Source organism: Kitasatospora sp. NPDC034533, assembly GCF_055575155.1.
Genome location: NZ_JBVITE010000035.1, coordinates 1 through 56737 on the forward strand (window position 1 = coordinate 1; position 56737 = coordinate 56737).

The 56737-nt window shown below is 74.3% G+C and carries 48 protein-coding genes and 1 pseudogene; 26 read left to right on the top strand and 23 right to left on the bottom strand.

Features of this window, described 5'->3' with window-relative positions:
- Positions 1-107: 107 nt before the first annotated feature.
- The 3 genes from ACZ55U_RS23050 to ACZ55U_RS23060 form a co-directional block, all read right to left on the bottom strand.
- The gene (locus tag ACZ55U_RS23050) at positions 108-1496 is read right to left on the bottom strand and encodes a TolB family protein (RefSeq protein WP_465528435.1); all 1389 of its coding nucleotides are present in this window, start codon (positions 1494-1496) and stop codon (positions 108-110) included.
- A gap of 193 nt (positions 1497-1689) precedes the next feature.
- Entirely contained in the window at positions 1690-2460 is a 771-nt protein-coding gene (locus ACZ55U_RS23055) for a lysophospholipid acyltransferase family protein (RefSeq protein ID WP_465528437.1), read from the bottom strand.
- A gap of 282 nt (positions 2461-2742) precedes the next feature.
- Positions 2743-3168 (bottom strand): DUF4395 domain-containing protein, encoded by a 426-nt coding sequence (locus ACZ55U_RS23060; protein ID WP_465528439.1) that lies wholly within the window; start codon positions 3166-3168, stop codon positions 2743-2745.
- A 295-nt stretch (positions 3169-3463) separates the two neighbouring features.
- Between ACZ55U_RS23060 and ACZ55U_RS23065 the strand changes: the two genes are divergently transcribed.
- The 7 genes from ACZ55U_RS23065 to ACZ55U_RS23095 all read left to right on the top strand — a co-directional run bounded on the left by ACZ55U_RS23065 (position 3464) and on the right by ACZ55U_RS23095 (position 11213).
- Positions 3464-3790, top strand: coding sequence for a thioredoxin family protein (locus tag ACZ55U_RS23065; protein ID WP_465528441.1), 327 nt, complete (start codon positions 3464-3466; stop codon positions 3788-3790).
- 264 nt (positions 3791-4054) lie between these two features.
- The gene (locus ACZ55U_RS23070) at positions 4055-4840 is read left to right on the top strand and encodes an electron transfer flavoprotein subunit beta/FixA family protein (RefSeq protein ID WP_465528034.1); all 786 of its coding nucleotides are present in this window, start codon (positions 4055-4057) and stop codon (positions 4838-4840) included.
- Positions 4841-4885: 45 nt separating this feature from the next.
- Positions 4886-5848 (top strand): electron transfer flavoprotein subunit alpha/FixB family protein, encoded by a 963-nt coding sequence (locus tag ACZ55U_RS23075; protein ID WP_465528443.1) that lies wholly within the window; start codon positions 4886-4888, stop codon positions 5846-5848.
- A gap of 227 nt (positions 5849-6075) precedes the next feature.
- Positions 6076-7497, top strand: a complete 1422-nt coding sequence (locus ACZ55U_RS23080; RefSeq protein ID WP_465528445.1) for an AMP-binding protein — start codon at positions 6076-6078, stop codon at positions 7495-7497.
- 280 nt (positions 7498-7777) lie between these two features.
- Positions 7778-8647: a C40 family peptidase gene (locus tag ACZ55U_RS23085; protein ID WP_465528447.1), complete on the top strand. Its 870-nt coding sequence runs from the start codon at positions 7778-7780 to the stop codon at positions 8645-8647.
- A gap of 412 nt (positions 8648-9059) precedes the next feature.
- Positions 9060-10127: an NUDIX hydrolase gene (locus tag ACZ55U_RS23090; protein WP_465528449.1), complete on the top strand. Its 1068-nt coding sequence runs from the start codon at positions 9060-9062 to the stop codon at positions 10125-10127.
- 108 nt (positions 10128-10235) lie between these two features.
- Positions 10236-11213, top strand: coding sequence for a DUF4184 family protein (locus ACZ55U_RS23095; RefSeq protein WP_465528451.1), 978 nt, complete (start codon positions 10236-10238; stop codon positions 11211-11213).
- Here ACZ55U_RS23095 and ACZ55U_RS23100 read toward each other — a convergent pair.
- Positions 11189-12553, bottom strand: a complete 1365-nt coding sequence (locus ACZ55U_RS23100; protein WP_465528553.1) for a M20/M25/M40 family metallo-hydrolase — start codon at positions 12551-12553, stop codon at positions 11189-11191. The genes ACZ55U_RS23095 and ACZ55U_RS23100 overlap by 25 nt on opposite strands.
- A gap of 515 nt (positions 12554-13068) precedes the next feature.
- Here ACZ55U_RS23100 and ACZ55U_RS23105 point away from each other — a divergent pair.
- Positions 13069-14220, top strand: a complete 1152-nt coding sequence (locus ACZ55U_RS23105; protein ID WP_465528555.1) for a geranylgeranyl reductase family protein — start codon at positions 13069-13071, stop codon at positions 14218-14220.
- Between the two features lie 78 nt (positions 14221-14298).
- On the opposite strand, the gene ACZ55U_RS23110 is transcribed toward ACZ55U_RS23105, so the two are convergent.
- Positions 14299-16602 (bottom strand): glycosyl hydrolase family 18 protein, encoded by a 2304-nt coding sequence (locus tag ACZ55U_RS23110; RefSeq protein ID WP_465528453.1) that lies wholly within the window; start codon positions 16600-16602, stop codon positions 14299-14301.
- A 205-nt stretch (positions 16603-16807) separates the two neighbouring features.
- Positions 16808-17794, bottom strand: coding sequence for an ArsR/SmtB family transcription factor (locus ACZ55U_RS23115; RefSeq protein ID WP_465528455.1), 987 nt, complete (start codon positions 17792-17794; stop codon positions 16808-16810).
- A gap of 217 nt (positions 17795-18011) precedes the next feature.
- On the opposite strand from ACZ55U_RS23115, the gene ACZ55U_RS23120 reads away from it, so the two are divergent.
- Positions 18012-19313 carry an MFS transporter gene (locus tag ACZ55U_RS23120; protein ID WP_465528457.1) on the top strand — a complete coding sequence of 434 codons (1302 nt, stop codon included), beginning with the start codon at positions 18012-18014 and terminating at the stop codon, positions 19311-19313.
- 269 nt (positions 19314-19582) lie between these two features.
- Positions 19583-20356, top strand: coding sequence for an enoyl-CoA hydratase family protein (locus ACZ55U_RS23125; RefSeq protein WP_465528459.1), 774 nt, complete (start codon positions 19583-19585; stop codon positions 20354-20356).
- Between the two features lie 157 nt (positions 20357-20513).
- On the opposite strand, the gene ACZ55U_RS23130 is transcribed toward ACZ55U_RS23125, so the two are convergent.
- The gene (locus tag ACZ55U_RS23130; RefSeq protein WP_465528461.1) at positions 20514-21275 is read right to left on the bottom strand and encodes a maleylpyruvate isomerase family mycothiol-dependent enzyme; all 762 of its coding nucleotides are present in this window, start codon (positions 21273-21275) and stop codon (positions 20514-20516) included.
- A 186-nt stretch (positions 21276-21461) separates the two neighbouring features.
- Here ACZ55U_RS23130 and ACZ55U_RS23135 point away from each other — a divergent pair, with 186 nt between their 5' ends.
- Entirely contained in the window at positions 21462-22217 is a 756-nt protein-coding gene (locus ACZ55U_RS23135) for an acyltransferase (protein WP_465528463.1), read from the top strand.
- Between the two features lie 116 nt (positions 22218-22333).
- On the opposite strand, the gene ACZ55U_RS23140 is transcribed toward ACZ55U_RS23135, so the two are convergent.
- Together ACZ55U_RS23140 and ACZ55U_RS23145 are read right to left on the bottom strand one after the other, a co-directional pair.
- Positions 22334-22906, bottom strand: coding sequence for a HutD/Ves family protein (locus tag ACZ55U_RS23140; protein ID WP_465528465.1), 573 nt, complete (start codon positions 22904-22906; stop codon positions 22334-22336).
- Between the two features lie 108 nt (positions 22907-23014).
- Positions 23015-24335 (bottom strand): annotated as a pseudogene (locus ACZ55U_RS23145) (MFS transporter).
- On the opposite strand from ACZ55U_RS23145, the gene ACZ55U_RS23150 reads away from it, so the two are divergent.
- Both ACZ55U_RS23150 and ACZ55U_RS23155 read left to right on the top strand, forming a co-directional pair.
- Positions 24320-25600 carry an ROK family protein gene (locus ACZ55U_RS23150; RefSeq protein WP_465528467.1) on the top strand — a complete coding sequence of 427 codons (1281 nt, stop codon included), beginning with the start codon at positions 24320-24322 and terminating at the stop codon, positions 25598-25600. The pseudogene ACZ55U_RS23145 and the gene ACZ55U_RS23150 sit on opposite strands and share 16 nt — an antisense overlap.
- A 181-nt stretch (positions 25601-25781) precedes the next feature.
- Entirely contained in the window at positions 25782-26900 is a 1119-nt protein-coding gene (locus tag ACZ55U_RS23155; protein ID WP_465528469.1) for a PLP-dependent cysteine synthase family protein, read from the top strand.
- A gap of 43 nt (positions 26901-26943) precedes the next feature.
- On the opposite strand, the gene ACZ55U_RS23160 is transcribed toward ACZ55U_RS23155, so the two are convergent.
- The 5 genes from ACZ55U_RS23160 to mscL form a co-directional block, all read right to left on the bottom strand.
- Positions 26944-27087 carry a DUF6191 domain-containing protein gene (locus ACZ55U_RS23160; RefSeq protein WP_465528557.1) on the bottom strand — a complete coding sequence of 48 codons (144 nt, stop codon included), beginning with the start codon at positions 27085-27087 and terminating at the stop codon, positions 26944-26946.
- A 294-nt stretch (positions 27088-27381) separates the two neighbouring features.
- Complete coding sequence (locus ACZ55U_RS23165) at positions 27382-29889, bottom strand: right-handed parallel beta-helix repeat-containing protein (RefSeq protein ID WP_465528471.1); 2508 nt, start codon at positions 29887-29889, stop codon at positions 27382-27384.
- A gap of 426 nt (positions 29890-30315) precedes the next feature.
- Positions 30316-31191, bottom strand: a complete 876-nt coding sequence (locus tag ACZ55U_RS23170; protein WP_465528473.1) for an MOSC domain-containing protein — start codon at positions 31189-31191, stop codon at positions 30316-30318.
- Positions 31192-31391: 200 nt separating this feature from the next.
- Positions 31392-32195 carry a DUF6643 family protein gene (locus ACZ55U_RS23175; protein WP_465528475.1) on the bottom strand — a complete coding sequence of 268 codons (804 nt, stop codon included), beginning with the start codon at positions 32193-32195 and terminating at the stop codon, positions 31392-31394.
- A gap of 455 nt (positions 32196-32650) precedes the next feature.
- On the bottom strand, positions 32651-33097 hold the full coding sequence (gene mscL / locus ACZ55U_RS23180; protein ID WP_465528477.1) for a large conductance mechanosensitive channel protein MscL: 447 nt from the start codon (positions 33095-33097) through the stop codon (positions 32651-32653).
- A 457-nt stretch (positions 33098-33554) separates the two neighbouring features.
- On the opposite strand from mscL, the gene ACZ55U_RS23185 reads away from it, so the two are divergent.
- Together ACZ55U_RS23185 and ACZ55U_RS23190 are read left to right on the top strand one after the other, a co-directional pair.
- Positions 33555-34754 carry a glycosyltransferase family 4 protein gene (locus tag ACZ55U_RS23185; protein ID WP_465528479.1) on the top strand — a complete coding sequence of 400 codons (1200 nt, stop codon included), beginning with the start codon at positions 33555-33557 and terminating at the stop codon, positions 34752-34754.
- A gap of 161 nt (positions 34755-34915) precedes the next feature.
- A complete protein-coding gene (locus ACZ55U_RS23190) occupies positions 34916-35590 on the top strand; it encodes a thiol:disulfide interchange protein DsbA/DsbL (RefSeq protein ID WP_465528481.1) in 675 nt (224 codons plus the stop codon).
- A 183-nt stretch (positions 35591-35773) separates the two neighbouring features.
- Here ACZ55U_RS23190 and ACZ55U_RS23195 read toward each other — a convergent pair whose 3' ends face one another.
- Both ACZ55U_RS23195 and ACZ55U_RS23200 read right to left on the bottom strand, forming a co-directional pair.
- On the bottom strand, positions 35774-36520 hold the full coding sequence (locus tag ACZ55U_RS23195; RefSeq protein ID WP_465528483.1) for an SAM-dependent methyltransferase: 747 nt from the start codon (positions 36518-36520) through the stop codon (positions 35774-35776).
- A 111-nt stretch (positions 36521-36631) separates the two neighbouring features.
- On the bottom strand, positions 36632-37780 hold the full coding sequence (locus ACZ55U_RS23200; RefSeq protein ID WP_465528485.1) for a glycosyltransferase: 1149 nt from the start codon (positions 37778-37780) through the stop codon (positions 36632-36634).
- Positions 37781-37837: 57 nt separating this feature from the next.
- On the opposite strand from ACZ55U_RS23200, the gene ACZ55U_RS23205 reads away from it, so the two are divergent.
- On the top strand, positions 37838-38608 hold the full coding sequence (locus ACZ55U_RS23205) for a glutamate racemase (RefSeq protein WP_465528487.1): 771 nt from the start codon (positions 37838-37840) through the stop codon (positions 38606-38608).
- 987 nt (positions 38609-39595) lie between these two features.
- Here ACZ55U_RS23205 and ACZ55U_RS23210 read toward each other — a convergent pair.
- On the bottom strand, positions 39596-40741 hold the full coding sequence (locus ACZ55U_RS23210) for a polysaccharide deacetylase family protein (RefSeq protein ID WP_465528489.1): 1146 nt from the start codon (positions 40739-40741) through the stop codon (positions 39596-39598).
- Between the two features lie 371 nt (positions 40742-41112).
- Here ACZ55U_RS23210 and ACZ55U_RS23215 point away from each other — a divergent pair, with 371 nt between their 5' ends.
- The 3 genes from ACZ55U_RS23215 (at position 41113) to ACZ55U_RS23225 (ending at position 42795) form a co-directional block, all read left to right on the top strand.
- The gene (locus ACZ55U_RS23215) at positions 41113-41385 is read left to right on the top strand and encodes a hypothetical protein (protein ID WP_355260827.1); all 273 of its coding nucleotides are present in this window, start codon (positions 41113-41115) and stop codon (positions 41383-41385) included.
- Positions 41386-41741: 356 nt separating this feature from the next.
- Positions 41742-42296 (top strand): sugar transferase, encoded by a 555-nt coding sequence (locus ACZ55U_RS23220; protein ID WP_465528491.1) that lies wholly within the window; start codon positions 41742-41744, stop codon positions 42294-42296.
- Between the two features lie 10 nt (positions 42297-42306).
- Entirely contained in the window at positions 42307-42795 is a 489-nt protein-coding gene (locus tag ACZ55U_RS23225) for an NUDIX hydrolase (protein WP_465528493.1), read from the top strand.
- Between the two features lie 93 nt (positions 42796-42888).
- On the opposite strand, the gene ACZ55U_RS23230 is transcribed toward ACZ55U_RS23225, so the two are convergent.
- Entirely contained in the window at positions 42889-43428 is a 540-nt protein-coding gene (locus ACZ55U_RS23230) for a PTS-dependent dihydroxyacetone kinase phosphotransferase subunit DhaM (RefSeq protein ID WP_465528495.1), read from the bottom strand.
- A 448-nt stretch (positions 43429-43876) separates the two neighbouring features.
- On the opposite strand from ACZ55U_RS23230, the gene ACZ55U_RS23235 reads away from it, so the two are divergent.
- From ACZ55U_RS23235 to ACZ55U_RS23250, 4 genes are all read left to right on the top strand, one after another.
- Positions 43877-44089 (top strand): DUF397 domain-containing protein, encoded by a 213-nt coding sequence (locus ACZ55U_RS23235; RefSeq protein WP_465528559.1) that lies wholly within the window; start codon positions 43877-43879, stop codon positions 44087-44089.
- 743 nt (positions 44090-44832) lie between these two features.
- A complete protein-coding gene (locus ACZ55U_RS23240; protein WP_465528497.1) occupies positions 44833-45327 on the top strand; it encodes a hypothetical protein in 495 nt (164 codons plus the stop codon).
- 103 nt (positions 45328-45430) lie between these two features.
- Positions 45431-45514, top strand: coding sequence for a putative leader peptide (locus ACZ55U_RS23245; RefSeq protein WP_355211871.1), 84 nt, complete (start codon positions 45431-45433; stop codon positions 45512-45514).
- Positions 45515-45685: 171 nt separating this feature from the next.
- On the top strand, positions 45686-47074 hold the full coding sequence (locus tag ACZ55U_RS23250) for an acyl-CoA dehydrogenase family protein (RefSeq protein WP_465528499.1): 1389 nt from the start codon (positions 45686-45688) through the stop codon (positions 47072-47074).
- A gap of 44 nt (positions 47075-47118) precedes the next feature.
- Here ACZ55U_RS23250 and ACZ55U_RS23255 read toward each other — a convergent pair whose 3' ends face one another.
- Positions 47119-48129 carry an aminoglycoside phosphotransferase family protein gene (locus ACZ55U_RS23255; RefSeq protein WP_465528561.1) on the bottom strand — a complete coding sequence of 337 codons (1011 nt, stop codon included), beginning with the start codon at positions 48127-48129 and terminating at the stop codon, positions 47119-47121.
- Between the two features lie 723 nt (positions 48130-48852).
- Between ACZ55U_RS23255 and ACZ55U_RS23260 the strand changes: the two genes are divergently transcribed.
- Complete coding sequence (locus ACZ55U_RS23260) at positions 48853-50334, top strand: DNA-binding protein NsdB (RefSeq protein ID WP_465528501.1); 1482 nt, start codon at positions 48853-48855, stop codon at positions 50332-50334.
- A gap of 101 nt (positions 50335-50435) precedes the next feature.
- Here the strand turns inward: ACZ55U_RS23260 and ACZ55U_RS23265 are convergent, their stop codons facing one another.
- Positions 50436-50990, bottom strand: a complete 555-nt coding sequence (locus ACZ55U_RS23265; protein WP_465528503.1) for a PAS domain-containing protein — start codon at positions 50988-50990, stop codon at positions 50436-50438.
- Positions 50991-51278: 288 nt separating this feature from the next.
- Between ACZ55U_RS23265 and ACZ55U_RS23270 the strand changes: the two genes are divergently transcribed.
- Positions 51279-52784: a HEAT repeat domain-containing protein gene (locus ACZ55U_RS23270; RefSeq protein ID WP_465528505.1), complete on the top strand. Its 1506-nt coding sequence runs from the start codon at positions 51279-51281 to the stop codon at positions 52782-52784.
- A 137-nt stretch (positions 52785-52921) separates the two neighbouring features.
- Here ACZ55U_RS23270 and ACZ55U_RS23275 read toward each other — a convergent pair whose 3' ends face one another.
- From ACZ55U_RS23275 to ACZ55U_RS23285, 3 genes are all read right to left on the bottom strand, one after another.
- The gene (locus ACZ55U_RS23275) at positions 52922-53764 is read right to left on the bottom strand and encodes an undecaprenyl-diphosphate phosphatase (protein ID WP_465528563.1); all 843 of its coding nucleotides are present in this window, start codon (positions 53762-53764) and stop codon (positions 52922-52924) included.
- Positions 53765-54074: 310 nt separating this feature from the next.
- Positions 54075-54770: a class I SAM-dependent methyltransferase gene (locus ACZ55U_RS23280; RefSeq protein ID WP_465528507.1), complete on the bottom strand. Its 696-nt coding sequence runs from the start codon at positions 54768-54770 to the stop codon at positions 54075-54077.
- 157 nt (positions 54771-54927) lie between these two features.
- On the bottom strand, positions 54928-55461 hold the full coding sequence (locus ACZ55U_RS23285; protein WP_465528509.1) for a PadR family transcriptional regulator: 534 nt from the start codon (positions 55459-55461) through the stop codon (positions 54928-54930).
- A gap of 109 nt (positions 55462-55570) precedes the next feature.
- Between ACZ55U_RS23285 and ACZ55U_RS23290 the strand changes: the two genes are divergently transcribed.
- Positions 55571-56341 carry an alpha/beta fold hydrolase gene (locus tag ACZ55U_RS23290; RefSeq protein ID WP_465528511.1) on the top strand — a complete coding sequence of 257 codons (771 nt, stop codon included), beginning with the start codon at positions 55571-55573 and terminating at the stop codon, positions 56339-56341.
- Positions 56342-56737 lie beyond the last annotated feature (396 nt).

Below are 56737 nucleotides of genomic sequence, written 5' to 3' on the forward strand. Positions count from 1 at the left end.
AGGGGGGACCCTGTGGGAGAGTAGGACGCCGCCGAACAATTCTTGTGAATGAACCCCCATCCGGTTTCCGGGTGGGGGTTCTTCGCGTTTCCGGGGCCGACGTAGCCCTATTCGTCGGCTCCGTTCTCGGACTCGGATTCCGACGTGGGACCGGATCCGACGGGGTCGGCCTGCGGCCGCTGGGCCGGCGGTTGCCCCTGGGCCTGGGCCGGCTGCTGGGCGGCGGGCTGAGGCGTCTGGGATGCCGCGGGCGTCTGCGGCGCTTGCGAGGCCTGAGCCACCCCGTCCGCCGGAGTGGCCGGAGCAGCCGGATCGGCCGGAGGTTCCGCCGTTCCCCAGGCCGGTCGGGTGAGCCACTTGTCCGCGCTGTTGGTGAGGCGGGCGACGCCCGTACCGTCCGGCCGCATGCTGTACAGGTCGGCGCCGGAGCCCGCGGGGGCCTGGGCGAAGACGATGGACTGGCCGTCGGGTGAGTAGGCGGCCGTGCCGTAGAAGGCGTCCGAGGGAGCGGGGGTGAGGGCGCCGATGGTGCTGCCGTCGGGGTGGACGGTGTAGATGCCGCCGCCGGCGGCGTTGTCGGGGCCGGCCGGGTAGGTGGTGAAGAGGATCTGGGTGCCGTCCGGTGACCAGCTCGCGCGGTCGCCGGCGCGCAGTTCCCAGGGGGTCAGCTGGCGCAGCCCGGTGCCGTCCGCGCTGACGACGTAGATGGCGCGGCTGTTGGCGGGTTGTCCGGTCGCGCTGGTGCGGTACTCGAAGGTGAGCTGTTTCCCGTCGGGGGACCAGCTGGGGTTGCTGACGGTGCCGGAGTAGGGCTTGTCGTTGGTGAGGAACGTGAGTCGTTGAACGTCGGTGCCCCCGGGGCTCATCAAGTAGAGGTCCGAGTACTGGGTCTGGTGGCTGCCGGACGGGTCCAGGGCGCCCCAGGAGCGGCTGAAGGCGATCTGCTTGCCGTCCGGTGAGAAGGCGGGGGCGCGTTCGTCCTCGTTCGCGCAGTCGGTCGTGCCGCCGTCGCAAAGCCGGTCGACCTGGCGCTCGGTGCCGCCGGCGGTGGGCACGGTCCAGAGCCGGGCGGTGCCGGTCTGCGGGTCGGTGCGGTCGAAGGCGATGGTGGAGCCGTCGGGCGACCAGTCGGGGCGGTCGTCGCGGGCCCGGGCCGGTGGCTGGGTGACCTGGTGCTGGCCGGTGCCGTCGGGGAGGAGGGTGACGATCGCGGTGGTGGTGCGGGAGGCGTCGGTGTAGGCACGGCTGACGATCAGCCCGTTGTGGGCGGTGGACGCCGGGGCTCCGGCGGCAGCGCCGACCACGCCGGGAGCGGCGGACGTCGGATCGGGGGTGCTGGCGGGAGTGTCCGGCCGGATCTCCGAGAGGGGGATCTCCCCGGGTTCGGCCCCGCAGCCGGTGAGCAGGGTGCCGAGAAGGAGGAGGCCCGCACCGGTGCTCGCGCGGGTGCGGGCCCTGCCCTTGGGTGACTGCCGTGTGCCGGTGATCCGTGCCATCTCCGCCTCCGAGCCTTTCGACCGCTCCGACGTGTGGCCCCCGCCGAGGATCCAGGACGAAGGCCCCTGAAAGGAGCTGTCACTGTGTCAGAAGGGGAGCGTCGGCGGCCGGGCGACACGCGACGCGGCGCGCTCACTCGATCGCACGGAGTAGGTGCGGAAAGCGGAGGAAACAGGTAGGGGGCAGCGGGGGTCAGCCCCGGGCGGCGCGGCGCTCGGCCTTGGCGAGGGCCTCCGCCTCGTCCTCCGCCTCGGCGACCTCCAGGGTGGGGGCGGTGCCGCCGAGCTGGGCGGGCAGCCACCAGGTGTCGTCCGGGCCGGAGGGCTTGGCGGGATACTCCCGCTGGGCCCGGTCGAGCATCTCGGTCATGGCGGCGCGCAGTCGCCGGGTGACCATCACGGGCTTGTCGTCCGGTCCGAGGTGGATCGGCTCGCCGATCATGATGGTGACCGGGACGTGCCGCTTGGTGAGGGTCTTCGGGCGGCCCTTGGTCCAGAGCTGCTGGGTGCCCCAGAGCACGACGGGCAGCAGCGGGGTGCCGGAGTCGGCGGCCATCCGGGCGGCGCCGGTCTTGAACTTCTTCAGCATGAACGAGCGGCTGATCGTCGCCTCGGGGAACACCCCGACCACCTCGCCGGCCCTGAGGGCGCGCACGGCGGCCTCGTACGCGGGCTGGCCGTCGGTGCGGTCCACCGGGATGTGCTTCATGCCGCGCATCAGCGGGCCCGAGATCCGGTGCTTGAAGACGTCGTCCTTGGCCATGAAGCGGGTCTTGCGCTTGCCACCGCGGTACGCGCCGAGGCCCGCGAAGAGGAAGTCCAGGTAGCTGATGTGATTGCTGACCAGCACCGCTCCCCCCTTGGCGGGGATGTGTTCGGCGCCGATGATCTTGATCCGCACGTCGAGCGCGCGGAAGGCGGTGAGTGCGGCGCCGATCACCGGCGGGTACACGAACTCTGCCACGGTCAGTCCTGACTTCCACGGGCCGGAGCCCGGTTCGGCGGGTACCCGCTCCGTTGCGCGGGCGGTGCCGACCGGAGCACGGCACTCCGCGGCGGTCACGGGTGATACACGGAGATGATCCCCCGAACGGGTGCCTGCTGTCACCTGAGCCGTGCGGTCAAGCGGTTTTTGCCGGTGTGATCTCCGTGATGAGTTCGAACGGGAACTTTTCCGTTCCCCCGCGACGGCGGGTCCGGGCCGGTGGGCGGGCCGGGCACGGGGGCGGGTATGCGGGCCGACGGGTCAGGTGCCGGTGGGGAGGCGGCCCTGGGCGCGCCGGAGCAAGGGGTAGACCTCGCAGCCCACGCAGTAGCCGAACGCCGCGTTGACGAAGACGGCGGTGAACGCGGTCAGGCCGGCGAGCAGGCCGAGCCAGACCACACCGCTGTAGTAGCCGAGGGCGCCGACCGCGGTGAACACCATGCAGATGCCCTGGTCCAAGCGGAGGGTCCGTTCGTCGGCGGTCTCCGAGGGCGGCGCGAGCCGGGGGAGGACCACGGCCTGGAAGAGCCGGACGTAGGGGGCCAGTCGCAGGCCGCCGAACGCGCCGAGGGCGAAGACCAGCGCCTGGGCGGCCAGCAGGGGGCGGCTGCCGGTGTGGAGGGCGAGGACCAGGACGACCGAGCTGAGCGCGGCGGCCAGACGGGGGCCGCGGGGGTCGGTCTGCAAAAGGGGGCTCCTGAGGTCGCGACGGGCGGCGGCAGCGGTGGGGCTTCAGCGCCTTCGGCGGACGGTGGCCCGGGCCGAGCCGGCGGCCCGGCGGGAGGCCGGCGGCGGTGTCGGGCGCGGGTCGGAGTCCATCGGCCGATCGTACGTGGCTGGGTCCGGGCGGTCGACCGGCTTTCGCCGGCGGCCGACGCTGTCGCAGACTGGAGGGATGGCCCGGCCCGGTGGCGTGTGTCGTCCCGCCTGGGAGCGGGGCCGGACCGGGGCGGTCGGGGCCGGGAGCGACGGGAGGCTGGGCGTGGGCACCGAGGACGGGGCAGTGCGGCTGTCGGAGGCGGAACTGGGCGGGGCGCTCGGTGCGCGGGCGACGCTGGTGCAGTTCTCGACGGCCTTCTGCCAGCCTTGCCGGGCCACCCGCAGGGTGCTCTCCGAGGTGGCCGGGATGGTCGACGGGGTCGCGCACGTCGAGGTGGACGCCGAGGAGCGGCTGGAGCTGGTCCGCCGGCTGGAGGTCCGGCGGACGCCGACCGTCCTGGTGCTGGACCGGGACGGCCGGGTGGTGCGGCGGGCGGCGGGTCAGCCGCGCACGGTGGACGTGATCGCGGCGCTCGGCCAGGCGATCTGAGGCGTCCGGCCGTCGCGGTCCGCCGGCTTTTCCGCCCCGCCGGGTGGAGTCGGCCCCCGGCTGGGGCAGGATGGGCGCAGGCGGCGGGAGCAGCCGCACGGCGTAAGCTACTGGCCAGTAGTGACCACTGCGCTACCGGCGAGTATGCTGCCAGCAAGTTCCGGACCGGCACGGGAATCCGCTGCCCGGGGTGGGTGCGTGCCGTGTTCGCGCCCGCTCGCACCGCCGCAGCCGCCGGACGAGACCAGTACAGGAGACAAGGCCGTGAGCTTGAGGATCGTTGTCTGTGTGAAGTACGTGCCGGACGCGACGGGTGACCGTCGTTTCGCGGACGATCACACCACCGACCGGGAGGGTGTGGACGGCCTCCTGTCGGAGCTGGACGAGTACGGCGTGGAGCAGGCGCTGCGGATCGCGGAGGCGAACGAGGGTGCCGAGGTGACGGTGCTGACGGTGGGGCCGGACGACGCGAAGGACGCGCTGCGCAAGGCGCTGTCGATGGGCGCGGACAAGGCCGTGCACGTGAACGACGAGGACATCCACGGTTCGGATGTGATCGGGACGTCGGCGGTCCTGGCGAAGGCGCTGGAGAAGACCGGGTTCGATCTGGTGATCGGTGGTATGGCGTCGACGGACGGGACGATGGGTGTGCTGCCGGCGCTGCTGGCGGAGCGTCTGGGTGTGCCGCAGGTGACGCTGCTGTCGGAGGTGTCGGTCGAGGGCGGTGTGGTGAGGGGCCGCCGGGACGGTGACGCGGCGACGGAGCTGGTGGAGGCGGCGCTGCCGGCGGTGGTGTCGGTGACGGACCAGTCGGGTGAGGCCCGGTACCCGTCGTTCAAGGGGATCATGGCGGCGAAGAAGAAGCCGGTGCAGTCGCTGGACCTGGACGACCTGGGCATCGAGGCGGACGAGGTCGGTCTGGCGGGTTCGTGGACGGCGGTGGAGTCGGTGGCGGAGCGTCCGGCGCGTACCGCGGGCACGGTCGTCAAGGACGAGGGCGAGGGCGGCAAGCAGCTCGCGGCCTTCCTCGCCGGCCAGAAGTTCATCTAGTCCCACCCGTTCGCGCATCCAACGATCGATCAGGAGCAACGAATCATGGCTGAGATCCTGGTTCTGGTGGACCACGCCGACGGTGTGATCCGCAAGCCGGCCCTGGAGCTGCTGACCCTGGCCCGCCGCATCGGCGAGCCGTCCGCCGTCGTCCTGGGCGCCGGTGCCGCCGCCGCCGACATCGCCGCCAAGGCCGGCGAGTACGGCGCCGCGAAGGTCTACGTCGCCGACGGCGCCGAGTTCGCCGACCAGCTGGTCGTCCCCAAGGTGGACGCCCTGGCCCAGATCGCCAAGGCCAACGACGCCGCCGCCGTCCTGGTGACGTCCTCGGGCGAGGGCAAGGAGGTCGCCGCGCGCGTCGCGCTGCGCCTGGGCTCGGGCATCATCACCGACGCCGTCGACCTGGAGGCCGGTGACGGCGGTCCGGTCGCCACCCAGTCGGTCTTCGCCGCGTCCTTCCAGGTGAAGTCCAAGGTCACCAAGGGCGCGCCGGTCATCACCGTCAAGCCGAACGCCGTCGCTCCGGAGGCCGCCGCGGCCGCCGGTGCCGTCGAGAACGTCGCCGTGGAGTTCACCGGCAACGCCGCCAAGGTCGTCGAGCGGACCCCGCGGGTGTCCTCCGGGCGCCCGGAGCTGACCGAGGCCGCGATCGTGGTCTCCGGCGGCCGTGGTGTCGGTGCCGCCGAGGGCTTCGGCGTGGTGGAGGAGCTCGCGGACGCGCTGGGCGGCGCGGTCGGTGCCTCGCGCGCCGCCGTGGACGCCGGCTGGTACCCGCACAGCAGCCAGGTCGGCCAGACCGGCAAGCAGGTCTCCCCGCAGCTCTACATCGCGGCGGGCATCTCCGGCGCCATCCAGCACCGGGCCGGCATGCAGACCTCGAAGACCATCGTGGCCGTCAACAAGGACCCCGAGGCCCCGATCTTCGAGCTGGTCGACTACGGCGTGGTCGGCGACCTCTTCCAGGTGCTGCCGCAGCTGACCGCCGAGGTGAAGGCCCGCAAGGCCTGATCCCCGCGGAAGGTTCGGAGGGCGTGGCGCCGGGTGCTCGGTGCCACGCCCTCCGGCGTTCTCGACGGTGCCCGGCCCCGGCCCGGCGTCCCCGGGGCGGGGCGGGGCGGGCGCGGCGGCGGCCCGTAGAGTCGGCGCCGGCGCGTGACCCGGAGCCGGGCGCGCGCGGTGAGCGCGTGGCGCACGGGCGCGGCGCGGTGGCTCGGAAACGAGGCGAGGACGGTGGCATGGCACTGCTGACGGCACTTCAGGGCGGTTTCGGCGACGCGGCGGACGCGCTGCGGATCGACGGTCGGACGCTCTCCCGGGAGGAACTGCTGGGCGCGGCGACCGCCGTCGCCGACCGGGTGGCCGGTGCCCCGGCGCTCGCGGTGCTCGCCCGGCCCACCGTCGAGACCGTCACCGCCGTGGTCGGCGGCCTGCTGGCGGGCGTCCCGGTGGTGCCGCTGCCGCCGGACTCGGGGCCCAAGGAGCGCGAGCACATCCTGCGCGACTCCGGCGCGGCACTGCTCGCGCACGCCGCCGGGGAGGCGCTGCCGGAAGGCACCTCGGTGGCGGGGCTGCCGGTCGACCCCGGGCAGCGCTCCGCCACCACGTACGCCGAGCCGGCCGCCGGGTCGACCGGCTTCGTGCTCTACACCTCGGGCACCACCGGCGCGCCCAAGGGCGTGGTGATCCGGCGCGAGGCGGTCGCCGCCGACCTGGACGCCCTCGCCGCCGCCTGGCGGTGGACCGCCGAGGACACCCTCGTGCACGGCCTGCCGCTGTTCCACGTGCACGGGCTGCTGCTCGGCGTGCTCGGCGCCCTGCGCACCGGCAGCGCGCTGGTGCACACCGGGCGGCCCACCCCGGCGGGCTACGCGGCGGCGGGCGGCAGCCTGTACTTCGGCGTGCCCACCGTCTGGTCCCGGCTGGCGGCGGACCCGGAGGCGGCGGCCCGGCTGGCCCCGGCCCGGTTGCTGGTCTCGGGCAGCGCGCCGCTGCCCGTCCCGGTGTTCGAGAAGCTCGCGGCGCTCACCGGGCACGCCCCGATCGAGCGGTACGGGATGACCGAGTCGCTGATCACCGTCAGCACCCGGGCGGACGGCGAGCGGCGCCCCGGCAGTGTCGGGCTGCCGCTGGACGGGGTCAGCACCCGGCTGGTCGGCGAGGACGGCGCGCCGGTGCCGCACGACGGGGAGAGCGTCGGCGAGCTCCAGGTGGCCGGCCCGACGCTGTTCAGCGGCTACCTGAACCGGCCGGACGCGGATGCCGAGGCCTGGACGGCGGACGGCTGGTTCCGCACCGGGGACGTCGCGGTGATCGGCGCGGACGGGTTCCACCGGATCGTCGGCCGCGCCTCGGTGGACCTGATCAAGAGCGGCGGCTACCGGATCGGCGCGGGCGAGGTGGAGGCCGCGCTGCGGGACCACCCTGCGGTCGCCGACGCGGCGGTGGTCGGCGTGCCGGACGAGGACCTCGGACAGGCGATCGTCGCGTACGTCATCGCGGAGGACGCCGTGACGGGGGACCAGCTGACGGCCTTCGTGGCGGAGCGGCTCTCGGTTCACAAGCGACCGCGCCGGGTCGTCCTGGTGCCCGAACTGCCCAGGAACGCCTTGGGAAAAGTGCTGAAGAAGCAGTTGCTGGCGGAGGCCGGCGGCCGCTGACGGAAGGGGCGTCGGACGCCGTCGGCGGTGACGGACGTTCACCCTGATGCGCCGTTGGTGCTCACCACCCGTGACCCTTCCTTTGGCGCACTCCACTGCGCACGGTGAGCGGACGCGTGCCTAACGTGACACGCAGGCAGAACCGAATCGCTGGGCGAAAGCGCCGCGGCTCCCGGTCGCAGGACCGGAAGCCGCGGCGTGCCGGGCGGGGGCTCTGCCGGAAAGCACGGCCAGTCCTGGCCGCTCACAGCAACTCGCAGCAGTGAAGGAAGTCAGCACGATGACCACCGTCAACACCGGCGCGCCGGCCGTCGCCGGCGAACCGACCGGGCAGCAGGACGCTGCCACCGCTCCTACCCGCCGTCCGTCCCGCACCGCGCGGCTCCGTCGGGGGATAGCCATGGTGGCCGTGATCGCGACCGGGGCGGGCGTGATCGGCCTCGGCACCGCCGTCGGCCCCGCGGCCGCGGAGGCCGCTCCGGCGCACGCCGGATGGGACGGCTCGCGGTACTGGTTCAAGAACAGCCGGGGGGAATGGCGCTGGACCTCGCACTACAGCGTGTACGCGGCGCGCACCGGGGGCGGCTCCCCGTCCGCCGCGAAGTCCTCGGCCGGGTCCTCCGGCGGGATCAAGCAGGGGTGGGACGGCGAGCGCTACTGGTTCCGCAACAGCAAGGGCGAGTGGCGCTGGACCTCGCACTACGACATCTACCTGGACCGCACCGGGGGCGGCTCCGATTCGGACTACGTGCGCCCGGCCCACTTCAACGACTCGGTCGCGGAGGACCGCGACGTCGAGACGGCCGTCCAGTTCGCGCTCTCCCAGCTGGGCGTACCGTTCCGCCGGGCCGGCAACGGACCGGACGGCTACGACTGCTCTGGCCTGGTGCAGCAGTCCTTCCGACGCGGTGGCATCGACCTGCCACGCGTCGCCAACGACCAGTACGCGGCGACCACGCCGATCAGCGCGAGCCAGCTGCGCCGCGGTGACCTGCTGTTCTGGTCGCCGGACGGGACGCCCAGGGGCATCCAGCACGTGGCGATCTACCTGGGCGACAACGAGTACGTCGAGGCCGCGCGGCCCGGGACCAACATCCGGATCTCGGAGATCAGCAGCGGCTACTACCCGGCGTACATGGGACGGCCGTAGCGGCCGGTCGGTCCGCCCGACGGGGGCGCCGGTCCGTCCGGTGCCCCCGTCGGGCGCCTCCGTGCGCGGGGCGTGCACCACGGGGCGCGGGATCGCGCGGGTTGGGGAGCGCGGGGCGCGAGGGGCGTACGAGCAGGGCGTGCGCGAGAAGTCGGCCCACCTGGTGTCCTGTGCCCGAGCGGTGGCCAAGGGGTGCAACTTTCCGGTAGACCGGTCGGCGTTTCCCCGCTCCCGGGCGCCTGACCTGGGCACATGCCGCCGGCACGGGGCGGGCCGGGGCGCGTGGGCGGGCCCGGCCGGGAGGCATGGGGAGCGGCGTGGCGCGGGTACCACCACGGATGGCGCCGGCTCGGCCGACGGGGGCGCTGCCCGGTGCGAACCGCATCGGGGGAAGTCGAGGGCAGGGGACGTTGTGATCGTCTGGGTCAATGGCACATTCGGGGCGGGCAAGACGAGCGCCTGCCGCGAGCTGGTGGAACTGCTGCCCGGGAGCGTGCTCTTCGATCCCGAGCTGGTGGGCTTCGGACTGCGCCGACTGCTCCCGGCCGACCGGCTGGCGACGGTCTCCGACTTCCAGGAGCTGGCGGCCTGGCGCCGGCTCGTCCCCGAGACGGCGGCGGCCCTGCTCGGCGAGGTCGGGGGGCCGTTGGTGGTCCCGATGACCCTGCTCAGAGAGGACTACCGGGACGAGATCTTCGGCGGGCTGGCCTCGCACGGGATCGCGGTGCACCACTTCGCGCTGGACCCTGAAGAAACGATCCTGCGCGACCGCATCGCCCGCCGCGAGGAGTGTCCCGGCGATCCGGCGGCCAGCGAGCGGGTCCGCGCCTGGTGCCTCGAACACCTGCCCGCGTACCGCGCCGCCCGCCGCTGGCTGGTCGAGGACGCCCGGATGATCGACACCAGCGCACTCTCCCCACGGGAGACCGCGCTCCGGATCGCCGAGCTGGTCCGGGTCGGCGCCGCCCGCTGCCCGATCGTCCAGACCCCGGACCCGACCGGGGACACCGTGGCCTCCGCCGTCCTGCTCTTCGACGAGCAGGACCGCGTGCTGCTCGTCGACCCCGTCTACAAGCCGGACTGGGACTTCCCCGGCGGCGTGGTCGAGCGCGGCGAGGCCCCCACGGACGCGGCCCTGCGCGAGACCGCGGAGGAGCTGGGCCTGCGCCTGGACTCCTCCGCGCTGCGCCTGCTCGCCGTCGACTGGGAGCCGCGCACCGGCCCGCGCCGTGGCGGACTGCGGTTGATGTACGACGGCGGCCTGCTGGACGCGGAGGGCCGGCAGAGCCTGCTGCTCCAGCGGGAGGAACTGCGGGGCTGGCGCTTCGTCACCCTGGACGAGGCGGGCGAACTGCTGCCGCCGGGGCGCTACCGGCGGCTGGCGGCCGCGCTGGAGGCGCGGCGCAGCGGTGAGCTGCGGTACCTGGAGGCGGGGAGCCGGGTGGCCGCGGGGCTGGCTCGCACGGCGGACGCGGCGTAGGGGTGTCGCGGCCCGGCGGGCGGGGTTCCCTGGCGGAGCCGGGTGGGAGCGGCTTCCGGGCTGCCTCCCGGTTCGCCGGGCGGCGGGCCCGGGCGGGAGGATGGGGGCATGCCGTTCACGCTGAGCCATCCCGCCGCCGTCCTGCCCCTGCTGCGTGCCGCCGGGGCGCGCGGGCCGCTGGTGGCGTCGGCGCTGGTCGCCGGGTCGATGGCACCGGACGTGCCGTTCTTCGCCGAGTCCCTGCTGCCCGGGGTCTACGGCCACGGCGGGCTGACGCACCGCTGGTGGGCGGTGCCGACGCTGGACGTGGCGATCGCCGGAGCGCTGGTGGCCGGCTGGCACGGGCTGCTGCGCGGGCCGGTGGTGGCGTTGCTGCCCGAACGCTGGGCGGGGGCCGCGGAGGCGCTGACGGTCCGGCGGGGCGCGGGCGCCGGAGCCGGCGGGGGCGCCGGCACGGTGGGCGGCGGCCTGGTCGGCGGCGGGGCCGGGGCCGGTGGCGCGGTGTGGTTCGCGGCCTCGGCGGCGATCGGCGCGGCCACGCATGTCGGCTGGGACGCGTTCACCCACGGGGACCGGCTGGGCGTGCGGCTGCTGCCCGTACTGGATCGGCCGGTGGCCGGTGTTCCGTTGTACGAGGTGCTGCAGTACGGCAGTTCGGCGCTCGCCCTGGCGGCGCTGGGCGGTTGGGCGGCGCGCGCGGTGCGGGCAGCCGAGCCGGCGCGGCCGGCCGTGCGGCTCGCGCCGAGGGCCCGGCGGGCGGCCGTCGCGGTGCTGGGGGCGGCGACGGCCGCCGGGGTACTGCACCGGCTCAGCCCGCTGCGGCGGAACCTGGTGCCGGAGGTGTGTTTCGGTGCCGGGGCCGGGCTAGCGGTGGGCGCGGTCGGCTACGCGGCGGTGGTGGCGGCCGCCCGCCGGCTGTGCGGCGGGTGGCCTGAGCTCACTCGGGAGGTTTCGCGGGGCACTTCCCGGGGCGCCACGCGGGACGGCTCTCGGGGCGCCACGCGGGACGGCTCCCGGGAAGGCTCTCGGGGAGCTTCACGGGGCGTCGCTTCGAGGGGCCGTCAGACGGAGCGCAGTTCGGCGTAGCGGCGGAGGAACAGCGCCTCGGTGAGGGCCATCCGCTCCAGTTCCCTCGGGTCGACGCTCTCGTTGACCGCGTGGATCTGGGTGGTGGGCTCCTCGACGCCGATCAGCACGATCTCGGCGTCCGGGTAGAGCGAGCGCAGGGTGTTGCAGAGCGGGATCGAGCCGCCCTCGCCGGAGGCGACCATCTCGGTGCCGAAGGCCTCGGCCATCGCCGCGCCCATCGCCTCGTAGGCGGGGCCGCTGGTGTCGGCGCGGAACGGCGAGCCGTTGCCCTGGCGCTCGACGGTGATCCGGGCGCCGAGCGGGACCTGTGCCTCCAGGTGGGCGACCAGCGCGCCCTGGGCGTCGTCCGCGTCCGTGCCCGGCGGGACGCGCAGGCTGATCAGGGCCTTGGCGGTGGCCTGGACGGACGAGGTGGCGCCGATCACCGGCGGGGCGTCGATGCCGAGGACGGTGACGGAGGGCCGGGCCCAGAGGCGGTCCGCGATGGTGCCGGTGCCGGTCAGGGCGACGCCGTCGAGCACCTTGGCGTCGGAGCGGAACTGCTCCTCCGGGTACTGCACACCGGTCCAGACCTGGTCGGTGGTCAGGCCCGCCACCGCGACGTCGCCGTGCTCGTCGTGCAGCGAGGCCAGCACCCGGACCAGGCACTGGAGCGCGTCCGGGGCGGCGCCGCCGAAGGCGCCGGAGTGCAGGTTGCCGGCCAGCGTGGTGATCGTGACCTCGACCACCGTCATGCCGCGCAGGGAGGCGGTCACGGTCGGCAGGCCCAGGGCGAAGTTGCCGGCGTCGCCGATGACGATGGCGTCCGCGGCGAGCAGCTCGGGGTGGGCCTCGGCGTAGCGCTCCAGACCGCCGGTGCCCTGCTCCTCGGAGCCCTCGACGATGATCTTCAGACCCACCGGGTAGGTGTCGCCGTGGACCTGACGCAGAGCCCGCAGGGCGGTCAGGTGCATCAGGATGTTGCCCTTGCAGTCGGCGGCGCCGCGCCCGTACCAGCGCCCGTCGCGCTCGGTCAGCTCGAAGGCGGGGCTGATCCAGGCGTCCTCGTCCAGCGGGGGCTGGACGTCGTAGTGGGAGTAGAGCAGTACGGTCGGCGCGCCCTCGGGGCCGGGCAGTTCGCCGTAGACGGACTGGGTGCCGTCCGGGGTGTCCAGCAGCCGGATGCCGGTGAGCCCCTCGGCGGCGAACGCGTCGGCGACCCAGCGCGCCGCCTTCTCGCACTCCTCGACCGGGAACTGGCGCGGGTCGGCGACCGACGGGAAGGCGACCAGCTCGGCGAGGTCGGTGCGGGCACGGTCCATCAGGGACCGGACGGCGTCGGCCAGGGGCTGTGACATCGGGGCTCCGAGGGGGCGGTCCGCCCTGGGGGTGGTGCGGGCGGAGGCGGTGGTTGGGGTCATGCCGATCATAGGCGGAGCGGAACGGGGGGTTCCGAGGGCGTGGGGCGGCCCGGGCAGGCGGGGAGTGGTGCTGAGGGCGGTACCGAGGGTGCCGGTGTGGTGCGGGCTGGGGTGCCGGTGGGCCCGGCCGGGCGGTGGGCGCGGGTGGCGGGGCGGTGCGTTCGACGGGGGCGGGCGGACGCATAGGATTGCTCGACGTGACTGACTCCGGAAGCTCCGATTCCCGCAGCCCGCTCGACAGCCCGATCGAGGGCGGTCCGATCGAAGGCAGTCCGGTCGAGGGCGGCCCGACCGAGGGCGGCTCGTTCGACGGCGCTCCGACGGAGGGCGCTTCGACCGAGGGCACTCCGACCGAGGGCGCTCCGACGGAGGGCGCTTCGGCCGACGCCGGTCGGAGCGATGCCGATCCGGCCGACGACGCGGTCCCGCCGACGGACGGCGTCTGGGACGTCGTGGTGGTCGGCGCCGGACCGGCGGGCTCCTCGGCCGCGCACGCCGCCGCGGCCCGGGGCCGTCGGGTGCTGCTGCTCGACAAGGCCGAACACCCCCGGTACAAGACCTGTGGCGGCGGCATCATCGGCCCCTCCCGGGACAGCCTGCCGCCGGACTTCCGGCTGCCGTTGCAGGACCGGGTGCACGCCGTCACCTTCGCGTACGACGGGAAGTACACCCGGACGCGGCGCTCCAAGCAGATGCTGTTCGGCCTGGTCAACCGGGACGAGTTCGACCTGCGCCTGGTGCAGGCCGCCAAGCAGGCCGGCGCGGTGCTGGTCACCGGAGTGACCGTCACCGGCGTCGAGCAGCGCGGCGGCGCGCACCGGACGGCCCTGGTGACGGCGGCCGACGGGCGGACCTTCGAGGCCCGCGCGGTGGTGGGCGCGGACGGCAGTGCGAGCCGGATCGGCCGGCACGTCGGTGTCACCTTCGACCAGATCGACCTCGGCCTGGAGGCGGAGATCCCGGTGCCGGCGCAGGTCGCCGCCGACTGGGCGGGCCGGGTGCACCTCGACTGGGGCCCGCTGCCCGGCAGTTACGGCTGGGTGTTCCCCAAGACCGAGAGCAGCAGTCTGACCGTCGGCGTCATCTCGGCGCGCGGTGACGGCGAGCGGACCAAGCAGTACCTGGCCGAGTACATCCGCCGACTCGGCCTGTCCGGGTTCACCCCCCGGGTGGAGTCCGGGCACCTGACCCGCTGCCGGGCCGAGGACTCGCCGCTCTCCCGCGGCCGGGTGCTGGTCGCCGGTGACGCGGCCGGGCTGCTGGAGCCGTGGACCCGCGAGGGCATCTCGTACGCGCTGCGCTCGGGCCGGCTGGCCGGTGAGTGGGCGGTGCAGGTCGCCGAGGCGGGCGACGCGGCGGCGGTGCGGCGGGAGGCGCTGAACTACGCCTTCGCGATCAAGGCCGGGCTCGGTGTGGAGATGCGCGCGGGCAAGCAGCTGCTGGGCGCCTTCGAGCGGCGTCCGTACCTGTTCCACGCGGCGGTCTGCCTGGTGCCGGCGGCGTGGCGGGCCTTCGCCCGGACCACCCAGGGGCGCACCACCTTCGCCCAGGTGCTGCGGCAGTACCGGGCGGCGCGGCGGCTGACGGCGATGGCCTCGCGGTAGGCCGTCGTCACGACGCGGGGCCGGCGTCCCCCCTCGGTGCGAGGAGGGACGCCGGCGCCTGTCGCGTCGGGGTGCCGGCTACTTGAGCCCGCTGTCCAGCGCGGACATCAGGGTGCCGGACGGGGTGTCGCCGGACAGCTCCCAGATCATTCCGCCGAGCAGGCCCTTCGACTTGAGATAGGCCGTCTTCTGCGAGATCGACCAGGCGTCGTCGAAGGTCCACCACTGGCCGCCGGCTCCCGTGTAGCCGTACGTCGCGACGGACTTGGGGTCGTGGTAGACGGTGAGGTTGGAGAGGCTGGTGATCAGGTTGTTGTACCCGCGGGTACCGGCCTCGTCGGTGAACTGGCCCGGTGCGGCGCCGTTCGCGGACTGCCAGGCGCCGTTCGCCCCGCCGTCCGTGACGCTCTGCCAGCCGCGACCGTAGAACGGGAAGCCGATGGTCAGCTTGCGCGGGTTGACGCCGGCGTTCAGGTAGGTCTGGACGGCGGTGTCCACGCTGAAGTGGGTGGTGTAGGGGTCGTTCGGGTCGTTGTAGAGGTTGGAGGCGTGGCCGGTGCGGTTGGGCTCCCAGGAGTTGTCGCTGCCCGAGCCGTGGAAGTCGTAGCCCTGGACGTTGGCGATGTCCATCGAGCCGAAGATCTTCGAGAGGTCCCAGCCGGCGGCGACCTTCGCCGGGTCGGCCGGGGTGAAGGCGGTGAGCAGCTTGTGCGAGCCGCCCAACGCGTCCAGCTGCTTGCGGAACTCGGCCATCAGCAGCGTCAGGTTGTCCTTGTCGTTGACGCTCCAGTGGTTGCCCGGGTGGCCGTCGCCGGAGCCGGGCCACTCCCAGTCGATGTCGAAGCCGTCGAAGATGCCCGCTGCCACGCCGTCGCCGCCGGCACCGTTGTAGGCGGGCAGGTTGCCCTTGATCCAGGTGTCGACGCAGGACTTGACGAACTTCTGGCGGGACGCGTCGGTGGCGGCGACGTCGGAGAAGTACTTGGAGTAGGTCCAGCCGCCGAGCGAGACGACGACCTTCAGGTTCGGGTACTTGGCCTTGAGCTTCTTCAACTGGTTGAGGTTGCCGCGGAGTTTGCCCCAGCCGTCGTCGGCCACGCCGTCGACCGACTGGGCGGCGCTCATCGGGCGGGCGTAGTCCGCGTCGGCGTCACCGGCGCCGGTGCCCTGGTCCGGGTCCTCCGGGTTGCTGGTGGTGCCCTTGGTGACACCGGCCATGCAGGTCAGGTTGACCGGGTCGATGTTCTCGAAGGCGTAGTTGATGACGTCGAGCTTGGCGGCGGCGCCCGAGGTGTCCAGGTTCTTGACGAAGTACTGGCGCCCGTAGATGCCCCACTGGACGAAGTAGCCGACCCGGGCGTACTTCCCGGCGCCGACCAGGTCCGAGGTGGTCACGCTGAGCGGGGCGGAGGCGGGCGAGGCGTTGTCGGCGGGGTCGCGGGCCTTCACGGTGAACGTGTAGGTGGTGGACGGCGAGAGGCTGCCGACGGTCGCGGTGAGCGTGCTGCCGGTGACCGTGGTCACCAGCGTGCCGCCCTGGTAGACGTCGTACGCGGCGACCCGGACGTTGTCCGTCGCGGCGTTCCAGGCGAGCGTCACGTCCGACGAACTCACCGCGGTGGAGCGGAGGTTGGTCGGTGCGGTGGGCGGCTGGGTGTCGGTGGACGGGTCGAAGGTGGACGCGGTGACGGACGCGCCGGCCGGACCGGTGTTGCCGCGGCTGTCCTTGGCCCGGACGCTCAGGGTGTACGAGGTGGCCGGGGTGAGGCCGGTGACCAGGGCGCTGGTGGTCGGGCTGGAGGCGAGGACGGTGCTGCCGTTCAGCACGTCGTAGGAGGCCACCGGGAAGTCCCCGCCGGTGGCGGCCGACCACTTCAGGGCGAGCGTGTGGGCGGTGGACTCGGTGACGGTCGGGGCGCCCGGAGCGGACGGCGGGACGTCGGGGGTGCCGTCGCACTTGTCGCCGTTGATACGGCAGTTGAGCGGGGTGGAGACGGGGCCGTTGCCGACGAACCAGAAGCTGTAGGGGTCGGTGGTGCTGTGGGCGTTGACGGTGGAGTTGTAGAACGCGGCCGTGGCGGTGACGTGTTGGCCGTTGACGGTGGCGGTGCCGTTGTAGCTGTTGCCGATGCTCACGCCGGTCGGGAGGTCGAACTCCAGCGTCCAGCCGCTCACCGCGGTCGCGTTGTCGTTGTGGACGACGTAGGTGCCCTGCCACCAGGAGCCGTTGTTGGCGGTGGTGAAGGTGGCGGTGAGCTTTCCGGCGGCGTTCGCCGGGGTGGCCAGCGCGGTGAGCGCGGCGAGGGGCAGGAGCAGGACGCTGAGCAGTGCGAGCAGTCTGCTGCGCACGCGCGGGCGCCCGGCCCGGGATCGAGCGGACATGGTTCTCCCTGTGATCGTGGGGGTTGAACAGGGTGACGTAGAACCGGGGTTGATCCGTGTGCGATCGGTGCCCGCGCCGTTGGGGAGACGGGGCATGGGCACTGTAGGAGGACTGGACCAATGCGTCAACAGGTCTGTACCACTTGGGGAACCGGGGGCGTGGGCACGCGGGGGTGTGGGGGCGGGGGTCGGCTCGGGTCGGCCGTCATCTGTTCGTCCCCGTCAGCTCGTCCCCGAGCGGGCTGCGCCGGTACAGCACCGAGCGGCCGTGGCGGGCTTTGGTGACCAGGCCGGTGGCGGCCAGGACGGACAGGTGCTGGCTGACGGCGCCCGGGGTGACGCCCAGGCGGTAGGCGAGCTCGGTGGTGGAGGCGGCCTCCGAGAGCAGGGCCAGCAGCCGCGCCTTCGGCAGGCCGACCAGCGCCTCCAGGGCCTGCGGCGGCACCGGCGCGCCCTCGGCCGCCATGCCCGCCTGGCCGCGGGCCGGATAACTGATCTGGGGCGCACGGTCGTTGCCGATCATCGTGATCGCGCCACGGACGAAGAAGGTCGGGCAGAGCACGAGCCCCCGGCCGTCCACCGCGATCTCCACGTTCCGGTCCGTCCACTGCCGGTCGATCGAGAGCACGCCGTCCTCCCAGCGGAGCCGGTGGTCCAGGTCGGCGAACAGGGCGGCCGCGCCGTGCTGGGCGAGCAGCCGGGCGCGGTAGACCAGATCGGCCTCCAGGACCGCGCGGGCCTGCGGCCACCAGCTGGGGGCGAGGCACAGTTCCCAGTACTCCTCCAGCGCGTCGGCGATCCGCGCCAGGAGCCGCTCCGGGTCGGCCAGCCCGGTGGCGAGCACGGCCGGCATCGGCTGGCCGTACGAGCAGAAGGTCTGCTCCAGTTCGGGGCGCAGCTGCTCCGGCGGCAGCGCGCGGACGGTGGCCAGCTCGGTGCGGAACTCGGGGGAGGGGGAGGCCGGGCGGGGAGTCAGGAAGTCCGGGACGAAGCGGTTCTCGGCGACGAGCGAGAGCAGGAGGCGGGAGTCCAGGCGCTCGAAGGCGGGCCTGAGCTGCTCGAAGGCCCGGGTCTGGAGGCGGTAGACGCCCGGGTGCGTCCACATCCGCAGGCTCAGCACGGCCTCGTGGATCGGCGAGGCGGCGAACCACGTGGTGGCGAGGTCGGCCAGGCGGAGGGTGAACCGGTGCACGAGGGCGTCCTTCGGAGGGGAAGCGGGCATTGGATTCAGCCAGAGCCTAAATGAGTACCTGGGGCGGACCGGCGCGCGGTGGGATCGCCGCATGACCACCTCGACGGCGGAGTCCTCCGCACCTTCCCCTGGCGCGCCCGAAGGTCCTGCGGGGGCCGTGACCTCGTCTGGAGGCCCTGCCGGGGCCGTGACCGCGTCCGAGGGTCCTGCCGGGGCCGTGACCGCGCCTGCCCCCGCGGGGGCGGGTGCCGACGGGGCCCTCGGCGCTCTGCGGCGGCGACTGCACCCGGACCCGACGGTCCGTCGGCTGGCCGGGATCACCCTGGTCAACACCGTGGGCAACGGCCTGTCCCTCGCCGTCGCGGTGCTGTTCTTCACCCGGGTGCTCGGCCTGAGCGCCGCCCAGCTCGGCCTGGGGATGACCGCCGCCGGACTGTGCGGGGTGATCGCCAGCGTGCCGGCCGGCCGGGCCGCCGACCGCTGGGGTGCCCGGCGGGTGCTGGTGGCACTGGTCTCCGTGCAGGCGGCCGGCACCGCCGGCTACGTGCTGGTGCACAGTTACCCGGCCTTCGTCGCGCTGGCCTGCCTGGTCTCCGCCGTCGACCGGGGTTCCGCCGCCGTACGGAACGCGCTCTACGCCGAGGTGCTGCCCGCTGACCGCAGGGTGGCGGGCCGGGCCTATCTGAGGGTGGTGACCAACGTGGGCATCTGCGGGGGTACGGCGCTCGGCGCGGTCGCGCTCCAGCTGGACACCCGGCCGGTCTACCTGACGGCGATCCTGGCCGACGCCGCGTCCTTCGTGGTCGTCGCCGTGCTGTTCCACCGCCTCGCCGACCCGCGGCGTCCGGCCGTGTCCGGGTCCGCGGCCCGCCCCGGCGTCGCGGGTCCGCCCTCCGACGGGGGCGCCGAGCGGGGCAGGCGTCGGAACCCGGCGCTGCGGGACGGTCCGTTCCTCGCCGTGACGGTGCTGAACGCCGTGCTCTGCCTCCAGTTCGCCGTCCTGGAGATCGGTGTCCCGCTCTGGATCGTCCAGGAGACCGAGGCGCCGCGGATCACCGTCGCCGGCACCCTGATCGTCAACACGGTGCTGGTGATCGCCCTTCAGATGCGGGCCACCCGGGGCACCGAGGAACGGGCGGGCGCCACCCGCGCCTGTGGTCGGGCCGGGCTGTTGCTCGCCGCCTCCTGCCTGGTCATCTCACTCGCCCACGGCCTGCCCTCGATCCTCGCGGCGGTGGTGGTGCTCGGCGGGGTGGCGCTCCAGTCGCTGGGAGAGGTGGTCGGGCAGGCGGGCGGCTGGGCGCTCAGCTACGACCTCGCGGGCGAACGCGACCACGGCGCCTATCAGGGCGTGTTCAACGCGGGGACGGCCGCCGCGCTGATGGCCGGCCCGGCGCTGGTCAGCACCCTGGTGATCGGGTGCGGCATGACCGGCTGGGCCGTCCTCGGAGGGCTGCTGGCGGTGGCGGGCCTGGGCATGCGTCCCGCCGTGCGCTGGGCCGGGCGGCGGGGGAGGTGAGGGGGCGGGGCGGCTGGCGGCTGACTGGGGGAGGGTGACAAGTAACAGCAAACGGATAACAGATAACAGCTGACAGATTTCAACATCTGTTATCCGTTTGCTGTCATCTGACATCGGTCGGCCAGGCGGGGCCCGCCTCCCGCCACCGGACAGGTTGGCTCTGGCCGAGGGGCGGGTGGGCGTGCCAGAGTCGTCCGGGCGTCGTCCGGGCAGCTCCCGGACCGCGCCCGCAGTCCGACCCACCCTCAGCCGGAAGGCAGGCCCCGCCGATGACCAGCGCAGCGCCCCTCGTCCGCGTCAGCACCGCCGACGCCGTCACCACGCTCACGCTCGACTCGCCGCACAACCGCAACGCGCTCTCCACCCGGCTGATGGCCGAGCTGCACGCCGGGCTGGCCTCCGCCGCGGCCGACCCGGAGGTCCGCGCGGTGGTGCTCGGGCACACCGGCAAGGTGTTCTGCGCGGGCGCGGACCTCTCCGAGGCGACCGGCGCCGACCCGACGGTCGGTCCGCGCGGCCTGGTCGAGCTCCAGCGCGCGATCGTCGACTGCGCCAAGCCGGTGATCGCCGTGATCGACGGACACGTCCGGGCGGGCGGCCTCGGCCTGGTCGGCGCGGCGGACCTCGCCGTGGCGGGACCGGCCTCGACCTTCGCCTTCACCGAGGTCCGGCTCGGCCTCGCTCCCGCCGTCATCTCGCTGCCGCTGCGCCCGAAGCTGGAGCCGCGCGCCGCCTCCCGCTACTACCTCACCGGCGAGGTCTTCGACGCCGCCGAGGCCGCCCGGATCGGGCTGATCACCAGCGCCACCGAGTCCGCCGAGGACACCGGGATGGTGCTGAAGGGGCTGCTGGACGCGCTGCGCCAGGGCTCCCCACAGGGCCTGGCGCAGTCGAAGCGGTTGGCCAACGCGGAGGTGGTGCGCTCCTTCGAGCGGGACGCGGAGGAGTTGGTGGAGCTGTCGGCGCGGCTGTTCGGCTCGGAGGAGGCGCAGGAGGGGATGCGTTCGTTCCTGGAGAAGCGGCCCGCTCGCTGGGTGCGCTGACGCCGAGGGCCCCGGGCATCCCGCTCGCCCGGGGCCCGACCGTCGCTTCGCGTCCGACGCGGTCGGCACGTCAAGGCGCGTGTCAAGGCACGTCAAGGCACGTCAAGGCGCGTCAGGGCACGTCAAGGCATGTCGGGACGCGTCGCGAGCGCCGACCTCAGATCGTCGCCGCGTGGTGCCAGAGGTCGAGCAGGCTCCGGTCACCGCTCACCTTGACCTGCCGGGCCTCCCCGGCGGACAGCCGGTTCCAGAGCAGCAGGTAGAGCTCGTCGGCGGGACCGCTGAGGGTCAGGTCGGCCGGCTCGGGGGTCTCGTCGGTGGTGACGGCCGGCGCCTCCTGCGTGATCGTCAGGTGCCAGGAGCCGGCGCCGTCGGTGGTCCGGACCCGGAGGGTGCGCGGTTGGTCGCTGCGCAGTGCGGCCCGGCCGTGCACCATGAGGCCGTTCACCAGCTCGTCGATGCCGTCCACGGCGAGCGCGGTGTCCACGGCCGGTCCAGGCACCCCGGCGGCCGCGTCGGCGTCGTGGCGGTGGATGGCGGTCTCGTGCGCCTGGCGCCGGGCCCAGAACGCCAACGGGCTCGGCGAGGGCAGGAAGGTCCAGCACTCGACGTCGGCCGGCGTGGAGGAGAGCGTGTCCACCAGCGCGGCGTGGCCCTCGCGGTACCAGTCGAGCAGTGCGTCGTCCGAGGGCACCGGCCCTACGGCGACCTGCTCGCCGGCCTTGCCCGGCCGTTCCCGCAGCCCCTGGCCGGGGATGGAGGCGGCCCAGCGGTGGACGGAGCCGATGTGCCGCAGCAGGTCGGCCAGTTGCCACTTCGGGCAGGTCGGTACGGGGGCTGACAGCTCCGTACGGGCCGCGGCGTCGGCGAGCAGGGTGCCCTCGCGGCGCAGCGCGTCGATGTGCTCGGTGATCTCCATGGAGCGGAGTCTCCCATCGACGCCGGCTGCCGACCGCGGGTTTCGGACATTCATCAGAATGGTCCGGGGGGCGAGTGCTTCCCCGCGAGGGCGGGCGCCGCACTGCTGGAGGCGGGGAGGATGCGGCCGCTGTGATGTCGGACTCCCGGCGGACGGGCGGACCCTACGGGCCGGTAACGTGAGCGCATGCCGATAACCCGTGCCCTCGTCTCAGCCGTCCGGGCCGGTGGCCGCCGCGCCGCCGGGCGCCTCGTTCACCGGGGCTGGCGCTGGGTGCAGCGGACCGGCGCGGTCACCAACCTCAACCCCGGCCCCTACCGCTTCGGCGAGCTGGGCGACGGCACGAGCCTCGCGTTCCCGCTCGGGGCGGTGTTCAACGAGCAGTGGATCACCATCGGGCCGTTCTCGATCATCGGTGAGCGGGTCACCATCAGCGCCGGGTTCCTGCCCGGGCTCGACCTCGGGCCGGAGCCGATCGTGCGCATCGGCGGCGGCTGTGTGATCGGCCGGGACAGCCACGTCGTCGGCCACCAGTCGATCGTCATCGGCGACGACGTGTGGACCGGGCCCGGGGTCTACATCAGCGACCAGGCGCACGAGTACCGGGACACCGAGCTGCCGATCGGCAAGCAGTGGCCGCGCAACGAACCGGTGGAGATCGGGGCGGGCAGCTGGATCGGCACCGGCGCGGTGATCCTGCCGGGGGCGCGGATCGGACGCAACGTGGTGGTCGCGGCGGGAGCGGTGGTGCGCGGCGAGGTGCCCGACCACAGCGTGGTCGCCGGAGCCCCGGCCAAGGTGGTGCGCCGCTGGACCGATGAGGACGGCTGGCAGCCGCCGCTGCGCCACGACGCTCCGCAGCCGGTGCCGGACGGCGTGACGGCGGAACAGCTGCGGGCGCTGGTCGGGTGGGACCTCCGGCTGCCGGGTGAGCGGGGCTGACACGGCGCACCTGCCGCTGACGAACGGTCGGACCGGCCGCCCGCACGCTCCTTCTCGGGGACGGCGGTGCGGCCGGTTCTCGTGGGCCGGTAGGGCGGTTGTCGGCGCGGGGAGCGTCAGCGCGCGGAGCGGAACGTGACGACGGCGGTGGTACCGTCCGGGCGCAGCTCGTGGGTGCCGGGGGCGTCGATCAACGCGGCGTCGTAGCAACCGAGTTCGAGGCCGTCGACGGTGGCGGTGCCGGTGAGGCAGACCAGGAGGACGGTGCTTTCGTCCGGCACGTCGAGCGTGGTGCCCGAGGTCGTCGGCTCCACCGTGGCCTCGACCCGCCCGCGGCGCGTCATCACGTTGAAGTCCACCACCGGGCCGGCGGGCAGCCGGCAGTCGGTGATGGCGCCGCCGGAGAACGCGAACGGCCGGAAGGGAGTGTCGACCAGGTGCTCGGTGCCGTCGACGGTGAGCGCCATGCCGGCGCCCTCGACCAGGGTGATCACCCGGTCGATGCCGGGGAACGGGGAGAACGGCCCGGCCGCGGCGACGTCCGCGAGGCTGACCCGCCAGTCGAAGGCGTCCAGCCCGGCTCCGGCCGGGAACCCGGCGACCTCCCTGGTCACCCCGCCTCCGTTGAGCCACGCCGTCGCCGGGCGCTCGCTCGCCCGCAGTACCTGGAAGCGCTCGCTGGTGGTCATGGGCCCGCATCCTGTCACAGGACGGCTGACAGATGACAGGGAACAGATAACAGATGTTGAAATCTGTTATCTGTTCCCTGTCATCTGTTATCTGTCATCTGTTATCCGTCACCCGCCGCCCGTCACCCGCCGCCCTTGCCGCCCGACCGCAAGCGGCAGCAGCGCCGCCACGGAGGCCGCGACCGTGACCGTGGTGAGGGCCAGCGGCAGTCCGGCCGCGTCGGCGAGGAAACCGATCACCACCGGGCCGATCAGCATGCCCCCGTAGCCGAGCGAGGAGGCGAACGCCACACCCTGCGGGCCACCCGCCGCACCGGCCCGGGCGATGGCGAGGGGGAAGAGGTTGGCCAGGCCGAGGCCGGCCAGCACGAACCCGCAGATCGCCACTGGCACCACCGGAGCCAGGGCGGCGATCAGCATGCCGGCCCCCGCCGCCAACCCGCCGAACAGCATCAAGCGGGTCTGGCCGAGCCGGATGGACAGCCAGGTGCCGCCGACCCGGCCGCCGGCCATCGCGCACGCGTACGCGCCGTACCCGGCGGCAGCCACCACGGAACTCGCATGGACGTCGTCGGTGAGGTGCAGCGTGGTCCAGTCGGCGACCGCGCCCTCGCCGTACGCGGTGCACAGCGCGGTGAGGCCAAGGAGCAGCACGAGCAGCCGGGTGTGGGTACGGGACGGTCCCGGCTCGGGGCCGTCGCCCTCGGGCCGCCCCGCCGTACGCCCCGCCGCACGATCCGCCGGTGCGGGCGCGACCGCCGTGGCCGCCGGGCTGCGCAGCAGGACGACGCCCGCGCCGACGGTGACGGCCAGGCCGAGCGCGGCGCTGAGCGCGAGTGCCCAGGAGGTGCTCAGCGGCCCGGCGAGCAACCCGCTGACGCCGGTGCCGACCAGTCCGCCGAAGCTGTACCCGGCATGGAAACTGGGCATCACGGGCCGCCGCAGCTGCGCGACCAGGTCGACGGCGGCGCTGTTCATCGCGACGTTGGCTCCGCCGTACCCGGCACACCAGCAGCACCCCGCCGAGCGCGGTGACCGAATGGGCGTGCGCGGGCAGCGGAACGGCCAGACTGAGCAGGGCGAGCGAGCCCACGGTCACCGGGCGCGAGCCGTACCGCAGGCAGAGCCGGCCGATCAGCGGCATGGTGAGGACGGCACCGATCGACAGGCAGAGCAGCGCGAGCCCGAGGGCGCCGTGCGAGGCGCTGACCTGCCGGCGGACGTCCGGGATGCGGACGACCCAGGCGGCGAAGAGGAAGCCGTCGACGGCGAAGAACGCGGTGAGGGCGACACGTGCCGGGCGCCAGGGGCTGTCGGTCACCGGGGGTGTGCTGCGAGACTGTGAGGCGGGCTGGTCGGGTCGAGTGCGTGGACCAATTTTGTTTCGAAGCGACACAAAGTCACAATAGGGGCGTGCAGCTCTCACCATCAAGCCCGAGGCCCGGTACCGGAAACGACTCCGACGCGCAGCGCGACAGCCACCGCCGCGCGGCTCCGGACCGGGGCCGGACGCTGCTCGGCCCGGCGCTCTCCCTGATCCACACCGGCCAGACGCCGACCCGCTCGGCGCTCACCCGCGCGCTGGACGTCACCCGGGCCACCGCCGGTGCGGTCACCGCCGAACTCGAGGCGCTCGGCCTGATCTCCGTCGACTCGCGGCCGGCCGGCGGCGGCCGCGGACGCCCCTCGCACCGGCTCGCGATCGACCCGAGGGGCCCGGTCGTGATCGCCGGGCAGATCCACGCCGACGGGCTGAGCGTCACCCTGGCCGGACTCGGCGGGCTGCTCGACCCGCCCGTCCACCTGCCGCTGCCCGCCGCGACCGACCCCGTTCGGATGCTACGTGCCGTCGCCGTGGCGGGCGCCGAGCTCGCCCGCGCGAGCGACCGCCGCTGTCTGGGCGCCGCACTCGCGCTGCCCAACCCGGTCACCGAGCCGGACGGCGCCGCCCTCGCCGCACTGCACTTCGCCTGGCCCAGCGGCACGCCGGTCGCCGACCTCTACGACGTCGAGGTCGGTCGCGCCGACCACGGCCCGAACGCGCTGCGCCCCCTGCCCACCGCGGTCGCCAACGACGCCAACCTCGCCGCGCTCGCCGAGTACCGGCACGGGGCCGGCCGCGGCGCCCGCCACCTGCTGTTCGTCACCTCCGGCCACAGCGGTGTCGGTGGCGCGCTGGTCATCGACGGCCACCTGCACACCGGCAGTGCCGGCCTCGCCCTGGAGGTCGGCCACCTCGCCGTCGACCCGCAGGGCCGGCTCTGTCGATGCGGCAACCGCGGCTGCCTCAACTCCGAGACCAGCCCCGACGCGCTGTTCGCCGCCGCCGGACTCACCCCGGAGCCGGGCCGCCCGCTGCTGGACCAGGCACGCGAGCTGTGCCGGGCGGCCGCGACGGACGACCGCGCCCGGGCGGCGGTGGAGCACGTCATCGACCGGCTCGGGCTCGGCCTGGCCGGCGTCGTCAACATCCTCAATCCCGACCGGGTGGCCCTCAGCGGCCTGCACCTCGACCTGCTGGAGGCCGCGCCCGACCGGCTTCGGTCGGTGGTCGCCGAGCGCAGCCTGTGGGGGCGCAGCGGCCGGGTGCCGATCGTGGGCGCGGAACTGGCGGACGGCGCGCTCGCGGGGGCGGCCGAGCTGGGCTGGGGGCCGTACCTGGCGGACCCGCAGTCGGTGCCGGTCCTGCCCTGAGGGCGGCGGTCCGGACGGGCGGCGGTCTGGACGTGACGGCCGGGGGTCCGGACGGCGGCGGTCCTGCCCTGACGGCGTCAACGGCGATAAGCGGAAGCTGGCTCATCAGAAAAAGTTACTTATTGTGACTCTCCTACACTCGTAGTGAGCACCAGGGTTCACCGCGAGGGAGACAGCCAGCATGAGCACCCACCCCGGCATCGAGCCGACCGTCGACGTCGACCGTTCCGACCCGGAGTACCGTGCCTGGCTCAAGGAGGCGGTGCGCAAGGTCCAGGCCGACGCCAACCGTTCCGCCGACACCCACCTGCTGCGCTTCCCCCTGCCCGCGGAGTGGGGGATCGACCTGTACCTCAAGGACGAGTCCACCCATCCCACCGGCTCGCTCAAGCACCGCCTGGCCCGCTCGCTCTTCCTCTACGGGCTCTGCAACGGCTGGATCCGGCCCGGCAAGCCGGTGATCGAGGCCTCCAGCGGCTCCACCGCCGTCTCCGAGGCGTACTTCGCCCAGCTCGTGGGCGTGCCGTTCATCGCCGTGATGGCCAAGACCACCAGTCAGGCCAAGATCGACCTGATCCAGTTCCACGGCGGCGAGTGCCACCTGGTCGAGCGTCCGGACGAGGTGTACGAGGCGTCGGCCCGGCTCGCCGAGGAGACCGGCGGGCACTACATGGACCAGTTCACCTATGCCGAGCGGGCCACCGACTGGCGCGGCAACAACAACATCGCCGAATCCGTCTTCGCCCAACTGCGTCTGGAGCCGCACCCCGAGCCGGCCTGGATCGTGGCCACCGCCGGGACCGGCGGTACCTCGGCGACGATCGCCCGGTACGTGCACTACATGCAGTACGACACCCGGATCTGCGTCGCGGACCCGGAGAACTCCTGTTTCTTCGACGGCTGGGTGCGGCGCGACCCGGACGCCGTCTGCGAGAGCGGCTCGCGGATCGAGGGCATCGGACGGCCGCGGATGGAGCCGAGCTTCGTCCCGGGATCGATCGACCGGATGATGAGGGTGCCGGACGCCGCCTCGATCGCGGCGGTGCGGGTGCTGGAACAGGTGCTCGGCAAGAAGGCGGGCGCCTCCACCGGGACGGGGCTCTGGAGTGCGCTGCGGATCGTCGCCGAGATGAGGGAGGCCGGACGGACGGGCAGCGTGGTCGGCCTGATCTGCGACCCGGGGGACCGCTACCTGGACAAGTACTACTCGGACGACTGGCTGGCGGGCGAGCGGATCGACATCGCGCCCTACCGCGCGGCGCTGGAGTCCTTCCTGGCCGGCGGCCTCTGGGCGGGCTGATCCGGCGTCGACCGGCCGCCCGGGCCCCGGCCGTCGGCCACCCTCAGCGCCGGATCACCGCCCGCCCGCCCGCGAGGTCGATCCCCGTACGCCTCGGCGCGCCGTCGTGCTCGTCGTCCCGCAGCACCAGCTCCACCCGCCGCTGCTCCAACTGCGCCCGCTTGCCCGGATAGAGCAGCGCGTGCAGTTCCTCGGTCGCGGTCGCACCCGCGCCGCGCCCGCCGCCCGGCGTCGAGAGCCCGCCGCCGGGCGGGCACGCAGCCGCCGGACCACCGCGGCGAGGAAGAACACCACGACCAGTCCGGCCGGCAGCAGCAACCCGCCCGCCGCCCCCGTCAGTAGTCCGCCCATGCCCACCTCAACGGGCCGGTGCGGCGGCCGAGTTCCCCCGCCGCCGCGCTACGGACGTGACGCCGCAGGCGAGTTCCCCTGCCGCCGCGCCACGGAGGTGACGTCGCGGGTGAGTTCGCCTCCCGCCGTGCTACGGAAGCGGCGCCGCGGGCAAGTCCGCCGGGACGAGCAGCTGGAGCTCCTCCGTGGACGGGTCGGAGAGGTGCGCCACCCGCATCGCGTGCCGCTCGACCATCGTCTCGAAGACCTGCCGCGCGGTGCGCCCGTTGCCGAAGTTGGGTCCGCGCTCCAGCCCGCCGAAGTGTGCCAACAGCGCCTGCTCGGCCTCCTCGGAGAGCGCGTACTCGTGCTCCGCACACTGAGCCCGGGCGATCTCCAGCAGCTCGTCCGCCGAGTAGTCCGGGAACCCGATGGTGCGGGAGAAGCGGGACGAGACACCGGGGTTGGCGGACAGGAAGCGCTCCATCTCGGCGGTGTAGCCCGCGACGATGACGACCACCTCGTCCCGGTGGTCCTCCATCAGCTTGACCAGGGTGTCGATCGCCTCGCGTCCGAAGTCGCGTGCCCCGTCCTCGGGGGCGAGCGCGTACGCCTCGTCGATGAAGAGCACTCCGCCGCGCGCCCGGTCGAAGGCCGCCGCGGTGCGGATCGCGGTGGATCCGATGTGCTCGCCGACCAGGTCCACCCGGGCCACCTCGACCAGGTGCCCGCGCTGGAGCACCCCGAGCGAGGCGAGGATCTCGCCGTACAGCCGGGCGACGGTGGTCTTGCCGGTGCCCGGCGCGCCGGTGAAGACGAGGTGCCGGCGCAGCGAGGGCGCCTTGAGCCCGGCCTGGCGCCGGCGCCGGCCGACCGAGATCAGGTCGATCAGCGTGCGCACCTCCTGCTTCACCGTGGCCAGCCCGACCAGCGAGTCCAGTTCGGCGAGCGCCTCCTCGGCCGGCCGGCAGTCCGGGATCGGCGAGATCACCGCCGAAGCCGCCGCGGACGGTGCCAAGGCCGCGACGGCGGCGGTCAGTTGGGCCGACCTGGGCGCCGGCACCTCGGTGGACCCGAACGCGGGCGCCAGTCCCGCCCCGCGCCCGGAGGCGGGCCCGGAACCGAGCCCGGGGCCCGACCCCGCCCCGCCGCCGGGCGGGGTGGGAGCCGCCGGCGCCGGAGCGGTGCCGACGTCGTCCGAGGTGCAGCCCTCCGCGACCGGCCCCGGCTCGGAGAACTCGAACCCGGCCCGCTGGTTGTGCTCGGCCCGGCACCGGGTGAGCTGGGTCCGGCAGCCGTCGATGATGTGGAAGCCGAAGCCCTTGCCCTGGGAGACCCGGCAGTCCTCGAAGGTGCCGCGCCCCTGTGCGGAGACGTACACCCCGGCGTCCGTGCTGGCCCGTACGGTGCAGTCGCGCAGGACCGGGTCGGCTCCCTTGGTGACGATCACACCGGTGGCCACGTCGGAGATCTCGCAGTCGGTGAGCAGCCCGCCGCTGCCGTGGTCGCGGAACCAGAGCCCGGTGCCCGCCTCCTGCACCCGGCAGGACGCCAGGGAGACGGTCGCTCCGCCGCTGACCGAGACGGCCGAGCTGCGGATGCGGCTGAACGAGCAGCCCTCGGCGGTGGCGGCGGAGTCCCGGTCGAGCACGAACAGGGCGTCCGGCAGGTCGTGCAGCGAGCAGTCGGTGAGGGTCAGCCGGGCACCGTCGCTGACCCACAGGGCCGGGTACTCACCGGTCGAGCCGTGGATCTGGCAGGACTCGGCGACGGCCTCGGTGCCCTGGTCCCAGACCGACAGCGCCCCGCGCCCGAAGTCCCGGACGGTGCTGTTCGCGAGGCTCAGCCGGGCGCGTCCGCGCAGGTCCGCGCCGTTCTCCGGGAGGTCGTGCACCCGGCAGCCGGTGAGCACCAGCTCGGCCTCGCCGTCCAGGGTGAGGCCGTTGCCGGTGACCCGGTGGATCTCGCAGTCGACCAGCCGTCCGCCCGCCTGCGCCTCGGCCTGTACGCCGCTGCCGCGGATCTCGTAGATCTCGCAGCCGGTCAGCTCGGCCGCGCTGCCGGGGTCGGAGAGCAGGACGCCCGCTCCGGACGCGTGGTGGACGCGGCAGCGGTCCAGTGCCGCGGTGGCGCCACCGAGGACGGCCAGCCCGGCCTGCCCGGCGGCGGCGACCTCGCAGTCCTCGAACGCGGCGGCGGTGTCCTCGCCGCGCAGCCGGAGCCCGAGCCCGCCCGGGTTGGTGACGACGCAGCCGCGCAGGGTGGGCCGGGCACCGCCGGTGACCTCGACGCCGGTGGCCGAGCGGGTCTCGATCCGGCAGCCGCTGAAGGCGGGCGCCGCCTGCGGCCCGGTGACCAGGACGGCCGGGGTGGAGCTGTCGCCGCCCTCGACCACCAGGTCGCGCACGGTCGCGGCGGCGGTCACCGTGAGCGCCACCCCGGAGGGCGGGTCGATCCGGACCGTCCCCGGCCCCTGGGCCGGGACGATCGTCACGGGCTTGTCCACCAGCACGTTCTCCCGGAAGGTGCCCGGTCGGACGGTCACGGTGTCGCCCGGTTCGGCCGCCGCGAGGGCCTCCGCGAGCGTGTCGTACTCACCCGCTCGGCGACGCCAGCGGGATGCGCTGTCCTGGGTGACCCGGACCCTGTGCTCAGCCATGACGGTCTGTCGTCCCCACCTTCGTCGAGCCGGCGATCAACGGGCCGAACGCGCGGGGGTGCGCGGGCCGCCCGCCCACCGTAGCGCGCCCACGCGGGTGGTCCGGCCGCCCGCGGTCGCGCGGACACCGGCAGCGCTCACCGGCGCCACAGGTTCCGACCACCTGTTTCAACGAGCACGCACAGCGGTGGTTCCGTCCGAACGCGCCGGTTCCAGAGCGCGGCGCGTGCTCGGCGCCGCGCCGCGCGCCGATGCGCCCCGCCGCCCGGCACGGGAGGTCGGCGTACACGGCCGACGCTGGTCGCCGGCCCGGGTCGCCGATCCGTACCGGGCCGCGCCCCGCGGAGCCGGGCCGATTCCGCGCGCCGGTCGCCCGCGCGTCTGCCGCCCGCACACCCAACGCCCGCACGCCCGCTGCCCGCACGCTCAGTTCCCGTCGGCGGGCCAGTGCGCCCCGTCCTCCAGCACCTCGACCTCGTCACCCAGCCGCAGCGTGCCGAGCGCGTCGCCCTCGACGCCCGCCGGCCGCTCGGGGATCAGGTTCTGCCCGAACGCGGCCTTGCGCAGCAGCCGGTGGTGCCGGGCCAGGGTGCGCAGCGGCTCCTTGCCGCGCCGCTCGCCGGTCTCCTGGTCGGTCGTGGTGACCACGCAGCGGCCGCACGGCTTGACCACCTTGAAGGTGACCGAGCCGATCCGGATCCGGCGCCAGGTGTCCTCGGCCCACGGTTCGGTGCCGCCGATGACCGCGTTCGGACGGAAGCGCTCCATCGGCAGGACCTCGTGGCCGTCCGGGTTCTCCGCGGCGATCAGCTCGTTGAGCCGGTCGAGCGAGGCGGTGGTGGTGAGCAGCAGCGGGAAGCCGTCGGCCATCGAGACCTTGTCGCCGGGCTGCCCGTACTCGGGGTCGACCGGCCGGGCCCGCGGGTCGTCCAGGTGCACCAGGCGGTAGTCGCCGAGGTGCTCGGCGATCCACCGGTGGGCTTCCTTGGCGGCCTCGGCGGCGCGGAAGCGGGTGCCCCAGACCTCGACCTCGGCGAGCGGGTCGCCGGCCGCGACGGTGGGGGCCGGGACCTCGATCCGGGAGCCGCCGGGGGCGGTCAGGGTGAGGACGCCGTCGGGCAGCAGCCCGGCCCGGATCTGCCCGAGGGCCGGGTTCTCGCGCTGGCTGACGAAGCGTCCGGTCGCGTCGGCGAGCATCCAGCGGCGGTCTCCGGCCAGGCCCCAGGGCTGGACCACGGCGTCGTCCGGGCTCAGGCGGTACATGGACTTGACGGGGTAGACGTGGAGTCCGGTGAGCTGCATCCCCCCATCCTGCCAGCCCGGGCCCGGCGGGCACGAAGGACCCCGTATGCGCACGGACCGCCCGGGACGCCGTGGGGGGCGTTCCGGGCGGTCCGTGGATGACCCGTTTCTCCGTTCGCCCGGCGTACGGGGGGCGCCGGGTGGTGCTCAGGTGGTGCGGGTGCGGGCCGTGTGGGGGCCGGCCTCGGTGGTTCAGTGGTTCAGTAGCCCTGGCCCTGCGGCTGGTAGCCGCCGTTGCCCGGGCCCGCCGCGTTGAACGAGCCGTGGCCGGGCTCGCCGTACGGGCCGGGCCGCTGCGGCTGCATCGGGCGGACCGGCGCGACCGGCGCCATGGCGGGGCGCAGCTGGGCGCCGCCGAGGGACTGGTCGCCGGCCTGGCCGGGGAAGCCGGGGCCGCCGGGGGTCGGGCCGGCGAAGGACTGCGGGCCGCCGAAGCCCTGCGGACCGGCGGGCTGGCCCTGGCCGAAACCGCCCGGGTTGTCGGCCGGCTGCGCGCCGAAGGTCTGCGGGCCCCCCTGGGCGCCGATGAAGGTGTTCTGGCCGCCGAAGCTCTGGCCGCCGGTCGGCTGGTAGCCGCCGCCGGCGGTCTGGGTGAAGCCGGGGGCGCCGGCCTGGGGCCGCTGGTACGGCTGGGGGGAGCCGTAACCGGGGACCGGCGGCTGGGGGGCGGCGTACGCCGGCGCGGACTGCGCCGGGATGTACGCCGTGGCGGGGCCGGCGGAGGGTCCGCTGCTCGGGCCGGGGCCCAGGGCGAGGCGGGCGGGCGGCAGCGCGGGGAGGTTGCTGCCTGCGCTTTCGTACCCGTTGCCGTAGCGGTTCTCGTAGGACTGGCCGAGGCCGGATCCGTAACCGGACGACAGGGCCGGCGGCAGGGCGGCCGGCACGTTGATGGGCGCGATCTGGGGGACGCCGCGCTCAGCCACGAGGCTGTCGTAGATCGGCGTGCCGGAGGAGAAGGACGGAGAGGGGTAGCCGACTCCGTCGTAGGAGCGGGGCGAGGTCATGGGGCATACGGTAAGCCCACAACGAGCCTGCTGAGGAGAGCGGGAGGGGGAGCAGTTCGACTGTTTACACAGTCTTCGCTCGCACAAAAGTTTCGAAAGTAGGAAAGGCGGACATTCCGTAGACCGGTTCCGGACAACCTTGGCGGCCCGTCAGTGACCGAACGGAGCACGGACGGAGGCCGCGCGAAGCCGTGTGGTGACCGGCCGGTACGCGGTCAGGGGTCCGGTGGAGAAACTTCTTCCGACGACGGCGTGCGCCCGCGCACTCGAGCCCCCGCCGAGGACGCGACGGGGCTCGTGAATGTTTGGGGAATAAAGTTCCCGTCAGCTCGCCGGGCCCCGGCCGAAACCGTGACCCGCGTCGTCGCCCGGTGCCCTCGCCCTGTGCCCTCGCTCGGTGCCGTCGGCCCGCGTCGGCCCTGGTCGCCGACGCGAACCGCCGTCCGTGCTCGGGGTCAGCGCGCCGGCAGCGCCTGGGCCTGCGCGGGCACGGCCGGCTTGCCGACCTCGGAGGTGCAGAACGAGCACCGGGTCGCGGCGGCCGGGATGGAACTCAGGCACTCGGGGCAGTCCACCTTCGCGACCGGCTCGGGCTTGGCCGATTCGAAGCGCCGCTGGAGCTTGCCGACCGGCAGCACCACGACGAAGTAGATGACGGCGGCGGTCAGCACGAAGCCGATGAGCGCGTTGACGAAGACGCCGTACGGGAACCGGGTGCCGGCCACGTCGAAGGCCTTCTCGGTGAAGTCGCCGACGGCGCCGGAGGCGACACCGACCAGCGGGGTGAGGAAGGCGGTGACGAACCCGGTGACGACGGCGGTGAAGGCCGCGCCGATCACGATGCCGACCGCGAGGTCCACCACGTTTCCGCGCAGCAGGAAGCTGCGGAATCCCTTGAACACCGGGTGACTCCAAATCCGTACGGGGATGGGGGAGATGGGGCGGCACGGCGGGCGCCGCCCCGGCCGGACATCCTGCCGACCGGTCCGGTCCGAGGTCCAACCGCGTTCACCCGATCCGGGTAACCGCCCCGGGCCCCCGTGCGGGCCGCCCGGGCGCGGCGGGGACGCTCCGCGTACCGGCCTTTCGGCGTCGAACACCAGGCCCGGTACCACGGCCCAACTCATCCGTGCGACCCGGTATTTGACGTGGGCATGTGCCGACTCGGGGCGGCGGCTACCCGGCGCGACGAGGCGGGCCGGGGCGCGGCAGGGGGCGAGGCAGGGCGCGCGGTGGTCGCGACCGGCGCACGACGGAGGCCCCGTGGCGCACATCGGGTGTACAAGCACGGGCGGATGGGCCACCATCAGGTTGCGCGAAGGGGATGTACCGGGCGGAGCACTGTGCCAAGGTCGGTCCATGCCCGACCATTTGTCGGCCGATCCGGCCGGAAGCCGTCCGCGTGTCCTGCACCTGATCAGTGACTCACGCCGTGGCGGCGCACAGAACTTCGCCCGTGACCTCCACCGGGAACTGAACCGCCGAGGCCAGTCCTCCGCGCTGTGCGCCCTCGCCCCGCACCCGGCCGTCCAGCCCGGCCCCGTCGACGCGGGCCCGGATTCCGCAGGCCAGGGCCCTGCCGCCCTGGGGTCGGCCGACTGCTCGGACACCTCCGGTCTGCGCTCCGCCGCCGTGCTCGGCCGCGGCCGTCTGCGCCCGAGTACGCTCCGGGCGCTGCGATCCGCCGCCCGCGCCGCCGACGTGGTGCTCGCCCACGGCTCGGACACCCTGGCCGCCTGCGCCCTCGCCCTCGCCGGGACCGGAACGCCCTTCGTCTACGTCTCGGTCGGCCACCCCCGCTACTGGACCGCCAACCGGCTGCGCCGGGTGCGCGGCGGCGCGCTGATGCACCGCGCGGCCGCCGTCACCACGCTCACCGACGAGGCGCGCGCCGTCCTGGAGGAACAGTTCCGGCTGCCCGAGGGCAAGGTGCACGTCATCCCCAACTCCCGTGCCGCCGAGAGCTATCCGCCGGCCGACGGCCGGGACGACCGGCGGGCCGCGCGGCACGAGCTGGGCCTGCCGGCGGATGTCCTGCTGGTCGCCTGGATCGGGGCGATAGCTCCGGAGAAGCGGCTCGACCTCGCCCTCGACGTGCTCGACCGGCTGCCGGACGTCCGGCTCGCCATCGCCGGGGACGGCCCGCTGCGCGAGACACTGGCGCGCCACCCGGCCGCCGCCCGCGCCCACTTCCTCGGCCCGCTGCCCGACCCGGCCCCGCTCTACCGGGCCGCCGATGCGTTGCTGCTCACCAGCGACAGTGAGGGCGTTCCGGGCGCGCTGATCGAGGCGGCGCTAGCCGGGGTGCCCGCCGTGGCCACCGACGTCGGCTGGGTGCGCGAGGTGGTCCGGGACGGTGCCACCGGTGCGCTGGTCGCCCCCGGGGACCCGCTCGCCCTCGCCGAGGCGCTGGGCAAGGTGCTGGCGGTCAACCGGGCGGGCCTCGGTGCGGCGGCCCGGGCGCACGCGCTGGAGCACTTCGAGCTGGGCGCCGTGGTGGACGCCTGGCAGCGACTCGTCGCCGAGGTGTGGACGACGGGCGTCGAGGCCACCCACTGACCACAGCCGCTCCCCGGCGGCCGGTCCGCCCCGGTGCGCCCGGGGCCGTCCCGGATCGCTCCCGGCCGTCCGGAACCCCGGTTGCGCCCGTTCGGGCGAATCCGGCCCGCCGCGCCCCGGAGATCGGCCGGTAGCCGTCCGCCGTGCGCACACTGCCCGGTGTGAACTCGAAGCCGCTGCTGCGCTCCACAGTCCTGCTCGCCGTCGCCGCGGGGATCGCCGTTTCCCCCGTCCAGGCCGGCGCGATGACCCGCCAAGCCCCCGTCGAGGGCGTCCAGTTCGTCAAGCTCGACCATCCGCAACCGGTGCCCGAGAGCACCCGCACGGAGGCGGTCGAGTTCTTCTGGTACGACTGCGTCCACTCCCAGGCGCTCGAACGGCCCTTGCAGTCCTGGGCCGGGAGGCACCGCGCCGATGTGACGCTGCGCCGCATCCCGGCGATCTGGCCCGGCAGTCCGCAGGAGGACGTCCAGCGGAGCCACGCGCGCCTGTACTACGCGCTGGAGCGGCTCGGTCAGGTCGACCGCCTCCAGGCCGACGTCTTCCGTGCCGTGCGCAACGACCGGATCGACCTCACCACCGAGAAGGCCGCGACCGGTTGGGCCGTGCGCCACGGCATCGACGCCCGGCTCTTCGGCGAGACGTACCGCTCCGCCGCGGTGCGGCAGTCGGTCGACGAGGCGGCCGCCGCCTTCACGCGCTACGGCATCGAGGAACTGCCGACGGTCGTCGTCGAGGGCGAGTACCGCACCTCGCCGACCAAGGCCGGCGGGGTCGAGCAGATGCCCGGGGTGCTCGACTACCTGGTGCGGCAGGAGCAGGCGAAGGGCCACTGAAGCCGGCGCCCGTACGGTGCACTCGGGGGCGGCTCGCGCACGTGCGTCGCCTCCGAGGGGGGACTCTTCGGCACCGGGCGGCTTCGTCCCGGAGAAGAATCGAAGGAGAAGCCGCCCGAAGTAGGGCCGCCGGTCGACGACTTCCTCGCGCGTTGCCCGAAGTGGCCTGCCGCCCAGGGACGTTCAGTCGCGGCGCAACAGGTACGTGACGAAGCCGAGCGTCCCCCGGTAGCCGTGCAGCCATTCGGTGCGGTGCCGGTCCGCGGTCTCCCGGACGGCTGCCGCGTCCGGGTGGGCGGGGTGCTCCAGCGCCCACTCGGCCAGTGAGCCCGTCCAGCAGAACTCGTAGTCGTCCCACTCCTGTTCGGTGCTGACGTGGCCGAACACCGGTGTCCAGCCCACTGCGGCGACCCGGTCGGTGGTCGTCGCCAGGTCCGCGTAGTCGTCCCGGGCGGCGCCCAGTCCGTCCAGCGCCGCCCGGGACGGCTCGCGCTGCCAGAACCCCTCGCCGACCAGCAGCCGGCCGCCCGGCGCCAGGAGGTCGCCGGCCGCGGCGAGTGTCGGCAGCAGGCCGCCGAAGGCGTGGGTGGCACCGACGCACAGGACCAGGTCGAAGGGCTCCGTCGCGCTGAACTCCCGTGCGTCCACGTGGTGCAGGCCGATCCGGCGGACCACACCGAGCGCCGTCGCGCTCTCCCGGGCCCGGGTCAGCGCCGCCGCGTCCAGGTCCACGCCGACCGCCTGCCAGCCCGGGCGGGTGGCCAGCGCCCGGACCAGCCAGGCGCCCTCGCCGCAGCCGAGATCCACGACCCGGCCGCTCTCCTCCCCAGCCGTCGCGCAGTCCAGCAGGCGGGCCACCGACTCGTCGGCCAGCGGGGCCGCGACCGGGTGGTGGGCATGGGCGAGGCGCGAGATCTGCTGACGGTCCACCCGAGCAGTATGGATCCGGGCGGCGCGTCGCGGTGGGCATTTCCCGGGCCGGGGTCCAGCGGCTCTCAGGACGCGGCCCCCCGGGGGGCCGGGCCGGGAGCTCCCGGCCGCTCAGACCCGGGAGTAGGTCCGGCCCTTCCACGCGGCACCCCGGCCGCGCCAGTGCTGCACCGCCGAGTCCACCGTCATCAGCAGGTACAGCCCCGCCGTGAACGGCAGCAGCAGCACGGCCGGGGCCGGCTGCCCGTAGTACCGGACCATCGGCAGGTAGGTGCCCGCCATCAGCGCCCACGCCGCCCCGCCCGCGACCGCCACCGCGGGCGCCCCCGCCACCAGCCCGGCGACCGTCGCCACCGGCGGCACCAGGTACACCAGCGCCAGACCCACCACCGTCCCGAGCAGCAGCAGCGGCGAGTGCCTGAGCTGGGCGTACGCGCTGCGCGACACCATCCGCCACAGCTGCTCCAACCGTGGGTACGGGCGGACGCTGTCCACCTCCTCGGCGAGGCCCAGCCAGGTCCGGCCGCCCGTGGACTTCACCGCCCGGGCCAGCGACACGTCGTCGATCACGGCTCCGCGGATCGCGGCCACCCCGCCCGCCCGCTCCAGCGCGTCGCGTCGCACCAGCGAACACCCGCCGGCCGCGGCCGCCGTACGGGCACCGGGGCGGTTGCTCCGGCGGAACGGGTACAGCTGGGCGAAGAAGTACACGAAGGCCGGCACGATCAGCCGCTCCCAGCGGGTCCGCACCCGCAGCCGGGCCATCTGCGACACCAGGTCCAGCCCGTTGCTCTCGGCGGCGGCCACCAGCTCGGCCAGCGAGTCCGGGCCGTGAGCGATGTCGGCGTCCGTCAGCAGCAGGTACTCGGCATCCGGGCCGGCCAGCTCCACGCCGTGCCGCAGCGCCCACAGCTTGCCGGTCCAGCCCGGCGGCAGCGGGGGAGGAGTGGTGACGGTCAGCTCCAGCCCGTCGACCGTCCGCAGCTCCGCCGCCAACGCGCCGGTGCCGTCCGAGCTGTGGTCGTCCACCAGGATCACCCGGGCCCGTCCCGGGTACTTCTGGGCGAGCAGTGTCGGCAGGCTCACCGGGAGCACCGACGCCTCGTCCCGGGCCGGCACCACGATCGCCGCCTGCGGCCAGCGGACCGGCGGGCGGCGCGGTGGCAGCCGCACGTCGGTGCGCCAGAACAGGCCGTGGCAGCATGCCAGCCAGAGCCAGACGAGCAGGGACAGCGCGGCGGTCCACAGCAGGGCGGTCACCCCGGCAGTCTGCCGCAGAACCGGGCTCGGCGGGAGGATCGACTAAAGTCTTGACCTGTGAAGATCGCACTGATGGACTCCGGAATCGGTCTGCTGGCCGCCGCCGCCGCCCTTCGGAAGCTGCGCCCGGACGTGGATCTGGTGCTCTCTTCCAACCCGGCCTCGATGCCCTGGGGGCCGCGTACCCCCGAAGAAGTGACCGAACTGGCCCTCGGCTGCTGCCGGGCCGCCGCCGCGTTCGAACCGGACGCGCTGGTGATCGCCTGCAACACGGCCTCCGTCCACGCGCTGGCCACGCTGCGGGCCGAACTGGAGCCGGGGCTGCCCGTGATCGGTACCGTCCCGGCGATCAAGCCGGCCGCCGCGCAGGGCGGGCGGGTCGCCATCTGGGCCACTCCGGCCACCACCGGGAGCGCCTACCAGCGGGGGCTCATCCGTGACTTCGGCGGCTCGGCGGAAGTCACCGAGGTCGCCTGCCCTGGCCTCGCCGACGCGGTCGAACACGGCGACGACGAGGCCATCACGGCCGCCATCGCCGACGCCGCCTCCCGCACGCCGGCCGGTACGGACACCATCGTGCTGGGCTGCACCCACTACGAACTCGTCGACGACCGCATCCGCGCCGCCGTCGCCCCGACCGCGTCCCCGACGCTCACCCTGCGCGGCTCCGCCGACGCCGTCGCCGCCCAGGCCCTGCGCCGCGTCGCCGACCCCGGCCGAACGGGCAACGGCACCCTCACCGTCCTCCACGCCGGCGCCCCCGCCCAGCTCCCCGCGGCCGCCGCCCTCTACCCCCAGGGCAACACCCTGGCCACCCTCATCGGCTGACGCCCCTCCCGAAGCCGACACCGCGCAGGAAACGGGAAGTCGGCCCGCCCGACTTCCTGCGCTCGTACTTGGGAGACCGTTGCCGGGCGAAGGAGCGCCCCCAAGCCGCTCCAGCACAGGAAGTCGGCGCGCCCGACTTCTCGCGCGGCAGCCGCGCTACCGCCGCTGCCCCCGGGTGGCCTGGGCCGGCCAGCCCCATGGGCCTGGATTCACCCGCTGCCGGAAGCTCCTTGGCGCCGGTGCGCATGAGAAGTCGGCCGAGTCGACTTCTCATGCGCCAGCGGCCTGCGGCCGTGTGCCCCTGGTGCGCGGGAGTCCCGGTCGGGCCGTTCCGCTCGGGGGCAGTTGCACGGTTGCTGGCGCGCCCTGCTGCTCCGGCGCGTAGGAAGTCGGCCTGGTCGACTTCCTACGCGCCGCCGCGCGGTCTACTCGGCGCCTTGCTCGACCGGCAGGCGAATCTATGCGCGTAGACAAGGTCGCTCTCGTTTCGGCGTGCACGGAAAGTCGAGCGAGTGCCGTCCGGAAGGCCGCTGTGACCCCTGGGCTATCGCTCCCTATGCCTGCCCGGCGGCTCGGACGCGCAGGAAGTCGGCCTGGTCGACTTTTCGCGCGGTGACTCAGTCGGCCTGCTCGGCCACGTTCTCATCTATGCGCGTAGATCGCCACTGACTCGCACCCGCCGACGCGTCGTTCGGAAGGGGCTCGCCCGCATCCGGGGCCCGTGCGGCGGTCGTGCGGCCGGCTCCCGGGAGTGCGCTACTGACGGCCGCCCGGCGGCTCGTGTGCACGGAAAGTCGGCCCGGTCGACTTCTGGTGCGGTGGCCGTGCTGGCGGCGCCGGCCCTCGATGTGGGGGAGGTTGATCAAGGTGGATTCTGTGGAGTGGTGGGGCGTGCTACCCGCGTAGAATCGACCGAACTTCCATGGACCCACCCACTTGCGCGGGAAGTCGGTGGAGCCGACTTCCCGCGCAACCGGGGCGCGGCCCCTACGCGACGGCCTGGCGGCGCCAGCGGCGGTAGGCGGGTTCGAGGCCCGAGAGGATGGTGTCGAAGCGGCGGCTGCTGGTGGTGGAGTCGACCTGGAGGCGGCTGATCTGGAGGGGATGGGAGGGGAGCCGGGGGCCCAGGCGGTGGTCGGAGAGGAAACCGAGGCGGTACCCGAGCTCCTGGAGGACGGCTTCGGCGCGGACGTCGTGGCCGCCGTCCGGATACGCGAAGGCGATCGGGGGTTCACCCAGCCAGCGGGTGAGGGCCTCGTGGGCGCCGGTGATCTCGGCACGCACGGTCTCGTCGTCACAGCGCCCGAGGCACGGATGCCCCTGGGTGTGGTTGCCGATGGCGACTCCCCCGTCCCGCAGGGCGAGCAGGTCGGCCGGGGTGAGCTGTTCCTGGCGGGGCGGCCTGCGGTCGGCGCTGACCCGCAGCTCGTGCAGGCTGCGCCGGCGGTCCGGGTCCGGCATGGCCTTGAGCCGGCGGAGCAGCTGGGACGGGTGCCCGCAGTCGAGCGAGCGGGCCCGCCCCCCGTGACGGGCGAGGAAGTCGGCCTCGTGCCACCAGAACGGCCGCTCGGTGCCGATGAGCTCCGAGATGACGAACGCGGTGGCCGGAATGCCCCGGGCGTCGAGCGCCGGCAGGGCGTGGGTCAGCACGCTCCGGTCGGCGTCGTCGAAGGTGACCAGGACGCTCCGGGGCGGCAGCGGCCGCCGCTCGGCCACGGCCTGGAGGACCGCGTCGAGCGAGACGGGCGTGGCGAGCCGTTGGAGCCGGTCGAGTTGGGCGCCGAAGGAGCGGTGGTCGGTCACCCCGTGGTACGCGAGCACGGCGAGCCGCTGGGCCGCCCGGGCCCGGAACAGCGGCTGGACGGGGGCGAACCGCAGCCATTCGCCCCGAGCGTCCTGCTGTTCCGTTTCGACGGCTGCCCGGTGACGGCCCCCGCCGTACCAGTGCAGGCCGTCCCGGTGTCCGCCGGGCGGGCCGTCGGCCGGCCGGCCGATGCCGTGCAGGCGGTCGACGAGCCGGCCGACGTCCTGCCCGCCCGCCGGCCATCCGGCGGGCGGCGTCAGCGCGCGCATGCCGGGCATCGGCCGCGCGCGGGCCTTGGAGATGGATGTACTGGACTGGGATTGCGGCACGGTTCCCCCTCGTTCGCCGAGCGGCGTGGCGGTACCGCCGGAGGACGGAGCCCGGCCTCCGACTCCAGGGGCGGCGGCTCCGCCCCTGGATATTCCTGTTCTCGGTGGGGGGTTCACACCCGTCCCTCGAACGGCTCCTGGATCACTCAATGCCATTGAGACCGTTGCACTCAGTGGATGGTTGTACCGGGGGGACGAGGATTTTTCGTGGACCGATTGTGGAGCCGGAATGGTCGTGCGGAGGCGCCGGGCACACTTCGGTCCGGCCCGGCGAACCCTCTGACCAGCTCGGACCGCCCGATCGCACGGAGTGTTCGAACCTTCACTCCCTGCGGGCTGCCGCCCCGGTCGCGCCGGGGTACCTTGGGCTCATGGCAGATGCGGACCGTGACCCCTTTCACCTCCACGGGGCCTCCCGGATGGCTCGCGCGTGCAGCGGCGGGGCCTTGGTCACCCACCAGCTCCCGTTGACCGTGGTGGGCCTGGCCTGCCTGGCGCTCGGCATCGTCGTGGCCGTGTTCGTACCCGACAGTGACGGTCCGGCCTGGGCGATGGCGGTGGCCGGCTGTCTGGCCGCCGGTGTGCTGCTGCTCGGCCGGATCGCCTTCGGCGTGTTCCGCGACCGGCGCCGCGCCGCGCTCTGACGGCAACGGCCTCCGGCCGCGCTCGGAGCCCGTCCTCGGGCCCCGCGTCAGGAGCGCATCCGGCCCGGCCCGGCCGGCCGTACGGAACGCGGGTGGTGGACCGTGGGGACGCGGCCCCGGCCGGACACCCGCCCGCGCCCCGTGCGTCGATCGTCTTCGGCATTTCGAAACGGCCATTCGAGCGAAATTGGTCAGATCGACTGAATATCGCCTAGTCCGACAATCGCACACTCGCTTCTTTCACCATTCCGGGACGAGGGCTTCATCCCACCTCTACTGTGAATGCGTTCTTCCGGCTCGAATCGCCACGGAGGGGGAGCGATGGGCGGCAGACCGGATCCTGCCGCGGCCGCCTCATGAGACGCGGTGGCGACCTCGCCGTCGCCGCCCTGGCCGCGATCGTCGCGCTGCCGCTGGCCCTGCTGATCGCGCTCCTGCTCCGCTGCACCACTGGAGGACCGGTCCTCCAGCGGCTGCCCCGGACCGGCCGCCACGGCCGCGAGTTCCAGATCCTCCGCTTCCGGACCGGCCCCGACGGCCGGTTGGCCGCCGTACTGCGGCGCACCGGCCTGGACGAGCTACCGCGGCTGTGGAACGTCGCCCGCGGCGACATGGGGGTGATCGGGCCCCGGCCGGCCAGCCCCGACCAGGTGGTGCGCTACTCCCTCCGCGAGCGCGGTCGGCTCGCGGTACGGCCGGGCCTCACCGGCTGGGCCCAGCTGCACGCCCTGATCCGCGGCCGGAACCCCCGCCCGCTCAGCCGTCCCGAGTGGGCCGAGCTCGACCTCTGGTACGTCGAGCACCGTTCGCTCCGGCTCGACCTGCGCATCCTCGGTCTCACCGTCCTCGCCGCACTGCCCGGCCCCGACGTCGTCCGGGCGCGGCGAGGGGGCCCGCAACCGCCCCGATAGGCTGCGGCCCATGGCCATTCCCCCCTTCCTCGCCGAACTCCGCGCCGTCGTGGGCACCCGTCCGCTCTGGCTGAGCGCCGTCGTCGCCGTCGTCCTGGACGACCGCGGACGGGTGCTGCTCGCCCGGCGGGCCGACGACGGCCGGTGGGCGCCGGTCGGCGGCATTCTCGACCCCGGTGAGCAGCCCGCCGACGGCGTGGTGCGCGAGTGCGAGGAGGAGACCGGTGTGGTGGTCGTGCCCGAGCTGCTCGCCTCCGTCACGGTCTCGCCTCAGGTCGCCTACCCGAACGGGGACGTGACGCAGTACCTGGTGCTGACCTTCCGCTGCCGCGCGGTCGGCGGCGAGGCCCGGGTGAACGACGACGAGTCGCTGGAGGTCGGCTGGTTCGGGTTGGACGAGCTGCCGCCGATGATCGACACCGAGCTCGAACGGCTGCGCCACGCACTGGAGTGCGAGGGCCCGGCGGTGTTCACCTGGGAGGGCGAGGAGCGCCGCTGAGCCCGCCCGGCGCACCCACCGCGTCGCACGCGCCTTCCGGGGCCCGCCCACCGCGCCGCACGCCCCCCTTCCCGGCCGGCCACGCCCGCCGGATCAGCCCTTGTCCTGCCGGTAGGCCTCCTCCGCCGCGTCCAGCACCGCCGCCAGGTCGCCGCCCGCCGTGGCGGTCGCGGCGGCGGCCACCGCCCCCTCCACGAACGGGGCGTTGGCGAACCGGACCGGGAACGGCAGACCGTGCTCGTCCGCGTCGGCCAGCAGCGCCCGGACGGTGGCGACCGCCCCGCCCAGGTCGGCGAGCAGCACCACGCCGTGGCCCTGGTCCACCCGGCGGGTCGCGGCGGCCACCAGGACGGCGCTGATGCCGGGGCCGTCCGGCGGGTCGCCGCCGGTCGCCGCGACCGGCGCGGGGGAGTCGGATCCGGTCAACGCGAGCGCGAGCGAGCGCACGGCGGTGGCCAGTTCCCGGCTGTGCGAGACCAGGACGATCCCGACCCGTCCGTGCGCGGTGGGCCGAGCGGCTGCCGGCCGGGGCAGCGGGGCGGGCGGGGGAGGCGTACGGGGCGCCGGGGGGTGGGCCGAGGGGGCGTCGGAGATGGGGATGACATCGGCGCGGGTGCCGTCCCGGCGGCTCATCGGCTGCTCCCTTGAGCGGATCGGCGACATGGGTTCGGTTGGATCGGGGTCGGTGGAGCGGATCGACGGCGGATCGGGTGGATCGGGTGGGCGAAGCGGCCGAGCGGCCAGGCGGACGGCGGAGCGGTCGGGCAGCGGGGACCGGGCACCTCGTTCGCGGAGGAGTGGCGGAGCGGCGGGCCGGCGGGCCGGCAGACCGGGCGGAGCGGGCCCGGCAGAGGCTCCGGGCGCCCTGGCAGCACTCTGGCAGCTGGTCGCCGCCCCCGCCGCTCGGGACACGCCTCAACCCTTCCTCGGGAGGTCTCCGTCCCCGGCCGGAGGAGTCCTCGTCAACCCGCTGACCGGGCCCGGGCGGTGTGACTAGGCTGGCCCCGATACACCGTCGGGAGGAGATCGTTCAGTGGGATCCAACAGCGGGACGGACACGGAGGCCGCGCCGCAGCCGGAGCTGGGGCGCAACGGCAAGCCCAAGGTGGACTTCACCGGGGCGGAGTGGCTGTGCAGCAGCCAGGGCGTGGGGGACGTGCAGATCGCCTTCGTGGACGGCTACATCGGGATGCGGGACGGCCGTCAGGAGGACGGTCCGATCCTGGTCTTCACCCCGGCCGAGTGGCGGGCTTTCGTGCTCGGCGCCCGGGACGGCGAGTTCGACCTCACCTGAGGTCCGCCAGGGGCTCTCGCCGGGCCCCTCGTCGCGGAAGCGGGTCCCGGACGGAGGGGGCCCGCTTCCGCGGCCCGTCTTTCGGGTCCGAACATCACAACTGATGATCTATTGAGCGTGCCACGTCAGAATTTCTGTTGACTGTTAGACAAACGCAGCTCAGAGTATGAGCACGGGCAGACGCCGTGCCCACCGCCCCCACGCGGCCAGACACGGCGCCTGCTGTGCGGCCCGGCAAGCTGCCAGGCCATCCTCCCAGTCATCCCCTGCGCACCGGGGTGCGTCGGCCGGTCCCGGCCCCCACAAGGGGCCGGCAGTCGCCGGGAGGGTGGTGCCGAAGCCGAGAGCGACTCGGCAGTGGCACCCAACGCTCGGGACCCGCACGCCCCCACGCGGCGGCGTCCCGAGCAGATCCACGGGAGCGACGGGCCGGGGCCCCGCGGATCTGGCTTGTGATGCATGGAACTGTTGGCTTGTGTTTGTGCTGTGTGCGACGACGAAGCTGGGTGCTCGGCAGTTCGGCACGACAAGTGCACAGTGAGGGAAACGCGTGTAGGGCCGCGTTTGCGACATGCCGTCCCCCCGGAGGGTGAAACCCAGAACGGCTGTCGTGCAGAACCGAACGTAGCCCGGACGGTTGCTCAGAGTCAACATTGGTCTCTGAGCGTCGATCTCCCGACCGCCCCCCGGCGGTGCCCCACCCACCTCGCGAGCGCGGTGTGCCGGGCACGTACGATGGTCCCATGTCTTTTCTCCGCCGTCGCTCCGGACAGCCCGCCGGCCCGGACTTCGACGTGCTCGCGATGGACCCGGGCGACTGGCCCGGCGACTTCGGTGCGGCCATGATGACCGGCCCGGACGGCTCCTGCCAGGGCATTTTCCTGCGCTACGACCTGTTCGGCGGCAGAGGCCCGGCGATGTTCATCGGCAACCTCCCCGAGGGTTCGCCCGCCCGGGAGACCGGCGACGAGGTGCCCTTCGAGGTGCGGCAGCTGCTCGCGGCGCTGGAGAACGACGAGCCGGTCGACTTCGTCTCGGCCGAGGACTTCCCGGTGATGCTCGGGGACGACCTGCTGATCGTGAAGAAGGTCAAGGTCAGCGAGGAACGCGTGTTCTGCGCCCAGTTCGGCCGCAGCGACGGCGTGCTGGTCACCATCGCGTCCTGGGACCGAGCGATTTCGGACGACCTGTACCAGCTGCTCAAGCCGCTCCCGGCGGACATGTTCCAGCAGGGCTGATTCCGGCCGGTTGGACCGGCCCTGCCCGGACCGGCGGGGCCGCCCTGCCCGGGGTTCGGGCACTGCTTGACGGTATCGATCAACGGTTCGTACAGTCGCGGACATGCCGTGCCGTCTTCCGCTGCTGACCCGTCGCAGGCATCTGGACCTGCGGCGCACCGCCAGCGCGGTGTGTCCGGGCCGCTGAGGGGGCATCCGTCCCCCCGGCGGCGGGTGTTCGGCCGGATCCGGTCGGCACCGACACGAGGGGGCGGGCCGTGAGCCGACCTCCGGGGCCGCCACTCGGTACCGCGCGCCCGTACGGCGTGCCGCCCGCATCCGTCGAGCCCACGCTGCTGCCGCCCGGAGGCACCGCATCATGACGACCCGCGCCGCCAATCGTTCGACCGTCGACCGTCCGTCCGAGGACCTCTCGGTCGACGGCCGCCCCGCCGGGGACCGCTCCGCCGGGAGCGCCTCCCCCAAGAAGGCCTCCACCGGGCGCCGTTCCCGGGCCGTTCCGCCGCAGGCGAGTTCCGGCCATCCCGAATCCGACGGCCCGGCGCCCGCCGACTCCGCCGGCCCGGTCGGCTCCGCGGGGCCCGACCGCGCCGCGATCGGGGCCGCGCTGGCCGGGCTGCCCCGGGTGGTCGACCTGCTGGCCGCCCGCGCCGAGGAGCACGACCGCGACGCGACCTTCCCGTACCAGGGGATCGAGGCCGTCCACGAGGCCGGACTGCTCACCCTCACCGTCTCCGAGCGGTACGGCGGCCCGGGCGGAACGCTCGCCGACACCGTCCGGGTGCTGTCCCAACTCGGCCGGGGGGACGCCTCGGTGGCCGTGGTCACCGCCTTCACCCTGCTCCGGCACGCCGAGCAGGCCCGCCGCGCCGACTGGCCGACGGCCGGCTACCGGCGGCTGCTCACCGAGTCCCGGCGCGGCCCGGCACTGGTCAACACCCTGCGGGCGGAGCCAGGCGCCGGGGCGGGCGAGCTGCCCGGGACGGTGGCCCGACGGGACGGCGACAGCTGGCTGTTGACGGGCCGGAAGACGTACTGCACCGGGGCCGAGGCGCTCGCCTGGATGGCGGTGACCGCCCGGACCGACGAGGAGGAGCCCCGGGTCGGCACCTTCCTGGTCCGCGGCGAGAGCGAGGGCCTGGAGATCGACCCGACCTGGGACCAGCTCGGACTGCGGGCCAGCGCCAGCCACGACGTCGTGCTGGACCGGGTCCGGGTGCCGGCCGACCTCGCGCTCGGCCTGGCGCCCGCCGACCGGACGGGCGGTCAGGCCGCCGACACGGCCGCCGAACTCTCCCTCGCCTGGCACGATCTGGCCCTGTCCGCGGTGGCGATCGGCGTCGCCCGGGCCGCCGAGGCCTGGCTGATCCGCTTCCTCAACCAGCGCACCCCGGCCAACCTGACCGAGCCGCTCGGCACCCTGCCCCGCTACCGGACCGCCCTCGGCGAGATCGAGGCCCAGTTGATCGGCGCCGAGGAACTGGTCGAGGGGCTGGCCCCCCGGGTGGACCGGGGGGAGCCGGAGGCCGTCGCCCGGACCGGTCCGGCCCACCTGCTGGCCACCCGGGCCGCGACGGCGGTGGTCCAGCAGGCCGTCGCCCTCACCGGCAACCCGGGTCTGAGCCGACGGCACCCGCTGGAGCGCTACCTGCGGGACGTGCTCAGCAGCCGGGTGCACCTGGCCCCCGAGGAGACCGTGCTGGAGGCCGTCGGCCGGGCCGCCCTGGGGCGGGGCGCCCGGCCGTAGGACCGCGCGACCGCCGGCCCGCCGTCGGCCCGGCCGACCGTCCGTCAGCGCGTCCCGACCGCGGCGCGGACGGCCCGGCGGGCGAGCGCCGCGTCGTCGTAGAGCCGGCGGATCATGATCCGCTGCTCCTCGCCGGCGCCCGGTACGTCGTACAGCCGGATCTCGCGCATCAGCACCAGCACCAGGTTCACCAGGAAGGCGTCCCGGGCCAGGGTGCCGCCGCTCTGGGCGAGTTGGCTGATCTGGCGGCGCGCCGCGGTGTCCCCGGACAGGACGCTCCAGAGCACCGCCAGGTCGTACCCGGGCAGGTACCAGCCGGCCTGCTCCCAGTCCACCAGCACCGGGCCGGACGGCGCCAGCAGCATGTTGCTGAGCAGGGCGTCGCCGTGGCAGAGCTGGAGCGGGATGCTGCCGAGGCCGTGCAGCAGACCGCGCAGGTCGCCGGCGTCCCGGTCGGTGAGCTGGCCCACCGAGTGGTAGCGGGCGATCTCCAACTGGTAGTCCAGGCGCTGCCGGAAGACGTCGGTCGGCGGACGCCACAGGTTCAGCGTGCGGACCGCGGTGAGCAGCGCCCGCACCTCGCCCGGGGTGGGCGCGTTGACCGGGTGGCGCTCACGGGCGGCCGGGCGCCCGGGGACGCGCTCCATGACCAGCACGCACCGGTCGTGGTCGGCCGCGACGAGCCGGGGCAGCCGCACCGGCGGGCGGTGCCGGACGAACGCCCGGTAGACCGCCACCTCGTGGTGGAAGTCGGCCACCAGCTGCTCGAAGTACTCACTCCGCGCCGCCTGCGGTGCCAGGCACTTGGCGACCACCGGAGCCCGTCCGATGGTGCCCGCCACCAGGATGTGGCGGCTGCCCTCGCGCAGGACCTGGCGCGGGGTGAACGCGGGACATATCCGCGAGACGCCGGCGAGCGCGGCCCGGACCGCCGGGGTCTGGAGCGCGGAGGGATCGATCCGCTCCGGGCCGCCGGGCTGGCCGGGCCTCCGGGCCCGCAGCACCTGGCCGTCGGCCTGCCGGGCCAGCGGCATCCGGCCGGGGCCGCCCGGCATCCCCGCCACGGGGGCGCGCAGTCCCAGCGCGGTACGACCGGTCGGGCCCAGCGCGGTCCGGCCGGTCGGGACGACCCGGGTGTCCGTGGCCCGGCCCTCGGCGCCGCGCGGGGCCGCCGGCCGTACCGCCGGGGGCACCGGCTTGGGGCCCGGCCGGCCGGTGGCTGCGGTGGGGGGGCGCAGCGCGGGGCGGCTCGCGGTGGGCGTGGGGGTCGTCGCTGAGGAGTACATGGGTTGAGGGTGGTCCCTTCCGGTCCGTCGGCGGGTGCTGCCCCGCGGGGGCGGGGGAGGGCCGGTGCCGGGTGCTTCCTGGCGTGACGGCGGCCCTGCGGGTGGTGCGGTACGGCTCGTGGTGCGACGGGTGGTGCGCGGGCGCCGGGCACGGACGCGGGGCCGGAACCCCTGTTCGACGGCGATCCGGCCGTCCGCACCCTGGGGAGTGCGGTCGGCCGGACTGCCGTGGCCGTGCCCGGCGCCCCCGCGCCACCCGGCCGCGCCACCCCCTCGGGTGAGGACCGGGAGCGCCCCGTGCCACTGTCGGGGGACAGCCCCGACGCTGGTGGGACGCCGCCCGACCCGGGGGGCGAGGTGGCGCACTCCTACAACACACCCGTCGGGCACTGGCTTAGTAGTCTGGCGGGCCCTGGCGAACGGTGGCGAATGCTCGCCCGGCGGTCGCCGGAGCCTCTAGCCTCGGATCAGCCGAGGAACCTGGGGGCTTCGTTGAGCAGGGAACCCAACACCCGACTGGCCGACCTGTTCGTCCTGACCGGATGGTCGAAGGGCGAGCTGGCGCGGCTGGTCAACCGTCGGGGTGCCGCGCTGGGGCAGCAGCAGCTGTCCACCGACACGTCGAGGGTACGGCGTTGGATCGAGCAGGGGGAGATCCCGCGCGATCCGGTGCCGAGGGTGCTGGCGGCCGTGTTCACGGAGCGGCTCGGCCGTGTCGTCACCACTGAGGACCTCGGTCTGGAACGACACCGGCCCACCAGGTCCGGAGCGGACGCGTCCGCGGCAGTGCCATGGTCGCCGGATCGAACAGCCGCGGTTCTCACCGAGTTCACGGGAATGGACCTCATGCTGAACCGACGTGGATTGGTGGGCGCCGGAGCCGCGCTCACGGCCGGGGCGGTCATCGCCGACTCGCTGAAGGGCTGGCTGGGCGGTGACGCGGTCGCGTACGCGGCCTCCGTCCCGGGGCCGCGACAGGTGGTCGCCGGGAGCGGGCTGCACCCGGCGGTGGACGTGTACGACGCGGGCCCGGTCGGGTCCGACGAGGTGGAGTCGCTGGAGCACTCGGTGGAGGTGTTCAGGGCCTGGGACGCGGCCCGCGGCGGGGGCCTGCAGCGTAAGGCGGTGGTCGGTCAACTGAACGAGGTGGGCGGCCTGTTGACGCACCGCCACGCGCCCGGCGTGGAGCAGCGGCTGTGGCTGGTCGCGGCGAACCTGGCGGTGCTGGCGGGCTGGATGTCGCACGACGTGGGCCTGGAGCCCACCGCCCAGAAGTACTTCATGATTGCGGCCGACGCGGCCAGGGAGGCGGGCGACAGACCTCGGGCCGGCGAGGCGATCTCCCGGGCGGCGCGGCAGATGGTGCACCTGGGCCGGGCCGACGACGCGCTCGACCTGATGGCGGCGGCCAAGGCGGCCGGGGGACGGCCGCTGCCCAGAACGCGCGCCATGCTCAACACCGTCGAGGCGTGGGCGCACGCCTCGGTCGGGCACTCCGAGGACACCTACCGGCTGCTCGGGGAGGCGGAGGACCTGTTCGCCGAGGAGTCGCCGGAGCCGCCGCCGTCCTGGATGCAGGTGTTCGACGAGGCCGAACTGCGCGGCATGCAGGCCCTGGTGCTGCGCACGCTGGCCGAGCACGACCCGCGGGCGGCCGCCCGGTCCCGTGGGCACGCGGAGCGGGTGATCACCCTGCGGGAGGGCACCGGGCAGCTGCGCTCCGCGCTGTTCGACCGGATCACCCTGGCCTCGGTGCACCTGATGACCGGGGAACCGGACGCGGCGCGGTTCCAGGCGAAGATGGTGATGAACCTGATCGGCCAGAACTCCTCGCACCGGACCTGGGACCGGCTGCGGGAGATGTACCGCCTGACCGCGCAGTACCGGGGGCTGCCGGCGGTGGACGAACTGCGGGAGGAACTGGGCCTGGCGCTGCGGGCGGCGGACGCCAAGAACCGGCCGCGGCTGTCCTGACCCGGGGTCGCGGCCGGTGGGGTTTTCCGGGCGGCGGGCTCGGCGGGCCGCCGGATCGCCGGGTTGACGGGCCTACGGCTGCCGGGTCGCCGGGTCGGCGCTCAGGCCGGCGGCGCAGGGCGCAGCCGCATGCGCAGCGCGGTGACGGTGCCGTCCGGGCCGAGGACGGGTTCGCCCGCGCAGTCCACGCCGTCGTGCCGCCCGTCGGGCCGGCGGACCCGTAGGACGTCGGCGGCGGGGCGGCCGTGCGCCAGGGCGTCGGTCATCATCCGCCGCAGCAGCGGCCGGTCCGCCTCGGGGATGCGGTCGGGCAGCCGGTCGAGGCTGAGCGGTCCGTGGCGCGGGTCGCACCCGAGGAGGAGGTAGACCTCGGGGCTCCAGTGGACGCCGTCGGTCAGCAGGTCCCATTCGGCCGAGCCGGTCAGGCCGTCGTCCGTCCCCTGGTGGCCGCCGCCCTCGTCGAGGTAGCGGCCGGACGGTTCCTGCGCGGTGCCGTCCACTCTGCCGTCCGTTCCGCCGTCGGCGTCGCCCGCGCCCTCGCCGCCCGCACCGCCGGGAGCGCCACCGCTCGTGGCGGCTCCCACGCGGCTCCCGCCCGTCGCGGCGCCGTCCACGACGGCTTGCGGCGGGCGGGTGGCGTCTACGGGCATGGTCATGGCGGGCCCATCGCTCGGGTACGGCCCGCCGTCTGCGGGTCGTTCGGACAGTGAGGAAACTGTCGCACAGCGTCGTCACCCCTGCGGGGGATTTGGACAGAACGCAGGCAAAGTTCCCCTGGCATATGCCACTGTGGCCGGACCCTTCGACGCCCTGTGGGCGGACGGGGTCCCGAAGCGGTAACCTTCGGTGATTCCGGCGCCCGGGCGCCCACCGCAGTACCGACCAGAGACCCCGGCGACGGAAATCCCGTTGCCACTACGACCGCCGCAACGGATGCTGACCTCATGTTCGAGCCAGTGATAGCACCCAGTGCCAGCCTCCTAGGCCTCCTTCAGCGAGGCCGGGGTGACGGGCAGCTCCATGCGCTGGCCGCCGACCGTGCCGAGGCGATCGCCGCGCTGGAGGAGTGCGTCACCAGGGACCCCAGGTCCGACTGGCAGATCGAGAGTCGCTCCCTCTACTACGCGCGCATCTACATGGAGCTGGAAGCCCCCCTCGACGGCATCGAGGACCACCTCCACTCCGCCGAGGACCTGGTCACCGACGACGAGAGCCGCACCGGCCTCGCCCTTTCCGTCCTGGGCCACCTCGCCGCGTACGGCCGGCGCGACGCGCTGCTGATGCTGCGCGAGTACGCCGCCACCGGCGCCAACTGGTCCTGGGCCCTGGACGAGCTCGCCCTGCGCGACGACGACCGCGGGCTGCTGCTGCTCGGCACCGCGGTGCTGGACCGCTTCCCGCCGGGCCCCGAGGGCGACGCGGAGCTGCGCGAGGTCATCCGCAACGCGTACGAGCCCAGGCCCTGGCGGCTGTGGGCCGCCTACCACCCCAGAGTGGCCGCGGCCAGCGAGCAGTCACCCTTCGACCTGTGGCAACGCCAGGTCAACCGCAGCGGTGTCACCCCCGGCTGGTCCACCGGCGACGTGCTGGCCTGGGCCGACCAGGGCGAGCTCGGCGGCCACGGCGTCGGCGCCTTCCTCGGCCGGCCGGACGCCCGCCCGGAGCCCTCCCGCGACTGCGGATCCGGCCCCGACGCGGTGGACCGCCGGGCGGCCGCGGCCGCCCGCTGCCTGACCGCCGTGGTCCGGCCGGAGGACCGCCCGCTGCTGCTGGAGGCGGCACGCGGCGGCCTGCCCGGCGCCCGCAGGGCCGCTCTGCGCTACCTGGTCGACCAGCGCGACCCGGCCGCCATCGAGCTGATCGAGGCCGCCGCCGCGGACGTGGACGACCGGATGGTCCGGTCCGCCCTGGAACTGCTCGGCCGGATGCGCGGCCCCGAGGTGCTGGCACACGCCCGCCGCTGGGCCGACCCGGCCACCGGCGCCGCCGACAGCGCGCTCGGCGAGGCCGCCGTCCGGCTGCTCGCCGACGCCGGGGAGCCGGCCGACGCTCCGCTGGTGGTGGCCGGGCTGCGCCGCTGGGTCTCCGTGCGCGGGGTCAGCGGTGCGGGGCTCGGTCCGCTGGTGGACGGTGCGGGGCGGCTGGCCGCCGCCGACGCCGTACCGGTCCTGCGCCACATCTACGGTGAGGCCGCCTGTTCCGAGCTGCGCGGACGCGCCGCCCGGGCGCTCGCCGTGACCGACGTGCACTTTCCCGAGGGGCCCGCCGTCGAGTGCCTCTGGGACTGCGAGGAGTCCACGCGTGAGCTCGCCGCGCGCCACGTCGCCACCACGGGCGACGCGCGTGTGCTGGAGCGGTTGCGCAGGCTCGCCGCCGACCCGGCCGAGGAGGCCGAGGTCCATGCCGCCGTACGCGGCCGGTTGACCGCCGCCCGGGAGATCGGGCGCTAGGTCCACGACGCTCGGCCGCGACGTCCAGTGGGCCGGGACACCGTGTCGGTGTCCCGGCCCACTCGTCTTGCCGCCGATCGTCGTACGGATTGCCGTGGATCGTCGTGCGGAGGTCAGGCTCGAAGTGGAACGTGGTTCTACTTCACTGCGCCCGCGTCCGGAGCCAGGACGCCACCGACGACCAGTCCGATGATCAGAACGCCGAGCAGCACCCGGTAGACCACGAACGGCAGGAAGCTGTTGTTCGAGATGTACTTCAGGAACCAGGCGATCGCCGCGTAGCCCACCACGAAGGCGATCACGGTGGCCATGATCGTCGGCCCCCAGGCCGGCGCCGGGCCCTCGCCGATCTTGAACAGCTCCAGCGCCCCCGAGGCGAGCACCGCCGGGATGGCCAGCAGGAACGAGTAGCGGGCCGCCGCCTCCCGGCTGTAGCCGAGCAGCAGGCCCGCGCTGATCGTGCCGCCCGAGCGGGACACGCCGGGGATCAGCGCCAGGGCCTGGGCGAAGCCGTAGACGCCCGCGTGCGGCAGCGTGAGGTCGGTGATCGGACGGGCGTGGCGGACGGCCCGGGTGCGATCGGCGAAGGCCAGGATCAGGCCGAAGACGATCAGGGTGGTGCCGATGATCCGCAGGTCGCGCAGGTGGGTCTCGATGGTGTCCTGGAACAGCTTGCCCAGGATGCCGATCGGCAGGGTGCCGATGATCACGAACCAGCCCATCTGCGCGTCCGGGTCCGAGCGCAGGGCCGGCCGGAAGAGGGACAGCGCCCAGGTCCTGACGATCGAGACGATGTCCCGGCGGAAGTAGATCAGCACCGCCGTCTCGGTGCCGAGCTGGGTGACGGCCGTGAAGGCCGCGCCCGGGTCGTCCCAGCCCAGCAGGGCGGAGAAGACCCGCAGGTGGGCGCTGGAGGAGATCGGCAGGAACTCGGTGAGCCCCTGGATCAGGCCGAGGACGGCCCCGTGGAACCAGTTGATCACCGGGCACCCGCCGGCGATATCCGTCGGGTGGGGGGCAGGGGCGGCATGGGCGGGTCCTTGCGGGTCGGAAGGGCGTGCGGAACCACCGCGGCCCCGCCCGGCCCGCGGGCCGCGCGCGAGCCCGGCGCGCGGCTGATGGTACGGGGTGAAGGTGACGGTTCTTTGTTCACCCTTTGTCCGGCCTTTGCGCACAGGGCCCCTGCCAGTCCGACACCGGCCTGGGGCCGGCCCCGCCGCCTCTCCGGGACCGACTCAGTCGCCGTTCCCGGAGAGGCGGTTCCGGAGCGCCGGTCCTGGCGTGCCGGTCCTAGAGCACCGGCCGGGCCCGGACCCAGGTGCGGTCGGCGGTCAGGTAGCGCTCGACCGCCAGATCGGCCTCCGCGAGCGCCCGCTCGAACGCCTCGGTGCTGAGCGGGCGGGACAGGAAGGTCTGGGTCCACGTGCCGTCCGGGAAGACGTACTCGCAGTGGACGGAGTTGACGCCGTCACCGACCGGGGTGGCCGAGACCAGCCGGGACCACGCGCCCGGGCCGATCGACCTCTCCCGGGGGACGTCGCGGTGCCAGTTCTCGCCCTCGCGCTGCACCAGCACGCAGCCGTCATCGCTGACGTGCCGACGGCAGGTGTCCAGCAGGCCCTGGCGGACGGCCGGATCGCCGGCGTGCACCAGGAAGGAGGCGAGCATGACGACGTCGAACCGCTCGCCGAGGTCCAGCTCCTCGATCGGGCTGCGCACCGTGCGGACGCCGGCGCGGACGCGGGCCAGCATCTCGGCGGACTCGTCCACGGCCGTCACGGTGAAGCCGCGGTCGGTCAGCGGGTGTGTCATCCGGCCGACGCCGCAGCCGAGTTCGAGGATGCGCGCGCCGGGTGGCACCGCGGCCTCGATCACGTCCGGGGCGTCGCCCACCGGAAGGCGGCTCCACACCTCGACGGCGCAGCCGTCCGGGGTGATCGCGCCCTCGCCCGTTCCGTCGTAACCATCGCGTCGTTCGGCTGTCATGCCGTTCATCCGAACACGGACGAGTGCGCGGGGGAAGAGGGCGGCCCCGAAGTGCCGAATCCCGTCGCCGGGGTGCCGGGGGTCCTGGGTGTCGGCGTCTCGGGGTATCCGGGTGCCGGCGCGCCGGGGAGAGTGCGGGGCGGGCGCGGGGGCGGGCCTACCGAGGGTCGTCCTCCAGGTCGGACAGGGTCGTGTGCAGCCAGGCGAGTTCGGCCTCGGTGGTGGCGCGGGCGACCAGCAGCAGGCCGCGCCGGAACGGGTCGGCGAACTCCTCGGCGCCGACCGGGCGGTCGCCCTCGTAGAAGAAGCTGGCCGGTTCGGCGAGGAAGGCCAGCCGGCGGCGGAGCACGGCGGCCTGGGCGGCGGGATCGGCGAGGTGCCGCAGGAAGGCGAGCAGGGTGAACCAGCGGTTCTCGTCGCTGACGTCGAGCGGTTCGGGCTCGCGCAGCCGGTCGATCAGGGCGGCGCGGCCGGCCTCGGTGAGGTGGAGGGTGTGCCGGGGCGCCGCGGCACTGCCCGGCTCGGTCTCGCGGCGCAGCAGGCCGTCCGCCTCCAGGCGCTTGATCGCGGGGTAGAGCGTGCCGTCGCTGATCGGGCGGACGTGGCCGGTGAGGGCGGCGAGGTGGCGGCGCAGTTCGTAGCCGTGCAGGGGCCGGTCGTACAGGAACCCGAGGATGGCGAGCTTCAGCATGGGGCCACTCTCTCAGATTCCCCTCGGCTCGGGTGTATGTCGTTTCCGCGATACATCGAATGCGAGGTATGGTCCTCCTCGAAGTCCCCTGGAGAAGGAGCGAGTGAGCATGCGCGAGGCCCCCGTCACCCCGAACGGCGACCGGATCCGCTGGGTCGAACTTCCGGGCGCCGAACCGGCCCGGCTCTACCTGCACGGGCTGGGCGCCAGCTCGCCGGCCTACTTCGCGGCCGCCGCCGCCCATCCGCTGCTCGCCGGGCGGCGCTCGCTGCTGCTGGACCTGCTCGGCTTCGGCCTCAGCGACCGGCCGACGGACTTCGGCTACACCCTGGAGGAGCACGCGGACGCGATCGCCACGGCGGTCGCGACCGCGGGGTTGGAGCGGGTCGAGGTGGTCGGCCACAGCATGGGCGGCGCGGTCGCGATCGTCCTCGCGCAGCGGCATCCGCGACTGGTCGAGCGGCTGCTCCTGGTGGACGCCAACCTGGACCGGATCGAGCCCGACCGGCGAAACCCCGGCAGCAGCGGCATCGCGGCCTACACCGAGGCGGAGTTCCTGGCCGGCGGACGCGATGAAGTCGCCGAGCGGGTCGGCCCGTTCTGGTGGTCGACCATGCGGTTGGCCGGGCCGGAAGCGCTCCACCGCAGCGCCGGTTACCTGGCTCGGGCGACCGTCCCGACCATGCGGGAGCTGCTGCTCGGCCTCGACCTCCCGCGCACCTTCCTCCACCCGGCGGCGGACGGCGGGCCGGCGGGCGCCGGCGCCCTCCGTGCGGCGGGCGTCCGGGTGGTCGCCGTGCCGGACTGCGGGCACAACATCATGATCGACAACTTGGACGGCTTCGCGACGGCCGCGGCGGAGGCGCTCGGACTGGGGTGAGCGGGTGCGCAGCCGGTCGGTGCCCGCTGGGGACTGGAGCGGGCTGCCGGAGGGGGTGCGGGCGACGTCCGTCGGAGTCCGGCGGTCGGGGCGTTGAGGGGTGGGTCGGCCCGCTCACCGTTCCCGCAGTGGCATGAAGCGTGCCGGTGTCCCTGATCGGGAGGCCGGGACGCCGCGGAACGTCGTCCGGTGGGCGGAGTAGGGCGGGCGGCGCCTGCCGCAACGCGTCTTCGCCGATGGGCGGTTGGCCGTTGAGGGGCCGGATCGCTCACCGCTCCCGCCGTGGCGTGAGCGCGCCGGTGCCCTTGGCCGGGCCTGCGCGGCGGTGGCCCGGGCGCGGATCCGGGTGCCGCGGAACGCCGTCCGGTGGGCGGAGGAGGCCGGGGCGGCGCTCGA

Coding starts and splice junctions, on each gene's coding strand:
- ACZ55U_RS23050 (WP_465528435.1), bottom strand. CDS start 1,496: ATGGCACGGATCACCGGCACACGGCAGTCACCCAAGGGCAGGGCCCGC.
- ACZ55U_RS23075 (WP_465528443.1), top strand. CDS start 4,886: ATGGCTGAGATCCTGGTTCTGGTGGACCACGCCGACGGTGTGATCCGC.
- ACZ55U_RS23080 (WP_465528445.1), top strand. CDS start 6,076: ATGGCACTGCTGACGGCACTTCAGGGCGGTTTCGGCGACGCGGCGGAC.
- ACZ55U_RS23085 (WP_465528447.1), top strand. CDS start 7,778: ATGACCACCGTCAACACCGGCGCGCCGGCCGTCGCCGGCGAACCGACC.
- ACZ55U_RS23095 (WP_465528451.1), top strand. CDS start 10,236: ATGCCGTTCACGCTGAGCCATCCCGCCGCCGTCCTGCCCCTGCTGCGT.
- ACZ55U_RS23100 (WP_465528553.1), bottom strand. CDS start 12,553: ATGTCACAGCCCCTGGCCGACGCCGTCCGGTCCCTGATGGACCGTGCC.
- ACZ55U_RS23110 (WP_465528453.1), bottom strand. CDS start 16,602: ATGTCCGCTCGATCCCGGGCCGGGCGCCCGCGCGTGCGCAGCAGACTG.
- ACZ55U_RS23125 (WP_465528459.1), top strand. CDS start 19,583: ATGACCAGCGCAGCGCCCCTCGTCCGCGTCAGCACCGCCGACGCCGTC.
- ACZ55U_RS23130 (WP_465528461.1), bottom strand. CDS start 21,275: ATGGAGATCACCGAGCACATCGACGCGCTGCGCCGCGAGGGCACCCTG.
- ACZ55U_RS23135 (WP_465528463.1), top strand. CDS start 21,462: ATGCCGATAACCCGTGCCCTCGTCTCAGCCGTCCGGGCCGGTGGCCGC.
- ACZ55U_RS23140 (WP_465528465.1), bottom strand. CDS start 22,906: ATGACCACCAGCGAGCGCTTCCAGGTACTGCGGGCGAGCGAGCGCCCG.
- ACZ55U_RS23155 (WP_465528469.1), top strand. CDS start 25,782: ATGAGCACCCACCCCGGCATCGAGCCGACCGTCGACGTCGACCGTTCC.
- ACZ55U_RS23165 (WP_465528471.1), bottom strand. CDS start 29,889: ATGGCTGAGCACAGGGTCCGGGTCACCCAGGACAGCGCATCCCGCTGG.
- ACZ55U_RS23170 (WP_465528473.1), bottom strand. CDS start 31,191: ATGCAGCTCACCGGACTCCACGTCTACCCCGTCAAGTCCATGTACCGC.
- ACZ55U_RS23175 (WP_465528475.1), bottom strand. CDS start 32,195: ATGACCTCGCCCCGCTCCTACGACGGAGTCGGCTACCCCTCTCCGTCC.
- ACZ55U_RS23185 (WP_465528479.1), top strand. CDS start 33,555: ATGCCCGACCATTTGTCGGCCGATCCGGCCGGAAGCCGTCCGCGTGTC.
- ACZ55U_RS23215 (WP_355260827.1), top strand. CDS start 41,113: ATGGCAGATGCGGACCGTGACCCCTTTCACCTCCACGGGGCCTCCCGG.
- ACZ55U_RS23220 (WP_465528491.1), top strand. CDS start 41,742: ATGAGACGCGGTGGCGACCTCGCCGTCGCCGCCCTGGCCGCGATCGTC.
- ACZ55U_RS23225 (WP_465528493.1), top strand. CDS start 42,307: ATGGCCATTCCCCCCTTCCTCGCCGAACTCCGCGCCGTCGTGGGCACC.
- ACZ55U_RS23230 (WP_465528495.1), bottom strand. CDS start 43,428: ATGAGCCGCCGGGACGGCACCCGCGCCGATGTCATCCCCATCTCCGAC.
- ACZ55U_RS23240 (WP_465528497.1), top strand. CDS start 44,833: ATGTCTTTTCTCCGCCGTCGCTCCGGACAGCCCGCCGGCCCGGACTTC.
- ACZ55U_RS23245 (WP_355211871.1), top strand. CDS start 45,431: ATGCCGTGCCGTCTTCCGCTGCTGACCCGTCGCAGGCATCTGGACCTG.
- ACZ55U_RS23250 (WP_465528499.1), top strand. CDS start 45,686: ATGACGACCCGCGCCGCCAATCGTTCGACCGTCGACCGTCCGTCCGAG.
- ACZ55U_RS23255 (WP_465528561.1), bottom strand. CDS start 48,129: ATGCCGGGCGGCCCCGGCCGGATGCCGCTGGCCCGGCAGGCCGACGGC.
- ACZ55U_RS23265 (WP_465528503.1), bottom strand. CDS start 50,990: ATGACCATGCCCGTAGACGCCACCCGCCCGCCGCAAGCCGTCGTGGAC.
- ACZ55U_RS23270 (WP_465528505.1), top strand. CDS start 51,279: ATGTTCGAGCCAGTGATAGCACCCAGTGCCAGCCTCCTAGGCCTCCTT.
- ACZ55U_RS23280 (WP_465528507.1), bottom strand. CDS start 54,770: ATGACAGCCGAACGACGCGATGGTTACGACGGAACGGGCGAGGGCGCG.
- ACZ55U_RS23285 (WP_465528509.1), bottom strand. CDS start 55,461: ATGCTGAAGCTCGCCATCCTCGGGTTCCTGTACGACCGGCCCCTGCAC.
- ACZ55U_RS23290 (WP_465528511.1), top strand. CDS start 55,571: ATGCGCGAGGCCCCCGTCACCCCGAACGGCGACCGGATCCGCTGGGTC.